49 protein-coding genes, 1 tRNA gene and 1 pseudogene (1 of these 51 running past the window's edge) are annotated in these 57,671 nt (G+C 69.2%); 26 read left to right on the plus strand and 25 right to left on the minus strand.

Annotation, left to right across the window (positions count from 1 at the left end; genetic code table 11):
• From AB0J90_RS31355 to AB0J90_RS31365, 3 genes and pseudogenes are all read left to right on the plus strand, one after another.
• Positions 1-95 (plus strand): annotated as a pseudogene (locus AB0J90_RS31355) (molybdopterin-binding protein); the annotation flags it as partial.
• A gap of 2 nt (positions 96-97) precedes the next feature.
• Positions 98-826, plus strand: coding sequence for a ferredoxin reductase (locus AB0J90_RS31360; protein WP_363602080.1), 729 nt, complete (start codon positions 98-100; stop codon positions 824-826).
• 1 nt (position 827) lies between these two features.
• The gene (locus AB0J90_RS31365; RefSeq protein ID WP_363602082.1) at positions 828-1,109 is read left to right on the plus strand and encodes a DUF6510 family protein; all 282 of its coding nucleotides are present in this window, start codon (positions 828-830) and stop codon (positions 1,107-1,109) included.
• A 12-nt stretch (positions 1,110-1,121) separates the two neighbouring features.
• Here the strand turns inward: AB0J90_RS31365 and AB0J90_RS31370 are convergent, their stop codons facing one another.
• Positions 1,122-1,703 (minus strand): mismatch-specific DNA-glycosylase, encoded by a 582-nt coding sequence (locus tag AB0J90_RS31370; RefSeq protein ID WP_363602084.1) that lies wholly within the window; start codon positions 1,701-1,703, stop codon positions 1,122-1,124.
• Between the two features lie 206 nt (positions 1,704-1,909).
• Here AB0J90_RS31370 and AB0J90_RS31375 point away from each other — a divergent pair, with 206 nt between their 5' ends.
• Positions 1,910-3,277 (plus strand): class II 3-deoxy-7-phosphoheptulonate synthase, encoded by a 1,368-nt coding sequence (locus AB0J90_RS31375; protein ID WP_363602086.1) that lies wholly within the window; start codon positions 1,910-1,912, stop codon positions 3,275-3,277.
• Between the two features lie 58 nt (positions 3,278-3,335).
• Here the strand turns inward: AB0J90_RS31375 and AB0J90_RS31380 are convergent, their stop codons facing one another.
• The 4 genes from AB0J90_RS31380 to AB0J90_RS31395 are packed head-to-tail and all read right to left on the minus strand — an operon-like array spanning position 3,336 to position 6,201.
• Positions 3,336-3,539: a WD40 repeat domain-containing protein gene (locus tag AB0J90_RS31380; protein ID WP_363602088.1), complete on the minus strand. Its 204-nt coding sequence runs from the start codon at positions 3,537-3,539 to the stop codon at positions 3,336-3,338.
• Between the two features lie 26 nt (positions 3,540-3,565).
• Positions 3,566-4,354 (minus strand): oxidoreductase, encoded by a 789-nt coding sequence (locus tag AB0J90_RS31385; RefSeq protein WP_363602090.1) that lies wholly within the window; start codon positions 4,352-4,354, stop codon positions 3,566-3,568.
• 57 nt (positions 4,355-4,411) lie between these two features.
• On the minus strand, positions 4,412-5,413 hold the full coding sequence (locus tag AB0J90_RS31390) for an alpha/beta hydrolase (RefSeq protein ID WP_363602092.1): 1,002 nt from the start codon (positions 5,411-5,413) through the stop codon (positions 4,412-4,414).
• Positions 5,410-6,201: an alpha/beta fold hydrolase gene (locus AB0J90_RS31395; protein ID WP_363602094.1), complete on the minus strand. Its 792-nt coding sequence runs from the start codon at positions 6,199-6,201 to the stop codon at positions 5,410-5,412. Before AB0J90_RS31395 ends, AB0J90_RS31390 begins: the two co-directional genes overlap by 4 nt.
• Before the next feature lie 357 nt (positions 6,202-6,558).
• Here AB0J90_RS31395 and AB0J90_RS31400 point away from each other — a divergent pair, with 357 nt between their 5' ends.
• On the plus strand, positions 6,559-9,411 hold the full coding sequence (locus AB0J90_RS31400; protein ID WP_363602096.1) for a BTAD domain-containing putative transcriptional regulator: 2,853 nt from the start codon (positions 6,559-6,561) through the stop codon (positions 9,409-9,411).
• An 87-nt stretch (positions 9,412-9,498) separates the two neighbouring features.
• On the opposite strand, the gene AB0J90_RS31405 is transcribed toward AB0J90_RS31400, so the two are convergent.
• Positions 9,499-10,341 (minus strand): alpha/beta hydrolase, encoded by an 843-nt coding sequence (locus AB0J90_RS31405; protein WP_363602098.1) that lies wholly within the window; start codon positions 10,339-10,341, stop codon positions 9,499-9,501.
• Positions 10,342-10,764: 423 nt separating this feature from the next.
• Between AB0J90_RS31405 and AB0J90_RS31410 the strand changes: the two genes are divergently transcribed.
• A complete protein-coding gene (locus tag AB0J90_RS31410; RefSeq protein ID WP_363602100.1) occupies positions 10,765-11,748 on the plus strand; it encodes a zinc-dependent alcohol dehydrogenase family protein in 984 nt (327 codons plus the stop codon).
• A 1,124-nt stretch (positions 11,749-12,872) separates the two neighbouring features.
• Here AB0J90_RS31410 and AB0J90_RS31415 read toward each other — a convergent pair.
• Positions 12,873-14,333: a hypothetical protein gene (locus tag AB0J90_RS31415; protein ID WP_363602102.1), complete on the minus strand. Its 1,461-nt coding sequence runs from the start codon at positions 14,331-14,333 to the stop codon at positions 12,873-12,875.
• Between the two features lie 54 nt (positions 14,334-14,387).
• On the opposite strand from AB0J90_RS31415, the gene AB0J90_RS31420 reads away from it, so the two are divergent.
• The 5 genes from AB0J90_RS31420 (at position 14,388) to AB0J90_RS31440 (ending at position 22,606) form a co-directional block, all read left to right on the plus strand.
• On the plus strand, positions 14,388-14,642 hold the full coding sequence (locus AB0J90_RS31420; RefSeq protein WP_363602104.1) for a PfkB family carbohydrate kinase: 255 nt from the start codon (positions 14,388-14,390) through the stop codon (positions 14,640-14,642).
• A gap of 781 nt (positions 14,643-15,423) precedes the next feature.
• On the plus strand, positions 15,424-18,315 hold the full coding sequence (locus tag AB0J90_RS31425; protein ID WP_363602107.1) for a tetratricopeptide repeat protein: 2,892 nt from the start codon (positions 15,424-15,426) through the stop codon (positions 18,313-18,315).
• 563 nt (positions 18,316-18,878) lie between these two features.
• Positions 18,879-20,090 carry an ABC-three component system protein gene (locus tag AB0J90_RS31430; RefSeq protein WP_363602109.1) on the plus strand — a complete coding sequence of 404 codons (1,212 nt, stop codon included), beginning with the start codon at positions 18,879-18,881 and terminating at the stop codon, positions 20,088-20,090.
• Positions 20,091-20,100: 10 nt separating this feature from the next.
• Positions 20,101-20,613, plus strand: a complete 513-nt coding sequence (locus AB0J90_RS31435; protein ID WP_363602112.1) for a three component ABC system middle component — start codon at positions 20,101-20,103, stop codon at positions 20,611-20,613.
• A gap of 4 nt (positions 20,614-20,617) precedes the next feature.
• Positions 20,618-22,606, plus strand: coding sequence for a DUF3732 domain-containing protein (locus AB0J90_RS31440; protein ID WP_363602114.1), 1,989 nt, complete (start codon positions 20,618-20,620; stop codon positions 22,604-22,606).
• A 921-nt stretch (positions 22,607-23,527) separates the two neighbouring features.
• Here the strand turns inward: AB0J90_RS31440 and AB0J90_RS31445 are convergent.
• The 4 genes from AB0J90_RS31445 to AB0J90_RS31460 form a co-directional block, all read right to left on the minus strand.
• Positions 23,528-23,776, minus strand: a complete 249-nt coding sequence (locus AB0J90_RS31445; RefSeq protein ID WP_363602116.1) for a hypothetical protein — start codon at positions 23,774-23,776, stop codon at positions 23,528-23,530.
• A 503-nt stretch (positions 23,777-24,279) separates the two neighbouring features.
• Positions 24,280-25,254 (minus strand): hypothetical protein, encoded by a 975-nt coding sequence (locus AB0J90_RS31450; RefSeq protein WP_363602118.1) that lies wholly within the window; start codon positions 25,252-25,254, stop codon positions 24,280-24,282.
• On the minus strand, positions 25,251-26,648 hold the full coding sequence (locus AB0J90_RS31455) for a hypothetical protein (protein WP_363602120.1): 1,398 nt from the start codon (positions 26,646-26,648) through the stop codon (positions 25,251-25,253). The genes AB0J90_RS31450 and AB0J90_RS31455 overlap by 4 nt, the downstream gene beginning before the upstream one ends.
• Before the next feature lie 1,062 nt (positions 26,649-27,710).
• Positions 27,711-27,784: transfer RNA gene (locus tag AB0J90_RS31460), tRNA-Met, on the minus strand.
• Between the two features lie 123 nt (positions 27,785-27,907).
• Between AB0J90_RS31460 and AB0J90_RS31465 the strand changes: the two genes are divergently transcribed.
• A complete protein-coding gene (locus AB0J90_RS31465; RefSeq protein WP_363602122.1) occupies positions 27,908-28,456 on the plus strand; it encodes a hypothetical protein in 549 nt (182 codons plus the stop codon).
• Positions 28,457-28,624: 168 nt separating this feature from the next.
• Positions 28,625-29,116, plus strand: a complete 492-nt coding sequence (locus AB0J90_RS31470; protein WP_363602124.1) for an Hsp20/alpha crystallin family protein — start codon at positions 28,625-28,627, stop codon at positions 29,114-29,116.
• A 126-nt stretch (positions 29,117-29,242) separates the two neighbouring features.
• Here the strand turns inward: AB0J90_RS31470 and AB0J90_RS31475 are convergent, their stop codons facing one another.
• From AB0J90_RS31475 to AB0J90_RS31485, 3 genes are all read right to left on the minus strand, one after another.
• Positions 29,243-30,037, minus strand: a complete 795-nt coding sequence (locus AB0J90_RS31475; RefSeq protein ID WP_363602126.1) for a hypothetical protein — start codon at positions 30,035-30,037, stop codon at positions 29,243-29,245.
• Positions 30,038-30,280: 243 nt separating this feature from the next.
• Positions 30,281-31,405 (minus strand): SPFH domain-containing protein, encoded by a 1,125-nt coding sequence (locus AB0J90_RS31480; protein ID WP_363602128.1) that lies wholly within the window; start codon positions 31,403-31,405, stop codon positions 30,281-30,283.
• Between the two features lie 5 nt (positions 31,406-31,410).
• The gene (locus AB0J90_RS31485; RefSeq protein WP_363602130.1) at positions 31,411-31,881 is read right to left on the minus strand and encodes an NfeD family protein; all 471 of its coding nucleotides are present in this window, start codon (positions 31,879-31,881) and stop codon (positions 31,411-31,413) included.
• 141 nt (positions 31,882-32,022) lie between these two features.
• On the opposite strand from AB0J90_RS31485, the gene AB0J90_RS31490 reads away from it, so the two are divergent.
• Positions 32,023-33,348, plus strand: a complete 1,326-nt coding sequence (locus tag AB0J90_RS31490; RefSeq protein ID WP_363602132.1) for a serine hydrolase domain-containing protein — start codon at positions 32,023-32,025, stop codon at positions 33,346-33,348.
• Between the two features lie 40 nt (positions 33,349-33,388).
• On the opposite strand, the gene AB0J90_RS31495 is transcribed toward AB0J90_RS31490, so the two are convergent.
• Both AB0J90_RS31495 and AB0J90_RS31500 read right to left on the minus strand, forming a co-directional pair.
• On the minus strand, positions 33,389-34,225 hold the full coding sequence (locus AB0J90_RS31495; RefSeq protein ID WP_363602134.1) for a type II CAAX endopeptidase family protein: 837 nt from the start codon (positions 34,223-34,225) through the stop codon (positions 33,389-33,391).
• A gap of 105 nt (positions 34,226-34,330) precedes the next feature.
• On the minus strand, positions 34,331-35,146 hold the full coding sequence (locus AB0J90_RS31500) for a DUF3097 domain-containing protein (RefSeq protein WP_363602136.1): 816 nt from the start codon (positions 35,144-35,146) through the stop codon (positions 34,331-34,333).
• 98 nt (positions 35,147-35,244) lie between these two features.
• On the opposite strand from AB0J90_RS31500, the gene AB0J90_RS31505 reads away from it, so the two are divergent.
• On the plus strand, positions 35,245-36,036 hold the full coding sequence (locus tag AB0J90_RS31505; protein ID WP_363602138.1) for a hypothetical protein: 792 nt from the start codon (positions 35,245-35,247) through the stop codon (positions 36,034-36,036).
• 22 nt (positions 36,037-36,058) lie between these two features.
• Here AB0J90_RS31505 and AB0J90_RS31510 read toward each other — a convergent pair whose 3' ends face one another.
• From AB0J90_RS31510 to AB0J90_RS31525, 4 genes are all read right to left on the minus strand, one after another.
• Positions 36,059-36,838 (minus strand): HAD-IIA family hydrolase, encoded by a 780-nt coding sequence (locus AB0J90_RS31510; RefSeq protein WP_326557013.1) that lies wholly within the window; start codon positions 36,836-36,838, stop codon positions 36,059-36,061.
• Between the two features lie 48 nt (positions 36,839-36,886).
• Positions 36,887-37,915 (minus strand): ferrochelatase, encoded by a 1,029-nt coding sequence (locus AB0J90_RS31515; RefSeq protein ID WP_363602140.1) that lies wholly within the window; start codon positions 37,913-37,915, stop codon positions 36,887-36,889.
• 87 nt (positions 37,916-38,002) lie between these two features.
• A complete protein-coding gene (gene fabI, locus AB0J90_RS31520) occupies positions 38,003-38,770 on the minus strand; it encodes an enoyl-ACP reductase FabI (protein WP_363602141.1) in 768 nt (255 codons plus the stop codon).
• Positions 38,771-38,832: 62 nt separating this feature from the next.
• On the minus strand, positions 38,833-39,534 hold the full coding sequence (locus tag AB0J90_RS31525; protein WP_363602143.1) for a beta-ketoacyl-ACP reductase: 702 nt from the start codon (positions 39,532-39,534) through the stop codon (positions 38,833-38,835).
• Between the two features lie 271 nt (positions 39,535-39,805).
• Here AB0J90_RS31525 and AB0J90_RS31530 point away from each other — a divergent pair, with 271 nt between their 5' ends.
• The 4 genes from AB0J90_RS31530 to AB0J90_RS31545 all read left to right on the plus strand — a co-directional run bounded on the left by AB0J90_RS31530 (position 39,806) and on the right by AB0J90_RS31545 (position 43,927).
• Positions 39,806-41,053, plus strand: a complete 1,248-nt coding sequence (locus AB0J90_RS31530) for a histidine kinase (RefSeq protein ID WP_363602145.1) — start codon at positions 39,806-39,808, stop codon at positions 41,051-41,053.
• Complete coding sequence (locus tag AB0J90_RS31535) at positions 41,050-41,712, plus strand: response regulator transcription factor (RefSeq protein WP_326557008.1); 663 nt, start codon at positions 41,050-41,052, stop codon at positions 41,710-41,712. The genes AB0J90_RS31530 and AB0J90_RS31535 overlap by 4 nt, the downstream gene beginning before the upstream one ends.
• A gap of 119 nt (positions 41,713-41,831) precedes the next feature.
• Positions 41,832-42,791 (plus strand): alpha/beta hydrolase, encoded by a 960-nt coding sequence (locus AB0J90_RS31540; protein ID WP_363602147.1) that lies wholly within the window; start codon positions 41,832-41,834, stop codon positions 42,789-42,791.
• Positions 42,788-43,927: an acyltransferase gene (locus AB0J90_RS31545; protein ID WP_363602149.1), complete on the plus strand. Its 1,140-nt coding sequence runs from the start codon at positions 42,788-42,790 to the stop codon at positions 43,925-43,927. The genes AB0J90_RS31540 and AB0J90_RS31545 overlap by 4 nt, the downstream gene beginning before the upstream one ends.
• 497 nt (positions 43,928-44,424) lie before the next feature.
• On the opposite strand, the gene AB0J90_RS31550 is transcribed toward AB0J90_RS31545, so the two are convergent.
• The 3 genes from AB0J90_RS31550 to AB0J90_RS31560 form a co-directional block, all read right to left on the minus strand.
• Positions 44,425-45,375 (minus strand): VWA domain-containing protein, encoded by a 951-nt coding sequence (locus AB0J90_RS31550; RefSeq protein WP_363602151.1) that lies wholly within the window; start codon positions 45,373-45,375, stop codon positions 44,425-44,427.
• Positions 45,372-46,301, minus strand: a complete 930-nt coding sequence (locus tag AB0J90_RS31555) for a DUF58 domain-containing protein (protein ID WP_363602240.1) — start codon at positions 46,299-46,301, stop codon at positions 45,372-45,374. Before AB0J90_RS31555 ends, AB0J90_RS31550 begins: the two co-directional genes overlap by 4 nt.
• 77 nt (positions 46,302-46,378) lie before the next feature.
• The gene (locus AB0J90_RS31560; RefSeq protein ID WP_363602153.1) at positions 46,379-47,488 is read right to left on the minus strand and encodes a MoxR family ATPase; all 1,110 of its coding nucleotides are present in this window, start codon (positions 47,486-47,488) and stop codon (positions 46,379-46,381) included.
• Positions 47,489-47,895: 407 nt separating this feature from the next.
• Between AB0J90_RS31560 and AB0J90_RS31565 the strand changes: the two genes are divergently transcribed.
• From AB0J90_RS31565 to AB0J90_RS31585, 5 genes are all read left to right on the plus strand, one after another.
• Positions 47,896-48,102: a hypothetical protein gene (locus tag AB0J90_RS31565; protein ID WP_326563242.1), complete on the plus strand. Its 207-nt coding sequence runs from the start codon at positions 47,896-47,898 to the stop codon at positions 48,100-48,102.
• Between the two features lie 154 nt (positions 48,103-48,256).
• Positions 48,257-48,736, plus strand: a complete 480-nt coding sequence (locus AB0J90_RS31570; RefSeq protein WP_363602242.1) for a PH domain-containing protein — start codon at positions 48,257-48,259, stop codon at positions 48,734-48,736.
• 119 nt (positions 48,737-48,855) lie between these two features.
• Entirely contained in the window at positions 48,856-50,190 is a 1,335-nt protein-coding gene (locus AB0J90_RS31575) for a PH domain-containing protein (protein WP_363602244.1), read from the plus strand.
• Positions 50,191-50,325: 135 nt separating this feature from the next.
• Entirely contained in the window at positions 50,326-50,730 is a 405-nt protein-coding gene (locus AB0J90_RS31580) for a hotdog domain-containing protein (RefSeq protein ID WP_363602155.1), read from the plus strand.
• Positions 50,727-51,557: an MBL fold metallo-hydrolase gene (locus AB0J90_RS31585; protein WP_363602157.1), complete on the plus strand. Its 831-nt coding sequence runs from the start codon at positions 50,727-50,729 to the stop codon at positions 51,555-51,557. The genes AB0J90_RS31580 and AB0J90_RS31585 overlap by 4 nt, the downstream gene beginning before the upstream one ends.
• Positions 51,558-51,585: 28 nt before the next feature.
• Here AB0J90_RS31585 and AB0J90_RS31590 read toward each other — a convergent pair whose 3' ends face one another.
• The gene (locus tag AB0J90_RS31590) at positions 51,586-52,524 is read right to left on the minus strand and encodes a carbohydrate kinase (RefSeq protein ID WP_363602160.1); all 939 of its coding nucleotides are present in this window, start codon (positions 52,522-52,524) and stop codon (positions 51,586-51,588) included.
• A 448-nt stretch (positions 52,525-52,972) separates the two neighbouring features.
• On the opposite strand from AB0J90_RS31590, the gene AB0J90_RS31595 reads away from it, so the two are divergent.
• On the plus strand, positions 52,973-54,064 hold the full coding sequence (locus tag AB0J90_RS31595) for a lytic polysaccharide monooxygenase (RefSeq protein ID WP_363602247.1): 1,092 nt from the start codon (positions 52,973-52,975) through the stop codon (positions 54,062-54,064).
• Between the two features lie 102 nt (positions 54,065-54,166).
• Here AB0J90_RS31595 and asnB read toward each other — a convergent pair whose 3' ends face one another.
• The gene (asnB, locus tag AB0J90_RS31600; RefSeq protein ID WP_363602161.1) at positions 54,167-56,128 is read right to left on the minus strand and encodes an asparagine synthase (glutamine-hydrolyzing); all 1,962 of its coding nucleotides are present in this window, start codon (positions 56,126-56,128) and stop codon (positions 54,167-54,169) included.
• A gap of 111 nt (positions 56,129-56,239) precedes the next feature.
• Here asnB and AB0J90_RS31605 point away from each other — a divergent pair, with 111 nt between their 5' ends.
• On the plus strand, positions 56,240-57,671 hold the 5' portion of the coding sequence (locus AB0J90_RS31605) for an aminopeptidase P family protein (protein ID WP_363602163.1). 68 nt of this gene lie beyond the right edge of the window; only the first 1,432 of its 1,500 coding nucleotides appear in the window; its start codon is at positions 56,240-56,242; its stop codon lies off the right edge, out of view.

Raw genomic sequence — 57,671 nt, forward strand, 5'->3', positions numbered from 1 at the left:
AGTTGTTGTTGACCGACGAGCCGGGTTTCTGGGAGACCGCCGGATATCACGACTACGGTGACCCGTGGCGCGAGCAGCGGTACCAGGGCGACTGACGATGGCGATGTGGCGCCTCGCCCACCTGGTCGAACACCGGCAGGAAACCGCCACCGCCAGCACCCTCGTGCTGGCCGTGGACGACTGGCCCGGGCATGTGCCCGGTCAGCACGTCGACGTACGACTCACCGCCGCCGACGGCTACCAGGCCGAACGTTCCTACTCGATCGCGTCCGCCCCGGACGGGAACCTGATCGAGCTGACCGTACAGCGGGTGCCCGACGGCGAGGTGTCGCCGTACCTGATCGACGTTTTTTCGGTCGGCGACCCGGTGGAGATCCGCGGACCGGTCGGTGGCTGGTTCGTCTGGCGCGCCGCGGACACCGCGCCGGTCCTGCTGGTCGCCGGTGGCTCGGGCATCGCGCCGCTGATGGCGATGGTACGAGCCCGGCGGGCCGTCGACAGTCGGGTGCCGTTCCGGCTGATCTACTCGGTACGCACCGAGCAGGACGTCTACTTCGCCGACGAGCTGCGCCGACGGATCCGCGACGACCAAGGGCTGGATGTCAGTTACGTCTACACCCGGCAGGCGCCGGACGGCTGGCCGGGATCACCCCATCGACTCGGCGTCGCCGACATCAACAACCACGGTTGGCCACCGGACCTCGAACCGCAGTGTTTCGTCTGCGGCCCGACCGGGCTGGTCGAAGCCGTCGCCGACATCCTCGTGGCCGTCGGTCACGACGCCCAGCGGGTCAAGACCGAGAGGTTCGGCCCCACCGGAGGTTGAGATGACCGATCAGCAGCAGTACGTCGACGGGAACATGCTCGCCGGCCCGATGCGCGAGATCTTCGCCGTCGACCTCACCGCCGCCATGCAGAAATGCGCCAACTGCGGGTCGACCAAACCGCTCGCCGCGACGCGGGTGTACGCGCACGCACCCGGTCTGGTCGCCCGGTGCCCGAGCTGCGAGGAGGTCGTGATGCGACTGGTCCGTACGCCGACGAGCGCCTGGTTGGACCTGCGCGGGGCAGTGTTCCTGCGGGTGCCGATGCCACCTTCCACCCTGTGACCCAGGGCGCCGTCACGGTGAGTTGTCGAAGAGCTCGATCCCGGCCGCGACCGCGACCTCACCGTATGCGTCGGCCAATCCGGCGACCGTGGCGTGGGCGTTCAGCCCGCTCGGGTTCGGCACCACCCAGAGCTGCGCGCCGCCGAGATCGTACGGTTGGCGGCCGACCAACGCCTTCGGCCGCTCGAACGCGATCCGGTACGCGGTGATGCCGAGCACCGCCACCACCCTCGGCCCGACCCGCGCAACCCGCCCCGCCAAGGCCCGTGCCCCCGACGTCAACTCCTGCACGCTGAGTTCGTCGGCGCGTGCCGTCGCCGCCGCGACCAGGCTGGTGATGCCGATCCCCCGCGCACTCAGGTGTGCCCGGTCCGCCGGCACGAATCCGGCGGAGGCGTCGATGAGCCGGTCCACGATGCCGGCCCGGAACAGCGCCGGGTAGAAACGGTTGCCCCGCCGACCGAAATGAGCCTGTACGGCAACCGTCCGCAGACCGGGGTTGACGCCGACGAAAAGCAGCCGTACGCCCGGCTCGACGAGGTCCGGCAACGTGCCGCCGCGGAACGCCGCCAACTCGGCGCGGCTGAATCTCACCTCAACACTCTAGGATATTCACCCCGAACCGGACATCGCAGAGTCGGCGGCGCCGGACGCACCGCCCGCCTCGCACGGCCCCCGCACGGCTGGCCGGTTCGCACGGTGCCGTCAGGCGGGACAACCCGTGCGGTGGGACAACCCGTCAGGTGGGACAACCCGATACCGACTGGTGGCGAGCACCGGCACTACGTAACGTGACTTCCATGGCAATTGGGGCGACGCGAACCGGTACGTACGGGCAGGTGGCGACCGAGGCGGATCTCGGACTCGACGATTGGCGCGCCCTGCCGCGCGCCCACACGCCGCCGTGGCCGGACAGCGCCGCCGTGGACGACGTCACCAAGACGCTGACCAGTGTCGCGCCGATCGTCGCCCCGCACGAGGTCGACGAACTGCACGCCCAACTGGCGAGGGTGTGCGCGGGTGAGGCGTTCCTGCTGCAGGGCGGTGACTGCGCGGAGACGTTCGCCGACAACACCGAGAGCCACCTGCTGGCGAACGCACGGACGATGCTGCAGATGGCGGTCGTGCTGACGTACGGGGCCTCACTGCCGGTCGTCAAGGTCGCCCGGGTCGCCGGGCAGTACACCAAGCCCCGCTCGGCCGACGTCGACTCCCTGGGACTGCCGGTCTACCGCGGCGACATGATCAACTCGCTGGAACCCACCGCGGAGGCCAGGGTCGCCGACCCGTCCCGGATGATCCGGGCGTACGCCAACTCCGCCGCCTCCATGAACATGTTGCGCGCCCACCTCGGCGGCGGGCTCGCCGACCTGCACTCGGTGCACGAGTGGAACAAGACCTTCGTCCGCCACTCCCCCGCCGGCCAACGCTACGAAGCGATCGCCCGGGAGATCGACCGGGCGATGGCCTTCGTCCGGGCATGCGGGATCGGCAGCGACCGGACACTGCGGACAACCACCCTGTACGCCTCCCACGAAACCCTCGCGCTGGAGTACGACCGGGCACTGACCCGGATCGTCGGAACCACCGCGTACGCGCTGTCCGGGCACCTGCTCTGGGTGGGCGAGCGCACCAAGCAACTCGACGGCGCGCACGTCGACTTCGTCTCCCGCATCGCCAACCCGATCGGCGTGAAGATCAGCGCGGCGAACAGCCCGGAACAGGTCGTGGCGCTGTGCAGGCGACTCAACCCCGACAACCGGCCGGGACGACTCACCCTCGTGGCCCGGATGAGCAACCATCACGTACGGGAGAAGCTGCCCCCGATCGTGCAGGCGGTCACCGCCGCCGGCCACCAGGTCGTCTGGCAGTGCGATCCCATGCACGGCAACACCCACGAGTCGTCCAACGGCTACAAGACCCGTCACTTCGACCGCATCATGGACGAGGTCCTCGGCTACTTCGAGGTGCACCGCAACCTGGGTACCCATCCCGGCGGCCTGCACATCGAGTTCACCGGCGAGGACGTCACCGAATGCCTCGGCGGCGCGCAGGAGCTGAGCGACGCCGACCTGGCCGGGCGGTACGAGACCGCGTGCGACCCGCGTCTGAACACCCAGCAGTCGCTGGAGTTGGCGCTGGCCGTCGCGGAGATGCTGCGCGGCTGAGGCGCGAGGCCACCGCGGACCCGGTTACCCCCAGCTTCGTCGCGGCGCCGGGGACGAGTCAGTGGACGAGTGCGTAGAGCCGGACGGACCGGTCGTCCGAGCCGCTGGCGAGGAACCTGCCATCGGGGCTGAAGGCAATCCTGTTGATCTTGCCGGTGTGGCCGACCAGCGGATCGCCGACGGTCCGGCGCAGCGGGACGTCCCACACGTGGACCCGATCGAGGCCGTCGTAGATGGCCACGGTCCGCTTCTCGCCGAGCATCCGCGCGTCGTACGCGGCACCCAGGATCAGAGGGTCGTGATGAGGCCGCCGTCGATGACGATGTCGGCACCGGTGACATTCGTGGCTCGCCCGCCGGCCAGCAGCAACACCAGGTCTGCCACCTCCTCGGGCCGGGTGAACCGCCCGGTTGCCGTACCGCTGACCGCGCCTTTGGCGACCTGCGCGGGCTGGAGGTTGTTCGCCCCGCCGACCGTCTCGGCGACACCGCCCGCCCCCAGCCACAGATCGGTCTCGACCGGTCCGGGACTGATCGTGTTGACCCGTACCCCGCGCGGCCCGACCTCCTTCGACAGTGCCTTGGAGAAGTTCGCCAGGGCCGCCTTCGCGGCGCTGTAGTCGATGACCAGCGGGTCCGGCAACGAGGAGTTGACGGAATTGATCGTCACGATCGATCCGCCGCTCTCCACCAGCGCGGGAAGCGCGGCCCGGGTCGTGCGGACTGCGGCAAAGAAGTTGATCGTGAAGGTGTCCAGCCAGTCGTCGTCGGTCACCGACAGAAAGCCACCAACACGAGGACGTACGCCTCCGACGTTGTTGACGAGAATGTCCAGCCGGCCGCCGAGCAGCGCCGTCCCCGCCTCGACGAGGGTGGCCGGGCCGTCCGGGGTACTCAGGTCGGTGTTGATCGGGTGTACGCGTCCGGCGTCGGCGAGGGCGGCGAGTTCCGGTGTGGTCGTACGGGCCCCCGCGACGACGGTGGCGCCCTCGTCGACGAGCGCCCGCACGATCGCCAGCCCGATGCCCTTGCTGGCACCGGTGACAAGTGCGGCCCTGCCCGAGAGTTGTAGATCCATGTCCCATCCCTTCATCGGGACGGGGTGCCGGGCAGAACGACCCGGCACCCCGGCTGTTCAGCGCAAGAAGGCGAGCAGGCGCTCGGTCATCTCCTCCGGGTGCTCTTCGTAGATCCAGTGACCGGAGTTCTCGATGACCGCACCGGTCACGTTCGTGGCGTACCCCTCGACCTGGGTTTCGATCTTGGACCCGAGGCTGTTGCTGGCGCCGATCGCGAGCACCGGCATCGGCAGCATGGTCTGCTTGTTCACGGCGTTGTCGGCGATGTCGGTCGGGAAGGCGCGGAACCACTCGAAGCTTGCCCGCAGGTGCGCGTCGTCCTTCAGGTACCTGGCGAAGACCCGGACGTCGGTGTCGTCGACGCCGTCCTTGACCACCTCGATGTGGTCCGTGAAGCCCTGCACCCACTGCTCTTCCCGGCCGTCGACGACCTGCTCGGGCAGGCCGTTGCTCAGCAGGAAGAAGCCGAACTGCCACGGCCCCGGACCATCGGCCGACAGCGCCGGGAAGGAGTGGATACCCTCGTCGGGGATCGGTGCCTCGCTCAGCACCAACTTCCGCACCTCGGTCGGGTGCGCCGAGGCGTACGCGTACGCGACCATGGTGCCGATGTCGTGGCCGACGAGCCGGATGTCCCGCTGCAGTCCGAGCTTCCGCAGCAGGCCGTATATGTCGGCGGCCATCGTCTTCTTGTCGTAGCCGCCGGCCGGGGCGTCGCTCTTGCCCGCGCCGCGCAGGTCCGGGGCGACGACCGTGTAGTGCTTCGCGAGTGCCGGCATGATCTCGTGCCACTCGTACCAGGTCTCGGGGTACCCGTGCAGGAGCACCAGCGTCGGGCCGTGGCCGCCCCGCACGTAGTTGATGCCGACCTCACCGACGCGGACCTTCTGCTCGGTGAAGCCGTTCGGGAGTCGGCTGTCCGCGTACCCGGACTGCGGTCTGTCGTTGCCGTTGTCGTGGGCCGTGGCGAGGGTGGCGGGGGCGACCAGCGCCCCGGCAGTGAGCACCACTGCCACACCGCTCAGCGCCCACGTGCGTACGGTGAAGATCTTTTTCACAGGTTCTGCTCTTTCAGCCAGTTCAGTGAGGTGTCCGCGACCTCGCGCCACCCGGAGTCGATCGTCAGAGAGTGCGCTTTGTGCGGAAAGTCGATTATGTCGGTTACGGCGTGCGAGTGGCGGTACTGCTTCAGCGTGGCGCGTACGACCGTCTCCGGCACGGTGTGGTCCCGGCCACCGGCGATCAGCAACAGCGGGCCGCGTGACTCGTTGGCGGTGTCCACCTTGGCCGGCGAGTGCGGGTTGAAGTTCGCCGCGGCGGCCTCGAACAGCGGCCTGCCGGGAGCGGGAATCGACCAGCGGTCGAACAGTGACCGCGATTCCTCCTCCGGGATCGCGTTCCCGAAGGCGTAACGGAACTGCTCGGCGGTCAACGAGACAGCCCTGCCCTTGTTGGCCGGGTTACCGAGTACCGGGAAGCCGGCGCGCAGCGTGGACAGCGGGAGCGGCAGCACGCCCTTGATCTGGGCGGCGTCGATGGCGATCGCGGCGGCGCCGAGGTCGAGCCCGAGCAGCTTCTGCGCGATCATGCCGCCGAACGAGTGGCCGATCAGGATCGGCTTGGCCGGCAGCCCTTCGATGATGGCCGCGTAGTGCGCCACGACGTCGTCGATCCCGTGCCCGGCGAGGGCTTCGGGGTTCGCGCGGGTGGCCTCGACGCTCTCCCCGTCGCCCGGCCAGCCGGGAGCGGAGGCCGGGTAGCCGTTCGCGGTGAAGAGTTCGATCCATGGCTGCCAGGAGGTGCCATGCAGCCATAGCCCGTGGATGAAAATGACCGGTGTCGACATGTGTGCCCTTATCCGTTCAGTGCTGGTGCAATTGGCGAACTGTCCGCGGGATATCGTGGGGTCAACCCTCCGAGGAGAGCCGGAGGACCTCGATATACGTCGCGGCCGGATCGAAGAAAAGATAGGCCGCCCCTTGTTGGCAAACAGTTGACAAAAACTTTCCGCCGGGTGGAGTTGCCGACGGCGACGTGCCGGCCCGCTCACTCTGGGTAGTCGTGCGCCGCCCGCCCGGCATTCACCAGGTGCAGGTGGAATAGGCTGCCCGCCGGACCGTGGCCTGCGTACGCCGGTCGTGCGGGAGGGAGGGAGGGCGGTCAGCTGTCCAGGGAGCGTTTGTGGTTCACCGTGCTCGGTCCGGTGCGAGTGCGGCGCGACCGCCAGGAGATCGACCCAGGTGGCCCACAGCAGCGGACGATGCTGGCGCTGCTCATGGCACGTGCCGGCGAGCCGGTCAGCCTGGCCGAGGTCGTGGACACGATGTGGGGCCAGGAGCCGCCGGATTCGGCGGTCAACGCGGTGCACCGCAACGTGGGAATGCTCCGCCGCGCCCTCGAACCACAACTGGCCGCCCGCTCCCCCGGCCAGTGGCTGATCCGTTCCGGTGGCGGCTACCGACTCGACGTCGACGCCGACACGCTCGACCTGCTGCGATTCCGGCATTTGGTTCGGCAGGCGCGGGCCGCCACTGCGGATGGCCAGGCAACCGAAAGAATGCGACTGTTCACCGAGGCCCTCGAATTGTGGCAGGGCAATGGTCCCGGCGGTATCGACCCGCGGGTCCGCCACCATCCCACGTTCACCGCGATCGACCGTGAGTATCTGGCCACCGCGCGGGAAGCGGGAGACCTCGCTCGCACCGCCGTCGCCTCCGATCGACTGCTGGCGGCGGTCCGGCAGGCAGCCGAGCAGGCCCCCTACGACGAGCCACTGCAGGCCCGGCTGCTGCTCGCGCTGGCCACGGCGGGACACCAGGCCGATGCCCTCGAGATCTACCAGAAGATACGCGGCCGGCTGGCCGAGGAACTCGGCCTGGACCCCGGCCCCGAACTGACGTCCGCACACGAGGCCGTACTCCGGCAGACAGCCCACGTCGGCAAGCCTCGGACGCAGTCCGGCCACAACCAGCCGGCCACGAACCCGCCCGCGACAGCCGAGCGACCGACCGCCCAGATCGCGACCAACCCGCCTCCCACCCAGCTTCCGGCCGACCTGCCCACGTTCACGGGGCGCCGCGCCGAACTCGCCCAGGCGCTGGCCCTGCGAACGGATGCGACGTCGCCCGGAACGGTGGTGATCAGCGCCATCGGAGGCATGGCCGGCATCGGCAAGACCACCTTCGCGGTGCACTGGGCGCACCAGGTCGCCCACCGGTTTCCCGACGGTCAGCTATATGTCAACCTGCGCGGATTCGAACCGAGCGGCCAGGCGATGAGCCCCGGCGAGGCGCTACAGCACCTGGTCAGTGCACTGGGCGTACCCCGCCAGGAAATTCCCACCGGGCTCGACACGCAGGCCGCCCTCTACCGCAGCCGGATCGCCGGCCGGCGCATGCTCGTCCTGCTGGACAACGCCCGCGACGCCGACCAGGTTCGGCCGCTGCTACCCGGCTCGCCCGGCTGCCTGGTGATCGTCACCAGCCGCAACGACCTCGCGGGCCTGGTCGCCACCAGCGGAGCACACCCGCTGCCGCTGGGCATGTTGTCCAGGGCGGAAGCACACGACTTCCTCACCCGCCGCATCGGCGCCTCCCGCGTCGCAGCGGAGCCAGACGCCGTCGACGAGATCATCGCCCTGTGCGCAGGCCTCCCACTGGCGCTGGCCATCGTGACCGCCCGCGTAGCCACCCACCCCGGATTCGCGCTCGCCGCCGTCGCGGCGGAACTGCGTGAGACGTACGGGACTCTGGACGCCTTCGTCGGTACGGAAGCGGTGACCAACGTCCGCAGCGTGTTCTCCTGGTCGTACCAGGCACTCTCCCCGGACGCGGCCAGGCTCTTCCGTCTGCTCGGCCCGCACCCCGGCCCGGACGTCACCGTCCCCGCCGCGGCCAGCCTCACCGGCCTGCCGGTCCGGCACGTCCGGCCCCTGCTCGCCGAACTCACCCGCGCCCACCTGCTCACCGAGCAGGTCCCGGGCCGCTACACCTGTCACGACCTGCTTCGCGTCTACGCCACCGAACTCACCGAGGACGACGACGCGCGTCGAAGCGCGCTGCACCGGACCCTCGACCACTACCTGCACACCGCGCACCGGGGCGACGCGCTGTTGAGCCCCAACCGCGACCCGATCACGCTCAGCGACGCGCAGGACGGAGTCGTGCCCGAGCCGCTCGCGGACCTGCCGCACGCCTTCGCCTGGTTCGCCGCGGAGGAGCCGGTCATCCTGGCAGCGGTCGAGCAGGCCGCCGCGCACGGATTCGACCGTCACGCCTGGCAACTGGCGTGGGCGGCCAACTCGTACCTGCAACGACGAGCCTCTCCGGACAGCATGCTCAGGTTGCAGACCACCGCGACGCGGGCCGCGCTCCGGGACGGGGACGTGGCGGCGTACGCCCGCAATCTCAACGGTCTGGCAATCGCCTGTGCCCAGTCCGGCCAGCTCGATCAGGCGTACGAGCACCTCCTCGAGGCGCTGGCGCTGTTCGTCGAACTCGGTGACGTACGTGGCGAGTCCCGTACCCGGCAGAACCTGACCCACACCGTCGTCCGCCAGGGTAAGCCGCAGGAAGCGCTACACCACGCCCAGAAGGCGCTCGCGCTCTGCGAGTCGACCGGCGACCGAATGGGACAGGCTCGCGCGCTCGGCGCGATGGGCTGGGCCCTCACCCGACTCGGCGAGCATCGTCAGGCACTGCGCTACTGCGAGCAGGCGCGACCCGTACTGGCGGAATTCGGCGACGCGCCCGGTGAGGCAGCGGCTGCCCACAGCACCGGTCACGCCCACCATCACCTGGGTGAGTACCCCGAGGCCATGGACCACTACCAACAGGCCATCGCGCTTTCGCGGGGGTCGGGTGACCACAACTACGAGGCGATGGTGCTCCACCATCTCGGCGACACCCAGCAGGCCGCGGGCGATCCCACCGCCGCCCGCGCCAGCTGGGAGCTGGCTCTGACCACCATCCGAAACCCCGACCATCCGACCGCGAAATCCGTCCGCGCCAAGCTGGACGACATGCGGCACCCGGAAGGGTCGTCTTCGGCAACCTGACCTGGCCGGTATGGGCGGGGGCACACCCCCGTTGACGCGCCACCACCCATGTTCGCCGTCCCGTCCCGTCCGATCCGGTCCAGGCGTTCAGCGCGCCGTGTGCTCCGCCGCGTCCATGATCACCTTCGACACCTTGTGCGGGCTGACGATCATCGCCGCGTGCGAAGTCCGTACCTCGGTGACGTTCCCACCGGCCCGCCGCGCCATGAACCGTTGCGCCGCCACCGGGATCGCCTTGTCGTCGCGGGAGACGACGAACCAAGACGGGATGTCCTGCCACGCCGGCGCACCGGACGGCTCTGCCAGCGTGCGCGCGTCCGCCGGCCGTTGGGAGACCGCCATCAGCGCGCTCCGCGACCGCGGCACGTCGGCGGCAAACACCGCCCGGAACGCGTCGACCTTGATATACGCATCCACGCTCGCCGTGCCGTCCGGCAGGGAGTACGGACGGAAGTCGAGTGTGGTCTCGTCGAGCTCGCTGCCCGGAAACTGCCCCTGCAGCAGACCGACCGGCTCCCCCTGGTCCGGCGCGAACGCCGCCACGTACACGAGGGCCGTCACCTCGGCGTTCCCGGTCGCGGCGTTCGTGATCACCGCACCGCCGTAGGAGTGCCCGACCAGCACGATCGGCCCCGCGATCGTGGCCAGGACGCTCCGCAGGTACGCGGCGTCGCCGTGCAGCGTCCGTAACGGGTTCGCCGGCGCGAGCACCGGGTAGCCGGACTTCTGCAGGTCCTCCACCACCTCGGCCCAGCCCGACGCGTCGGCGAACGCCCCGTGCACCAGCGCCACTGTCGGCTTCGCGCCGTGCCTGGAGGTGGCGGATGCCCTCGGTGCGCCCGAGACGGCTCCCACCGCACTCGCGGTGGCCACCAGCGCACCAGCCGCCAGCACCGTGCGCCGGCTTCCCTTGACAATTTCCAGGCCCATGATGGTCTTCCCTTCGACAGCAGGCTCGCGAACCGGCCCCGGCGCCCAGGCACTGCTGATCGGAGGACCGGTGGCGACAGCGTAGGAACGACCTTGTGCGCGTTCTGTTGACGTTCTGTTTGCGTTATCTGTGCGAACAGCGCTGGTCCGGAAACAGAGACCCGTCTTCCAGGGTGCCGCGCACCCCGGAAGACACGCCCTTCTCCCATCTGTACGGCCACCGGATCGTTGAACGTACGGCGCATCGCCGCAGGCCACTGCGGGAAATACGCCTGTTGGTGCCGCTGGCCGGGCCGGCGCGACCGCGGTCGGGGTACGCAGCGCGTACGACATGCCGGCGTGGAAGCACTGGCCGTTCTCGTCCGGCAAATCGGCCCGTCCATCGACTGGAACGCATCAGGAACTGGAAAACGAGGTAGTGACATGCGCGCGGTAGTGCTGGAGGAGTTCGGCGGCCCGCTGACCGTCGAGGAAATCGACACGCCGGTACCGGGTCCTGGACAGGTGCTGGTCCGGGTCACGGTGAGCGGTGTCAACCCGCTGGATACCAAGATCCGCGCAGGGAGGGCCGCCCACGCCCGGGTCCGTCCACCGGCGGTGCTCGGGATGGACCTGGCCGGTGTCGTGGCGGAGGTCGGCCCGGGGGTCACCGACCTCGCGCCCGGCGACGAGGTGTACGGACTGACCGGCGGCGTCGGTGATCTTCAGGGATCGCTCGCCGAGTACGCCGCCGTGGACGCCCGGTTACTCGCCCGCAAACCGGAGTCGCTGAGCCCGCGTGAGGCGGCAGCCCTGCCGCTCGCCGTCATCACCGCCTGGGAGGCGCTGGTGGACCGGGCACGGGTGACCGCCGGCCACCAGGTGCTGGTACACGGGGGCGCCGGCGGCGTGGGGCAGGTCGCGATCCAGATCGCCCACGCCCGGGGCGCCCGGGTCTTCGCCACCGGTTCGCCCCGAAGCCTGGCGGCGATCGCACGTCTCGGCGCGACGCCGATCGACTACACCACCACACCCGTCGAGGACTACGTCGCCGAACACACCGACGATCGAGGCTTCGACATCGTCTTCGACACCATCGGCGGCGCCACCCTCGACCTGTCCTTCAACGCCGTCCGCACCTACACCGGCCACGTCGTCAGCGCACTGGGCTGGGGCACCCACAGCCTCGCGCCGCTGTCGTTCCGTGGCGCCAGCTACTCCGGGGTGTTCACCCTGATGCCGATGCTGACCGGTCAGGGACGCGAGCACCACGGGGAGATCCTGCGCGAGGCCGGCGCCCTGGCCGACGTACAAGCGCTGCGGCCGCTCCTCGATCCCCGACGGTTCACCCTGGCCACCGTCGACGACGCCCATGCCGTCGTGGAGAACGGCACCAGTAACGGCAAGATCGTCGTCGACGTCGAGTGACCGGCGGCATCGCACGCCGCCCTTCGATGCTGGGACCATGCGGCTGCCGGCCGGGACCAGGATCCAGAACTCAGACGCCCGCCGACAGAATGCGTCAAGCGCCTATTTCCCCAGCCCAGGCATGGTCTCTCGTAATCTTTGATGATGCCTCATGCCGCCCCCTGGTGAGACCTCTGCCCGGACCACTCCCGGATGGTGATCTCTTGTGGAGCGAGACCGACAGATGATCTTAAAGTAAGTGTAGTCCTCGGCGAGGACGAAGCTAATCGACAAGTGACGATCACAGGCCCCGCTCCGAGGAGTGCAGTAACACCGTCCCACCCGGCTACCACCGCTTCCGCTCTTCACCGCCGACCTGCGTCCCTGTCCACAGCTCCTCGGCACACCGGATTGAGCATCGTCTTGTTACCGACCGCAGCTATCCCGACCTTGTCATTGATTGTCGGAGATGAGCGCTGAGCTACACAGACACCATCACGCAATGAACGGTTCTTGTCACCAGTCGTCAACTTCCAGCGGGGGTTTCGGGGAATAAACGGGAGCAGGCCGCGAGGAGGTCGGGGGCCTCACCACGCGCCGCGCTCCCACCACCCGGGACGTCCCATCACCAACGAACAGCGACACCTACCCGCTGCAACCCACCACGCGGCAGGCATGGTGGTACGTGTACGTGGGGCAACACAAACCATTCCCCCACGTATCATGCTGCTCGAAAATTTGCCGTTACGATAGTCACCCCGACCTTCGAAGTTGCCCCAGATTCGCAAGAGAACCGCGACGCCAGCAAATAGGTGAGTGGCCTCCGAGCGGGATGCGGAACACCTCGCATCGCTCGGAGGCCCTCACGGTCAGCCGGTTCGAGGGCGCTGTTGCGTTCGTGTAGGTGTGATCGAGGCACGCTCGACCGGTGAAACTATCCAACCTTCGTCCTCTTCGCCCGGTCCGGGACTGGGCGCAGCTGATGGCGACCGCCGGGGACTGGTTCGTGCGCCACGCGCTGCGATCCTCGCCCGGTCCGGGGACCGGGGCGCAGCGATGTCACGTGGCCACATCGTGCGGCGTCTTCTTGGCGTTGCGATCCTCGGCTGGACGGTGAGTGCGCCCAGAATCGAGCCGCAGCGTTCTCAGTCGTCGACGGGCACCAGCTCTGAGCGCTGGTAGAACAGGTACGCCGGCACATTCGCGTCGACCGCCCGTACGGCTGCCTCGGCACCTCGGAACAGGTCCGGGTCGACAGGGATTATGCAGCCGCTGCGCCCGAAGACCAACCGCTCACGCTCGTAGACCTCCACGCCGACGATGTCAGCGAAGCGGACCTCGTGCACGTCGCCGTCCGAGTCCCGCAGGGCCAGGCCGTCCGCGGTCAGCGTCAGCCGCATGCCGCGCGCGGCGCGCGCCAGGACCTTGGCCAGAAGCGGCGGCTTGAAGACCTGACCGGCCGGCGCGGTACGGGTACGGCCGCAACCTCCCTCGGCCAACCCGGGCAGGTTGATACGGACGTCGCAGGGAACGATGAGGTGAACTGTGTCGATCGCGCCAGTGAACCGGTCGCGCACGTCCGTCGGGGTGACGGCGGTCATCTCTTCCAAGCGCTCGTCGCGCGGCCGATAGTCCAGCCCGAACAGCTCCGCCATCGCCGCACTCTCCGCCTCGACTTCGACGTAGCGTGGGTCGCCGTAGGTCTCCCGCGCGCCGGCACACTCATGCGCCAGTTCCTCCTCGGTGGGTCCCTCGTCGGCCATTCGACGCAGTTCGGACCACAACAGGCCGGCCACGCGCTCCTCCTGCCCCTCCCGGGCATCGACGGTAACGGCGTACAGACGCCCGACCGCGTCGAGCGGAACAACCGCGCGATCGACCTCGTAGCTGAGCCCCTCCTCATGGCGCGCGGTTCGCTCTAGACGCTCGGCGAGGACGGACATGCCCATCGCCCAGGACGCATTCCGCTCACCCAGTAGCGCGGCGCCAACCGACGGCACCATGTGCGCCGCCCACAGCGGCCCCGGCTGCGGGCGGAGCGCCGGCGCCGGATGTTCCGCACGGGGACCTGTCGGCAGCGGTAGCCGGAGCCCGGCCGGCGGCGGCCCGGTCAGGTACAGAACCGCGTTCCCGGCGACGAAAAACCGGCTGACGTACACCCGGACGTGGTCGGCCGTAAGCCGGTCGAAGCCGGGACCAGCCCACGGCTCCAGACCGACCCACTGCGGACCGAAACGCTGGCTCAGCAGGGCGCCGACGGTCGGGGGCACACTGGCCCCACCCTCGGCGGCGAGCACGCCCGCCTCCTTGCCGATCCGATCGAGCGGAAGGTCTCCGACCGCCCGGCACACCCGGTCGAAGAACTCGACGACCTGCTCGGGACGACCGCACACCGTAAACGAAGTGGTCTCCAGATCGACCATGGCGTTGTGGTCGTAGTGCACCCGCGGCAGCGTGCTCATCGCAAGGTGCTCGACCAGGTGCGAGATGCCGATAGTCCGAAACGTCTCGTCGCGGACCCCGCAACCGAACGTTAGCGTCGCCCGCAAAGGGGCCGGACCTTGCTCCCATACAACCGGCACGCCGTCGATCTCTGTCCGCTCCACAAGCGAGAGCGTACGGACTGGTCGGGCGGGGGACATTGTCCGCTCAGCTGAACTGTGTTCCGAGTTGTCGGCAAAGCAGGACGTCCCACCCGTCGTGCTCCTGATGCCGTATCGACCGCGCCAACAGCTGGTGGGTCGTACCGGCCCACCTCAGCCGCGGTCGTTGACCCCACCGGTTCGGGAGAGACGTTCGCCGGTGCCCTCGCCGCCGCGCGCCTCGACGGCATGGACTGGCTGACCGCCGCCCGGTACACCACCGCCTCGGCATCTATCGACGTGGACGCCTGGTCGTCCGATGGCGGCCCGTAACCCGCGATGTCCGGATCGAGCACGGACCGCCTGCCTCGCCGCTCAGGTGGTCCGTATGGGGATGGTCTGGCGTGAATAACCCGGATTCAGTGGCGCTCGAGTGTGGAACCTGCGGTGCGCGTACTCGCGCGAACCGCCGAACCGGCTGCATGTACTTCCATGCGGCGCCGGGCTCAACCCGGTGCTGCACCGCCTCCGACGGTTGGTGATGTGTGCCGAGGGTGGCGTACCGCTACAACTGGCGGCGACGTCCAAAGAACCGATGGAAGCGCCGCTGCCAGCACGCCCGACCACGGCAGTCGAGCCGTCATCGACCAGCGTCCGCGCCATACTGGCCGGACTGCCAAGCCTCGTCGGCGGAGATAGTTGTGTCGGCGGACCGATCGGCTCCCGTTGTCGCGGCCTGCGAAGTGCCGGTCGCGGGACTCGACGGGACGCCCAAATCAGCCAGCTCATCTATCCGGTGCGCGCCGTCTGGCCCCCTTCACCGACGGCAACGCAGCCGTTGTTCACGTACCTCGCATATCGGCGCTCTGGAACTGATCATGTGACGCAGATTGACGCGGGACAACCCCACAGCGCCGAGGAGGATCGATGCGGCTGCTGTAGCGTCTTGACCTGTTCAGTTCGCGGACGGGCAAGCAGAGCACGAAGGTGGTTGCGCGAGTTGGCGGTTCCGATCTCCGAACAACGAAAAGTGCTTCAGCGGTCTGGAGACCTGTGTGCATATCCTGGCTGCTCAGTGCGGCTCACTACGGCCGGGACGGACTTGGATCCGCTGGTGGTCATCAGCGAGATCGCGCATATCGTTGCCGAAAGGCCCGACGGGCCGAGAGGCGAGTTCCCGTTGTCGCGGGCTGAACGCGACAGCTACGACAATCTGATGCTGCTCTGCAACGTGCATCACCAACTCATCGATTCGCAGCCGACGACCTATACGGTGGAGTGGCTGCGGGAAGTGAAGTTCGGGCACGAACGCTTCGTCGAGCAGCGACTCGGGGGCATCGATGCCGCCCGGCCGCTGGAGATGCATCGCCGGGTGACCCCCGTCGACCCACGATCCTTCCCGGTTGCCAGCGTGGTCAACGACCCAGCCGAGGTGGGGATTCATCCAGCGATTCCGCTGTCGGCGACAGTGCCGGGACTCGACCCTCGCCTGCCGGCGTATATCCGCCGGGACGTCGACACTGGCCTGCGCCAGGAGCTTCGTGATCTGCTATCGCGGGGCGGGTTCGTGGTGGTGGTGGGCGGGGCGGTGTGCGGCAAGACCCGCACGGCTTTTGAGGCGGTCAGGGCTGAGCTGCCGGAGTGGCGAATGTTCATCCCTGCCGAGGCTGCTGAGATCAACGGGCTCGCCGCTGCGGATGTTGACGGCGGGCGGATCGTCGTGTGGATCGACGACCTCGTGGAGATGCTGAGCGATCCTGACCTTTCGGTTCGGGCATTCCGTGACCTGGTAGGCGACCCGGCGAACCCGGTGGTGATCGTCGGGAGCCTCAGCCCGGAAAGCTACGATCAGTTACAACAGCCACCGGACGCGTCTCATCCCGACCGGTTCCGGGTGTCCCGGCAACTGCTCAAGCTTGCCCGGCGTTGGGACGTGCCGATGGCGTTCAGCGCGGCGGAGCTTAAGGAAGCGGAGGCCATCTCTGGGATGGATCCGAGGATCCATGAAGCCAGGCACCATGCGGCGGAGTCCGGGTCCCCGATCGTGGTCCTTGCCTGCGCACCGGAAATGATTTCGAGGTACACCACCGCTGGCCGCACCTCGGGAAGGGCTGTGGTGGAGGCGGCGGTCGAAGCCCGATTGTCCGGGCACTCCCGGGTGATTCCGGTTGAGCTGCTTAGGCAGCTGGCCGAGCTGCGGATGTCCCCGGTGGACAAGGCAACGGCGTCAGCGGATTGGTTTGAGACAGCGGCGCGGTGGGCCTGCCAGCCCGTCCGGGGTGTCGTGCCGCTGTTGAGCCCGTACGGGCGTGTGATCGGCCAACTCGATGGTTACGCAATCAGTGACATCATCGCCTCTCACGTGCTCAGCAGCACCGGATTTCGCCACAGGGCCATGCAGGCAGCTGCGTGGGAGCTGCTCAGCACGACGCCGGACATCGACTCATGTCTGCCCGTAGGCATCAACGCCCTGCAGTTGGGTCACGTTCAGGTCGGGCGGCGGGCACTGCAACGCGCCGCTGAAGCTGAGGTAGAACTCGCCGCGTCGATACTAGGGATGTCTCATCTGGACGACGGTGAGCTGGACGAGGCGCTGCACTGGCTGACAGTGAGCTACGGGCTGGGAGCCGCAGACATGGCGGGCCTGATCGCTGTAGCCCACAGCCGGCTGGGTGACGGTAACCTCGCGAAGGACTGGCTTGAGATCGCCGCCGAGACGGGCGACCTCTCCGCGATGTTCGGGCTCGGCCAGCTTCACGAAGACGCCGGCGACGACACCCTGGCATATCAGTGGTACGCCGACGCCGCCGAAGGCGGGTTCGGCCCGGCACTGACGGGGCTAGGCATTCTGCACGCCAACCGCGGCGAGGACGAAGCGGCGGTCGGCCTGTGGAAGCAGGCCGCTGCGGGCGGGGAGCCCACGGCGATGATGAACTTGGCCCGCAGCGACTGGAACACCGGACGAAGCCTGGGAGCAGAGCGCTGGTGGCGTGCAGCCGCAGAACTCGACGTCGTGGAGGCGATGGCGCTGCTCGCCGAGCGACTGCTCGACGGAGAGCGAGACATCCCCGAGGCGATGCGGTGGGCCCGCCGGGCGGCAGAAGCCCTGTACCCGCCCGCGTGGGGACTGCTTGGGCACCTGTTGACCGAGCACGGCGACGCGGACGAGGGACTCTCCTGGCTCACGCGCGGCGCCGAAGCGGACCAAATCAATGCCATAGGGTGGCTCGCCGAAAGACTTGACGACATCGGCGACCTGGCCGGTGCCGAGCGGTGGATGGCGAGACTGGCCAACGACCCCGAAGCGCCGGTCGTGGCCCAAGCCCGCTACGGCATCTTCCTACACATGCACGGACGGACCGGCGAGGCCACGGAGTGGCTGCACCAGGCGTTTGACTCAGGCGACCACGACGCTAGAGGAATCCTCAGCCTTCTCGCCAGAACCGACCCAGTCCTGTCCTCAATGCTGTTTCCCGCCGTTGGCGATGTGCCGCCGCCGCGGGCGGTACCGTACCCGCAGCAGGTGCAGTGGACGCCCATCGAGCAGAACTGCGGTTGCGTCATCGACTGGGGATGGGATCAGCAATCCGACCCGATGGCGTTCATGACCTGGTGCAGGGCGATGGCGGCAGCGAACTGTATGTGGCACGGAGCAGAAAGCGGGAAGTTGCCGGCACCGCCGGCAGACGTCACGATCTCCCTGCGCGATCCACGCAGCGGGGTGTCGGTCTACGCCCGCAGAGCACAGGGCGACAACGACGGGCGCGGGCGAGAACTCACCGCACAGCTACGGGACCTGGCAGGACAAACGAGAGAAGAACTCATCGCGACGATGCCCGAGCAACTACGCGACTACTTCGTCGACAACGACTACGACCCGGCCGAGCAATGGCTCGACACACGCCTCACAGAAATCATCCTCAACGGCGGCAACGGCATCGACTGGTCGGCGCTGGACACAATGACCGACGCCCGGAACGCGGCGGAGCCACCCGGACACAGCTAGCGATGTCGGCCCGAGAACTCCCTGTACGCCGTACGCATACCGCATCAGCTCGATGCCGGACATGGTGGACGCCTCGATCGACGGCGTCACGCGCAAGACCCGCTGCCAAGTCTACGATCTGCTCACCATAGTCCAGGACATGCTTGCCAGTGACGCCGACCGGACGCAGATCACCGAGAAGATCGGATCTTACAAGGACAGGCTTTGCCGAGCTGGTTTGACCGGCTCCGTCGCCGGGCTCGCCCAGCAGCTCCCGGCGTGCCGCCAACGGGAGTCAAGGGAAGCGCAGCGGCCCGCAGGAGCCCTTGACTGCCGCCAGGCCGCCGGGGCCAGAGGCACGGCCCAGAGACGAGCCGTGGGCAGGTGCGTTGAGCGAGGGCTATGCGAAGCCCGCCGTCGTCTACAGGGGCAACCGATCACGGATATATCGGCAATCTGGCGGTGGTGAGTCAGGTGGATCACCATGCATGATCTGCTCCTGAACAGGCGAAACTCTGCGCCACGCGACCTGGCTCGGGCGGCGAGTCTGGACCGGGTTGGCCTCAGCGGTGCAGACTGGGGGGATGCCAGCCGGGGAGCACAACGCCTCTGGCAGCTTGGTGGGCTACATGTACCAGGTCCACTGGTGCCTGCTTGAGCTCCTGAAGCGCGGACCCGAGCGCCCTGACTTCGCGATCAGCCTCGAGCTTCACGACGACGTTGCCTGGGACCTTAACGGGAGCCCCCAGGACTTGCTTCAGACGAAGCACCACCTCAACTCGAACGCTGGCCTGGGCGACAAGGACGTCGATGTCTGGAAGACGCTTCTCGTCTGGATAGAAACGGCGAAACCAGGCGACCAGCACGGGCCTCAGCTGTTCCTGGTCTCCACGAGCCATGCTGCGGACGACAGCGCTGCGGGCCTCCTGCGACCAGACGGGCGACGTGACGTCGTCCAGGCGATATGCCGATTTGACGATGCGGCCACTACGTCTACCAACGATAAGACAGCAAAGGCCAGGCAGCAGTACCTGGCGTTGACGCCCTCCCAGCGAGGAGTCTTCGTCGACCGCATTTGGGTTCTTGACGACGCTCCGCGTATAGGTGACGTGGATGCGGCAGTGCGCAGGGCGTTGTGGAACACGCTGCCTCTGGACCACGAGGACATGTTCCTGAGCCTGGTCTGGAAATGGTGGACGGCCGTTGCCTTGGACATGCTCCAAGGCAAGAAAGCCAGCGTCACCGCCGCAGCGGCCAGAACCATGATCTCTGGAATACGAGATCGTTTCAGCGACGACCATCTTCCGACCACGATCGAGCTATCAGATGTTGACGAAGACACCGTCGTGACCTCGCATGAGAATCGCCCGTTTGTTCATCAAATGCAGTGGGTGCGGTGCAATACAACGAACCTTCGCAAGGCGATCATCGATTACCACAGGGCTGTCGCGCAGACGGTCGAGTGGGTCGCCGACGACATCATCGGGCTACGTGAGCTCGAACGGTTCGAAGACAACCTACGCGATGAATGGCAGCGCCATTTCGCGGACATGGTGGAGGATCTCGGGGACGCCGCAAGCGAACCGGATCGCATCGCTGCGGGCAAGACGCTGCTTCGCGAGCTGCGGGAATCCACGGCAGTCAACGTGCGGCCGAAGTACAACGATTCCTTCTTTGCGCGTGGCAAGAGGCACGAGTTGGCGGACAGGGGCCGGATGGGCTGGCACCCCGACTTCGAGAGGCTGATGGAGAATCTAATGATCTCCACCGCCACGAGCGCTGCTGGACAACCGTGACGGTGAGTTCATGACGCGCTCTGAAGGCACCCTCGTCAAGCCCTGGGTAGAACGATCGCCGATCCCGGCGGCGATGCTGAACCCGGCACTGTTCGCCTCGCTCTCGGCAGCCTCGGCTGAGGAGTACCGGCGTCGCTCGAGACGCAACATGCCGTGGCACATGATCTTCCTGATCGCCCCGTTGGTCCTGCACCGGACGACCCGGGAAGCCTTGCCCCGGGATGTGCGCACCCATATGGCCAACTGGGTCGGCGATCATGCCGTGATCATCGCTGGCTTTCCAGAACGGGCCCGCGAACTGGTTGTTCCCGTACAGGAGGGGCTTCGGTTCGGCCTGCGGCATCAGGTTCTGGAGATCGATGGCGAGGGCGGTCTGCGTGGTTCGCTGTCGGTCGGCGCGCGGCCCGAGACCGCGGGCGGTGACCTGCCGGGGCTGGTCCGTGCGGCAGGTTTCATGGGGAGATGGCTGACTAAGCTCGACCAGCCGGCTACGGCCTATGCGCTGTTGGGTGTGACACCCTAGTAGCATGCAGTTGCTGGCGTTGATTCTCTACAGCCGTGGTGGCGAGAAGAGGATCGTGGACTTCAAGCCCGGCGCTCTGAATATCGTGACCGGTGAATCGCAGACCGGTAAGAGCGCGCTCGTGGCCATCATCGACTACTGCCTGGGACGCGACCACATCATGGTCCCGATCGGTCCCGAATTCGCGACGGTGTCCTGGTACGCCGCACTGTGGCAACTCGACGGAGGCAGAGCCCTCGTCGCGCGGCCGGCACCGGCCCCAGGCCGGGCCACCTCCAGCCAGGCGATGCTGGAGTTCGGCAACGACCTGGAAGTGCCAGAACTCGCGGAGCTGGTGGCCAACACGGACTCGACATCTCTGCGACAGCAGCTCAGCCGACGAATCGGCATCGAGGAGAACGTCGCCGAGCCGCCCACAGGAGCCCTACGGCGGCCGTTCGAGGCGGGGATCGGGCAAGCCACGCTCCTGTGCCTCCAGGGCCAGGACGAGATCGGCAGCTCCCAGGCGCTTTTCCACCGTGCCGGCGACAAAGACATCGCCAACGGACTCAGGGACGCCTTCCCGTACTTCCTCGGCGCAGTTCCGCAAGATCAAGCGATGAAACGGGCTCAGCTTCGAGACGCCCGCCGCGCCCTCGGCCGGCTGGAGGCTCAGGTCCGAGCGGCGGAACTCAGGAGCGGCAACATCGACGGGGAACTCCGAGCGCTGTTCAACGAGGCGTCAGCCATCGGCCTCGTGGACACCGACCTTCCAGAAGACCGCGCCGGCATCATCCTGCTGCTACAAGAGGCACGCCTCCGTCCTGCTCAGGAACCTCCGGCACTGCCCGATACCGTGCAGCAAGATCGTCGCATTGAACTCGAACGCAGCAGTCTCGACCTCCATCGGAAGCTCAAGCGGGTCTTGTCGGATCGGCGGCTCCTGCTCGATCAGGATGACGGTCAGCGCGGCTATGACGGCGCACTAGTCCTGCAGATCGGGCGGCTTGAGAGCCTCGGCCTCCTCGACATCCCAGCACATCCAGCTGGCCACGAGATGTCGAGCGGAGATGAGAACCCAGAGCTGTGTCCCGCGTGCAGCAGCACGCTTACGGTCGGCCGTGACGCCACCAACCTGGACCTGGGACGAAGCCTGCGCCTTCTGCAAGAGCAACTCGGAGAACTCCGCGCAGCACCGCCGGCACGACGCCTGGCCGTAGAGCGGTTGGAAGAAGAAGCCGCTCAGCTTCGAGACCAGATCACAGCCGTTGACGGCGGCCTGGAAGCCTTACTCAACTCAGAGCGAGTCAGCGAGGGCGTGCCGATCCGAGCGACCGACTTCACACGGGGCCGCATCGACGCCTCGCTGTCCCGCCTCGAAGCGCTCGACGAGAACGAGATCAACCGCCTACGGGAGAGATACCGCAGCGCCGAGCGCGCGGTGGAGGCCCTTGAAGCTGAACTGGACGATGACCAAGACCGCGAACAGCTGACCTCACGCCTGCTGACCATCAGCCGCGACATGACCGCATACGCAAACCGGCTAGGCCTCGAGCACTCTAGCGAGAACGTGCGGCTCGACCTGGCCCGGCTCACCATCGTCGCTGACACCGAGCAGGGACCGGCTCCACTTTTCAGGATCGGCAGCGCCGCGAACTGGGTGGGATATCACCTCGCTACCCACCTGGCGTTGCACAAATATTTCGTCCGCCAAGAAAGACCAGTACCGCGGTTCCTCGTCCTCGACCAGCCTAGCCAAGCCTACTACCCCTCCGCGACGCGGGCGGGTGCCCAAACCCGCGACGCCGACCCAGAGGCAGTCAAAAGGCTCTTTCGACTGGCTTACGACGTGGTCACGGAACTGCAGCCCAACTTCCAGGTGATCATCATCGATCACGCCGATGAGCCCGATGACTGGTTTGTGCAGTCGGTCGTGCACAACTGGCGCGACGGCCAGAAGCTGATTCCGCCGTCATGGCTAGATGAGTCAGCTGGCGGTTCAGAGTCGCCATAACGGAGTTGATCAAGATGGAGCGTCAGCTTGGGGCTCGCGAGAGCTCCAAGATCTTAGAAGTGCAGATCGATCTGGTGAGCAATGAGTGGCTACCCTGCGGCGACGTTGCCCTTCGGCCATGCCGCCGCTTGTGAGATATGGGTTGTTCGAGCGCGTCGGCCATCCACGAACAGGCCAAAGGCACCAACAGCTGGAGAACCTGTCGCTCGGGCAACTCGCGGATTTCGCCAATGGCGCCTTGCGCATATTCCCGCACTCGGCAATGGTTTCCAGCACCTCCCTCGGCTCGCACACGCCGAGGCATGGTGGAGGCAGACCGCCTCCACCATGCCTCGGCCAAGTCAGTGATCGCACGGCGCTCTGCGCCGGTGCACGGCCGGTGTTAATGCCATTCCCCGCCCAACGGCTGGTAATTGCCAGTGAGGTCGCGTGCGTGGTCGTGACCTCCTTTTGCGGGCGGGTTGGCATTCGGGGACGAGCTGGCCGGCGCCGTGGTAGCGATGCCGTCGGGGCCTGTACCGTGCCAGAACCAGCGCACATGGTGTGAGCTGCGGCGTTGGTAGGCTGTCACACGATCTGCACGTGACGTTTCGACTGCTGTATCTGCTCGTGGTTCGGCTGTCCGACCGGCTCGCCCTGTGCACGAGGGGCGATACCTGTACCGCTCGGAAAGTCGGTTACAGCTACGCCACCTGCGAATATTCGTTGATCAGCCCGTCGAGGGTTTTCCGACGGCGTACTCGTGCTGCGGTCAGGTTGACGACCGGTGAGAACGGTGCGTCGATGTTCGGTGGGTGTTGCTGTCGTCCTTGGTGCGCCGGTGGTCGTTGTAGTGCGTCACGTACTCGCCAAGGGCACCCTGTAGGGGCGTTGGTTGTAGATCAGCATCCGGTCGAGGCACTCACAGCGGACCGTGCGTACCTATCGTTCCGCGTACGCGTCCGCCCGCGGCGCCCTCGGCGGAGTACGCAGAGTCTCGATGGCCTCGGCGGTGAAGACCTCGTCGAACGCGGCGGTGTACTTGCTGTCACGATCCCGGATCAAGAACCGAAACTGGGCGAGTCGATCTCCGAGGTCCATCAGCAGATTCCGCGCCTGCTGGGTAACCCACTCCCCCGTTGGGTTCATGGTGGCGTCGAGGATGTGTACCCGCCGGGTCACGATCTCCATCAGGACCCGCACGTAGACCCGGGCCAATCCATCTCGACGTCCTTGGACTGCTCCCTGCGCAGGCATTGAACCACCAGCCGCAGGATCCGACACAAGATCAGGTACCCAAAAACAGGAACATGCACGCCGCCATGCCCCGCAGCCACCTGACCGAACCGCACAAAACCACACGCCAGAAGCCAGAACCGGGTTCCCGAGCGGTACAGGCCTGGGCTCCGGTCCCATCAGCCTCACCTTCGAGAACGAGGCAAGGAAGCGCTACGGCTGGGGCGTAAAACAGCTACGCGACCTGCAGAGAGCTGCTCTGTCCGGCAACCTCCGTCGACAGGCCGAATTCCTCAGGATAGAGTTGCCGGACGAGTACCTCGACGAGCCGCGCTGCGCGAGGACGTTTCGGAGGAGGACATCCGCCCCGCACAGTGGGCCTGGCCAGGGCCTGACCGGCGGGTTCGACGTTGATTTCCACATTCGGTCGAAATGTTCGACCCGCCACCCACCGGCGTTTAGTCCCCGTCGACGTCGTCGAAAATACTTCGGGTACCCAGACCTTGCCGCAGTTGCACCTGGGACGAATGCCAGGATTTCTTCCGGTAAGGAAGCGGCTCCTCATCGTATTCTGACCAGTCATTCTCTTTGGCGCGGTCAATAGCGTCGAGGGCGTCATCAATCAGACGCCTAGCCGCAGTATCGTCACCTAAAGCGTCGGCGTACTCCTTGAGTGTTTCAACAAGCGGCTCATACCATCCTTCAGGATCTTCCTTACTGGGCCGATTCGAACCCCAGTTCCACACCACATCAACCAGCTCGGGCAGCAGTTCGTTCCGCACGGACGCGAGGAGTAGATTTCGCTCCTCTGACGTCATCAGAATCGACCATTCCGGGAGTTTGATCCACCCCGCATCCGGAGTCTCGACTGCCAACTCCGATACCCTTTTCACGGCTATAATCCGAATTGACTCGGCAAGCAGACCATTTCTGTGTAAGTGAGCAAGCACCGAAGGCTCATCAAAGGGTCCGAGATGCGAGACAAATTCTAGAAGACGACTAGGTAGTGCGGGATCAACGGTCAGGTATTCCTGAAGAAAGGTTCTGCCGCACCGCTGCGTAAAAAACGCATACCAGGATGTCTTGGCGCGATGGTATTCGCTCCAGTCTCGGCCAGCCGACTCATAGGTGGGCCGCATTGCGAAGATTCGTTGGGCAACCTCTGGATACAGAGCACTTGGTATCGATATCAGAACACCTCGCGCCTCTGTACTGCCGCAGTCAAGTTGGGTGAGCAATTGATTGTCTTCAAGACCACTACACAGGATTTCTGTAAGGTTGAGGTCTGACGCAATAAATGCTGCGAATCCCTCACGCAGCGTTGGATGCCGAAACGACCACGCCGGAATTGGACTCCCGCCAGGCATGGCTGAGTATCGAAGAAATGTGTTGTCTAGCACGGTAAGGGCATCACCTACAGCACCGACGTTCATGCCAAACCGATCGATGAGTCGGTGAGATACGTCGTCCGGAGCCAGGTTTTTCGGTGGCGGCGGGAAAGTGAGTCCTTTCGAGGCGTACCAATCGCAAGAGCACACCGCTGTTCCATGGAGAGTTGACCGAACACCTCCGCAAGAAACGATATCGGCCGACTCATAAAAGTGCCGATCAAGCGTGGATTGCCATCAAGTTCACGAGTAAACGCTCGATGCCCCAGCCTTCTGGCGGCCTCGGGCCTAAAGGGCTCCACATCCGCTGCTCCTTCCAGAAAACGCTTTACTGAAGTTTTGAAGGATAGATCCTGATCCCCCAACCTCAAGTGGTTATACAGAATCTGACGTCGTTCTACTGGAGTCAGTCGGCCGACATCAACAATCACTTGATTATCCCGGAGTATCGGATGCGCATACTCCTTTATTAGGCGACGCGCATCGCGGTAGATGTAGTCGCGCGAGGTCAGCACCACCTTCGCGCCCCTCCGAATTGCCGCCATCACCTTCGGCATTTTGCGCACCCATTCATCGGTCAAGCCCTGCTCGTGGCGCACGGCACCGAAGGCATCGTCTACCCAAAAGAACTGGTTCGGTTGATGCGGATTCCAGTGATCGATCAACTCGCCGGCCGTATCTGCTCTGATTGTCACGCAATCCCAGGCATCCAGAGCGGCCATCGCAAGCGTTGCCGCGATCACCGATTTTCCGACGGCAGGTTCACCTAGAAGCAATACAAAGCCCCGCTTGTAGACTGCATCCATGGCCTGCCGATAGGCGTCGGTTATGACAAACGTCGCCAAGTCATTTTTAAGGTAACCAAGCAGCGATTCGCTTTGTTCGTAGGCGCGTTGATCCAGAATCTGCGACAGGTCGCCCAACCCATATATGCGAGGTACGTACATACGAAGCATGTGATTCTGGGCAATTGTTTGACAAATCCAAATACCGCTCAAAATCAAGGGATGCTTTACGCCTTGGCGACGTAGTTCAGTGCGAATCTTCTCATCCATACTGCCCGTCACGCGCGCATTGGTCACCAGGATGTAAGTCGAGCAAACACCTCTAGCAACCAATCCGGTAACCTTTACGAGGTCGTCAGCTACGTGTGCTAACGTCAACGTAATGTCGCGCCGATTTACGTGCTTGACCTGGACCACAAACGGGCCTTCGGGAACATCCCCAATGGCGGAGTCGTTGCCGCGCCAAGTTCCCCAGTACGCACCGTCGCGGCCCGCATCGTTCGAGTCGGCGAAGACGTGGAAAGACTGTCCGAAAACCTCGCGCATGATCACGCCGACAAGGTCCTGGAAGGCACGCCACCCTAATGAATGCAACTCGAACTCTGGAGGCCCAGGAGCTGTTACTTTCGCGTGTGATGGCGGCACGTCTTCCATGTGGACGAATGTTACGCGGTCGCGGCGACAGTTTGCAGAGCCGCCTACCGTTGCGGTAAACGCAGCAGTGGTGTCGTCGGCGAGGCCGGCCGCTCCTCCATGTGCTGGAGCAAGTGCCGCATCAAGGTCGGCGACACTGGATGCCAGCGCACCGTGTCTCCCTTCTCGTGAAGCCGGATAAGGCACTGATCCGCGTCCAGGTCCGCTGCCCGCAAGGCCAGCGTGCCACCCCGGCGACAGGCTGTCTCTGTGTGCAGCCGCAAGATCAGGCAATCCAAGGCTGGATCGTCACGGGTAGTCGCAGCGACCTGATTCATCTCGGCGAGTCGGGTGTCCTGCACCGCGTGGCGGGTGCTGGGCAGACGTCGCGGCTTGGCGACCTTGCCTGCCGGGTTGTCTCCCTCGGCGAGATGACCATCGTCAACGGCATGCCTGCAAACACATCTCGGCCACGGAGATCACTGGCGATGCGATGGAGCTGGGCATTCGAGCGGTCGCGGCGAGCAGCTTGGAGCGTTAGGGCTTGATGTTGCATCATGCAACCTCTGAACCCGATGCGGTCATCAACGTCCACGCGTGGCGCTACGGATTCTGGGACGACGACATTGCTCATGACGACCCGTTCGGCGGGGCGCCGAGGCCACCTGGAACATGACCACCCCTGATGGTGTGGCCACCAACGTGCCGGTGAGCGACTAACCCTCGTAGGGCCGATGAGCACTGGAACAGCACCGGTAGCACGGCGATCGGCTCACCGACGTTGCTAACCCTCGCCCGGTCCGGGGACCGGGCGCAGTCGCCGACCGGATCCGGCGCGGCACCCATGACTACCTGGTTGCGATCCTCGCCCGGTCCGTCGAAGGCTGCCACTGGGCGAAACACAAACTTCCCCTACATAGAGGAGGTTCGACATCCAACGGATGACCGATACAGCGAAGAATCGACAGTCCGCTATCCCGTGTCGCCTCGTGGTGTTTCGTGTGCCCGGACTGTGCCCGGAACAGAGATCAAGAGCCCGCCCCCAGAAAATCGGGAACGGGCTCTGACCTGGTGTTCCAGTTGTAGCGGGGACAGGATTTGAACCTGCGACCTCTGGGTTATGAGCCCAGCGAGCTACCGAGCTGCTCCACCCCGCGTCGCTGGACTGAACACTAGCGCACCCGTGCCGCAAACCCCGCATCGGCCTGCCCCTGGGCAGGTACGGAGGAGCCCGAGGGTCCAATCGCGAGCGGTCCGGGCGACGGTTGTACGGTCCCGGAATGCCGGACATCGAGCGCCTGACATTGATAGCCACCACACCTTGGCTCGCCGAACTGCTGGCCACCCTGTGCGACCTTGACTTTTCCCGCATCGAGCAGGGGCCGGTGGAGCCGGTCCGGCTGGCGAGCGGGGAGACGTTGGAGATGTTCGCCGGGGACGCGTCCGGAGGGGCGTACCTGTTCGCCGGCAGCGGGGGCGAGGAGCGGCCGGTGGTGTACGCCGGATCGGAGGGCGAGGGTGGGCTGGTCGCGATCGGGTTGGCCGACGCCCTGTCCGTCGCGATCGAACTGCCGAGCCTGCACGACGCGCTGACGGTGCCGTACGGCACCGATGGAGGCGCCGCCCTGCGGGCCTGGCTCGATCAGGCCGATCGGGAGATCCGGGAGGAGTGCCCGGATCTCGACGCGCAGCGGGCGCGGTTGCGCGACGCCCTGCACCTGCCGCCACCGGACGGTCTGCTCGAACGGCTGCACGCGGCTGCCGCCAATCACGCCTACCTGCCGGTGAGCGAGCACGGCACGTACGAGCCGATGCTGCGTACCGACTAGGTGTCGCCGTACCCACTGGGTGTCATCGTGCCGCGGCGGCGGGTGAGCGTCCGGCCACGATGGAGGGACCGTGACCGACGCCACGGACGGGAATTGAGTCGGGTCGACTCAAGTTACACCGGATGCCGGTCGAAACGGACCGGCCCAGTGGCACCCGAGGAGAAACCGATGAGCACTCTCTCGCTGTGGACCCGGCGCGACCCGTTCGCGGAGTTCGACGCCCTGGTCCGGAACACCTTCGGCCCGGTGGCGACGCGGCCGACCAGCCAGTCGGCACGTTTCACCCCGGCCGCCGAGATCAGCCGGGACGGGGACGACGCACTGGTCCGCGTCGAGCTGCCCGGACTGGACATCGCCAACGACGTCTCGGTCGAGGTCGACCGTGGCCTGCTGGTCGTCAGCGGCGAGCGCCGCGACGAGCGGGCCGATGAGCAGGGCAGCCGGAGCCTGCGTGAGCTGCGCTACGGCTCGTTCCGCCGATCGTTCACCCTGCCCACCCACGTGACGGCCGACGCGGTCAGCGCGTCGTACGACGCGGGTGTGCTGAGCGTCCGGGTGGCCGGCGCGTACGCCGGAACCGGACCGCAGCGGATCGCGGTCACGGCCGCCACCGCGGCGGTCGGCTCCACCGAGGCACCGGCCGACCAGCCCGACGCCTGAACCGGGGGACGCCGGCAGGCAGGGGCAGGCCATGACCGACGGGAACGAGAACGGGCCCGGCCACCAATGGTGGCCGGGCCCGCCCGCTTGTCGAGAATGGATGGTCGGCCCGGACCGGAGCGCCGGTTACGGGCCGGCGAGTTGGCTGCCGGAGGCGACCTTCGCGGCGACCGCTTCGGCGCCGTCGGCCATCGCCTCCACGAGTCGGGGCCGACCGACCGCGGGCACCAGTCGCCCGGCGCGCCAGGCGATCCCGATTCCGGCGGCCAGCACCAGGAGCGCGCCGAGCGTCTGGAGCAGCCCGATCGCCATTCCGCCGACGCCGACCATGGGTGCGGCGAACATCAGCAACCAGCCGTCGGAGTAGCTGAACACACCCGAGTGCAGCACCGCCCAGCCGGACAGCACCCAGCCCAGGGTGTAGAAGCTCGCGCCCACCAGGGCCAGTGCGCGTCCGGTGCCGCCGTACAGCGATGTTTCCTCGGGCAGCCCGGCGAACGGCAGCATCAGCATCGCGCCGGCGAGAGCCACCAGCAGACCGGCGGTCGCGGTGCCCCGGCTGCGTGCGGTCACCAGCAGCCCCGTGATCGCCATCAGTCCCAGCACGCTCAGTAGGGTCGCGATCACCCACAGCACCAGCACGAACGAGTGGCCGTCGGCCGAGGCCGGCGCGGCGCCGTCGCCGACGAGGGTGACGATGCCGTACAGGACGGCGGATCCGGGCAGGATCCACACCGCCCCGCGGGCGAACTTGCGCAACGACCACGCCCAGGTGGTGTCGGTGGCGGGTTGGGGCTCGGCACCCTCCTCGAAGAAGGGAAGCAGGTCGAACCCGCCGGCCGGCCTGGTCGGCCGGGCCGGTGACCGGCGTACGGTCGACGGCCCTGTCACCGGTCGCTTGGGCTTCATCGGGTGGCTCATGCGTCACCTCGCTCCACTCGCCGGGACGGTCGCACCGAGGAACCGATCCGACTCCGGCGACCCGAACTCGATCGCCGGCCACGGCTCCAGCCCGATCGTGACAAACCCGCGAGCCGTGGCGCGTGGCTTCGCCGTTTTCCGCGGCACTCGTTTGCCGAGCGCGCCGGGTTCGTACCCGGCTGGGCTTAAACGAACCGCCCCGGTCAGGTGACCGGGGCGGTTCGGGTCGTGCGGCGCGAGCGGTCAGGCCCGGTCGTTGGGCTCCTGGCTGGCGGTCGTGTCACCGAGCAGGCTGGTCGGCGGGACCGGCTCCGGGGCGGGCAGCCCCTGCGGCTGGACGGTCGGTCGGGAGCTCACCTGTGCCTCGGCGGCGCGTACCTGGTCGTGCACCTCCTGGGCGGCTGCGGCGGCGGCCCGGGCCGCCTCGGCGGCCTCGCGCTCGACGGCGCTCGCGTCGCTCTCCGCCTCCGGCGTGGGTACGTCACCGGCAGCCTGGGCCAGTCCGCCGAGCGCCCCGCCGAGCCCTTCGAGCGCCTTGGTCAGCTCGGCCGGTACGACCCAGATCTTGCTGGCCTGCCCGTTCGCGATCTGTGGCAGCGCCTGCAGGTACTGGTAGGCGAGCACCTTCTGGCTCGGGTTCGACTGGTGGATCGCCGAGAAGACGGTACGGATGGCCTTGGCCTGCCCCTCGGCCTGGAGGATCTGGGCCTGCCGGTTACCGTCGGCGCGCAGTACGGCGGCCTGCTTCTCACCCTCGGCGGTGAGGATCTGGGACTGCTTCTGCCCCTCGGCGTTCAGGATCGCGGCACGGCGGTCCCGCTCGGCGCGCATCTGCTTCTCCATCGAGTCGCGGATGCTCGCCGGCGGCTCGATCGCCTTGATCTCCACCCGGGTGACCTTGATGCCCCACCGGCCGGTGGTCTCGTCCAGCACCCCGGACAGGTGCCGGTTGATCTCCTCGCGGCTGGTCAGCGCCCGCTCCAGGTCGAGCGAACCGATGACGTTACGCAGGGTGGTGACGGTGAGCTGCTCGATCGCCTGGAGGAAGTTGGAGATCTCGTACGTCGCCCGGACCGAGTCGACCACCTTGAAGTAGAGCACCGTGTCGATCGAGACGACCAGGTTGTCCGAGGTGATCACCGGCTGGGGCGGGAAGCTGACCACCTGCTCGCGCATGTCGACCTTGGTGCGTACCGCGTCGATGAACGGCACCAGCAGGTTGAGTCCCGGGTTCAGGGTGCGCTTGTATTTTCCGAGCCGTTCGACCACGTCCTGCCGCTGCTGCGGCACGATCCGTACCGCCTTGGCGAACGTGATCACGACGAGCAGAGCCACGGCGGCGAACAGCACCGCTATCGCCACATCCATACCGCTCACCTTTTCGTTTCTGGTGTTGCTTCGGTAGATGAATCATCCCGCCAGACCATGGCGGTGACACCTTTGAGCTCGATCACCCGAACCCGTTCTCCGGGTTGGAACACCTGGGTGACGTCGTAGGAGCGGGCGGTCCAGATCTCGCCGTCGATCCTGACCACGCCGTGGTTGGTGTCCACCTGCTCCAGCACCAGGGCCTCGGATCCCTCGATCGCCTCGACCCCGAACGGCGTCTCGCCGCTCTCCAGGGCCGATCGTCGGTGTCGCCTGATCACCGGCCGGACCGCGACCACGCTCAGCGCCGACACCACGGCGAAGACGAGCACCTGTACCGCCACCGGCGCACCGATGGCCGCGACGCCGGCGGTGGCTAGCGCGGCGATGCCGAACATGAGGAGGAAGAGCGTCGTGGTGAAGATCTCGGCCACCAGCAACCCGACGCCCAGGATGATCCACAGCAGGGGTTCCACCATTGAATCCTGTCACGGCCGCGCACGTCGCGACGACTGCCGAAGATCGTCCGGGCCGGTAGGATCACCGCTTGCCTCACCCGGTCGCCGTCCGGCCCTGCCCCGGTCGCCGTCCGGCGTCGACCCAGGGAGCCGATGATCATGGCATTGCTGCTGGAGACCACCCGACGCCTCGACACGCTGGTGACCCGTACCCAGGCGGACGCGGCGGTGCCGACGCTCGTCGCCGGGGTGGTCCGCGACGGCGTGCTCACCCACGTCAGCAGCGCCGGTGAACCGCCACCGGACCCGACCACCCAGTTCCGGATCGGCTCGATCACCAAGACCATGACCGCCTCGCTGGTGCTCCGGCTGCGCGACGAGGGTCGGCTGGACCTCGACGACCCGCTGGACCGGCACCTGCCCGACACCCCCGTCGGCCGGGTCACCCTGCGGCAACTGCTCGGGCACGCCAGCGGCCTGCAACGCGAGCCCGACGGCGACGGCTGGTGGGAACGGGCCGAGGGCGTCGACCTCTCCACGCTGCTCGCCGGACTCACCCCGGCCAAGCTCGCCCACCCGCCGCACCGCACCTACCACTACTCGAACCTGGCGTACGGGTTGCTGGGCGGCGTACTGGAGCGGCTCACCGGGCAGTCGTGGTGGGAGCTGGTCCAGGAACGGCTGCTCGGGCCGCTGGGGATGACCCGCACGTCGTACCAGGCGCAGGAGCCGTTCGCCCGTGGCTACCTGGTCCACCCGTGGCATGGCACGCTGCGCGAGGAACCCCGTACGGACACCGGTGCGATGGCGCCGGCCGGGCAGCTCTGGGCCAGCGTGCCCGACCTGGCCCGGTGGGCGGCCTTCCTGGCCGACCCGGACCCGGCCCTGCTCGCACCGGAGACGCTGACCGAGATGTGCGTTCCGGTGGCGATCGGCGACCCCGAGTCGTGGACCTCCGGGCACGGGCTCGGCCTGGAGCTCTACCGCAGCGGCGAACGGGTCTACGTGGGTCACGGCGGTTCGATGCCCGGCTACGTCGCCGGTCTGGCGGTGCACCGCCGGTCGCGGACCGGCGTGGTCACCTTCGCCAACGCGTACGGCTTCCGCAGCGGCTCGATCGGCGCCACCACGCGTCAGCTGCTGACCGAGGTGCTCGACCACGAACCCGAACCGGTCAAGCCATGGCGTGCCGCCGCCGGACCGCCCGAGCCGGCGGTGGCCGAGCTGACCGGCCGCTGGTGGTGGATGGGTCGCGAGTTCGAGGCGTCCTGGGACGGCGAGGCGGAGGAGCTGGTGTTCTCCCTGCTTCGGCCGCTCGGGATGGCGCCGTGGCGGTTCGGCCGGGTCGACGCCGACCACTGGCGGGGCAGCTCCGGGATGAACGACGGCGAGATCCTGGCCGTACGCCGGAACCCGGCCGGTGCGGTCCGGGCGCTGGACATCGCGACCTTCGTCTTCACCCGCGATCCGGACCGGCTCGACTGATCGCGTGCCGGCTCGGCCCGCTCGGCCGTGTCTGTTCGGCTCAGCCGAGCGGGGCCGGGTCCGGTTCGCGGGCGGTCTGGTCGACCGCCGGGTGCCGGTGCAGCAGGCGGATGGCCACCGCGCCGAGGCCGATCGGGATGGCACCGAACGCGGCGATCTCCAGCGTGTCCCGGTTGGTGACCGTCACCAGGTCCCAGTCGGGGCCGACGAGCTGCGCGCAGGTCTGGAACACCAGGTGGAAGCCGATCGGTGCCCACAGGCTGCCGATCACCATCCGGATCATGCCGAGCACGAAACCGAACCCGAGGAAGATCACCGCCCGCCCGACGTCGGCCCCGAGCGCCAGCCCGAAGAGGCTGAACAGGACCGCCTGCGCACACACCGCCAGCCACGCCGGCAGCACGGTCACCAGGTTTCGGTAGAGGTAACCACGGAAGATCAGCTCCTCGGGCAGCGCCTCGTAGAGGAAAACGAGCAGCAGCAGCCCGGCCGCGGATCCGATCACCCTGCCGGCGGGCGCGTGCACGCTCAGCGCCGCCCAGTCGAGCCCGAGGACCACCGCCAGGCCGATCGGCAGCGCGACGAGGTACGCGGCGGCGCCGACCAGCAACGGCCGCCAGCCCTGCGACGGCGGGGCAAGTCCCAGCCCAGCCCACGGGCGCCGGTCCAGGAACCGGCGGGCCAGCACCACCACCGGTACGACCAGCGCTGTGATCGCGACCGCCCGGAACACGTGACCGGCACGGTCGTACCCCGATCCGAAGATCCACTCGGCCACGCCGTAGACGGATCGCCAGATCAGCAGCCCGGCGGTGAACACGATCAGCACCCGCCAGCCGAGGCCGACTCGCCGCTCCCCCACTCCCCCCGCATGCATGGCCATCAGTCTCGGCCCAGGTGTCAAGGCAGTGAGGATCCCGATTCGGCCCACGGGTCTAGGCAGTGAGGATCCCGATTCGGTCCCGGGGGACGGTCCGGCGAATCAGTCCTGCGGCACGGTGACGAAGTCGATCAACCGTTCTACCGCGTTGATCAGCGGCGTCTCCACGTCGTGGAAGCTCGACACCCGCGACAGGATCAGCCGCCACATCTCCGCCGGCTCGGCCACCCCGAGCGCCGCGCAGACGCCCTCCTTCCACGGCTGCCCCGGCGGCACCACCGGCCACGCCCGGATGCCCAGCTTCGCCGGCTTCACCGCCTGCCACACGTCGACGTACGGATGCCCGGTGACCAGCACGTGCGGGGAGGTCACCCCGGCCACGATCCGGCTCTCCTTCGAGCCGGCGACCAGGTGGTCCACCAGCACCCCGAGCCGGCGCTGCGGGGAAGGCCCGAAGTCGCGTACGTGCGCGGCCAGTTCGTCGATGCCGTCGAGGGGCTCCACCACCACACCCTCGATCCGCAGGTCGTCGCCCCAGATCCGTTCCACCAGGGCCGCGTCGTGGATCCCCTCGACCCAGATCCGGCTGGCCTTGGCCACCTGGGCGCGTACCCCGGCGACGGCGACCGAACCGGAAGCGGTGCGCTGGCGCACGGCCGGGGCCTTGGCAGGCGCCGGTCGGCGCAACGTGACCGGCGAACCGTCGAGCAGGAACGCCGCCGGCAGCAGCGGAAAGTTGCGCCGCCGGCCGCGCCGGTCCTCCAGCACCACCGCACCGGACTCGAAACCGACCACGGCGCCACAGAACCCCGAGTCGGCGTCCTCCACCACCAGGTCCGGCTCGGCGTCCACCTCCGGCACCGTCTTGCGTCGCCGCCAGTCACCGGCGAGCACGTCCTTGCCGTACATCCTCCCCATGCCGGCGACGCTAACCCGATTCGGGTGATCGGTGACGCAGACGCGCCGCCGGGCCGGGGGCCGAGACAGGGCCGCACCGAACACGTACCCTTGCCTGCATGTCCCCCGCAACGGGCGCGGCGACCCTTGCGCCGCGCCGGTCGAGCCGGTTCGTGGCCTGGGTACGCGCATGGCGCGCCGGGCTGGTGCCGTATGACGAGGTCGCCGACGAGGTGGCCGGTGACGAGGAACATCTCGTCGCCGACGCTCCCGGCACCTGGACCGACGTGCCGCTCGCCGACGCCCTGCCCACCCTGTCGAAGCTCTCCCCGGACGAGATCCGGCTGGTGCTGCCCGCACCCGGCGATCCGCGCGGCCTGCCCGGCCCCGGACCGTTCGCGGGTGCGGCACTGGTGGCGGGCGAGGCGGTGGTCGCCGGCCCGCTGGGGCTGATCCCGGAGGTGCGGATGCACACCTCCGGCTCCGGGGTGACCTTCGAAACCGTGCTGTGGCGGGTCTACCCGCTGCCGGAGACCGCGGCCACCGCGGCTCTCGGCAACCCCGGTCCGGCCGAGGCCGAGGCCGACCTGTCCACCGCGCTGGCCGAGGCGACCGCGGCGCTGACCCGCCTCGACGTCGCGCACTGGCGACCCGAGTTGGCGGGTGCGCTGGCCGCGTTGCGCCGACCGGACGGCGGCACCGACCTGCCACCGGGCTTCGACCCGCGGGCCCGCCGGCTGTTCGCCCGGGCCAGCGTGCTCGACCAGGTGTTGGCGCTGGCCGAGCACGTCGCACCGGGGGGTGCGGTCAACGGCTACGAGGCGCAGCAGCGCGACGCGGCGTTGCGTCCACTGACGGTGGCCTGCCGGCGGGCCCTGGTGGCCGCCTGCAACGCCCCACTGGCCGCCTGACCGATCCGACCCGGGCGCCCGGTCAGATCTCGTCCATCAGGTCGACTACGGAGTTGATGATCCGCGACGGTCGGTACGGGTAACGCTCCGCCTCGATCTTGGTACTGATCCCGGTCAGTACCAGGATCGTCTCCAGCCCGGCCTCCAGTCCACAGAGGATGTCGGTGTCCATCCGGTCACCGATCATCGCGGTGGACTCGGAATGCGCGTTGATGGTGTTCAGCGCCGACCGCATCATCATCGGATTGGGCTTGCCGACGAAGTACGGCTCCACCCCGGTCGCCTTCGAGATCATCGCCGCGACCGAACCCGCGGCCGGCAGCAGACCCTCGTTCGACGGTCCGGTCACGTCCGGGTTCGTACAGATGAACCGGGCCCCGGCCTCGATCAGCCGAACCGCCTTGGTGATCGCCTCGAAGCTGTACGTGCGGGTCTCCCCCAGCACCACGTAGTCCGGGGCGAAGTCGGTGAGGATGTAACCGACCGCGTGCATGGCCGTGGTCAGCCCCGCCTCGCCGATCACGTACGCGGTGCCGCCCGGGCGCTGGTCGGCGAGGAACTGCGCGGTGGCCAGCGCGGCCGTCCAGATTGCCTGCTCCGGCACCTCGAAGCCCATCCGGGCCAACCGGGCCTGGAGATCCCGAGGGGTGTAGATGGAGTTGTTGGTCAGCACCAGGAACGGCTTGCCGGACGAGCGCAGCCGGTTGATGAACTCGGGCGCACCCGGTACCGGTTGTCCCTCGTGCACCAGCACGCCGTCCATGTCGGTGAGCCAGCTCTGCACGGGCTTCCGATCCCTCATGCCGTCCCCTCGCTACGCCTCGTCCCGCCCGCGGTCCCGACCCGGTGGTCAGGGGCGCCGGGCCGGCACACAGCAGCCCGCCGGGCAGGTGTCCCAGACCGGGAGCGTACCCAGGCGACGTCGCGGCGACGTATCCGGCGGGTTAACCCGCTCGATGACCAGCTCCCGCACCATGGCGACGAACCGGGGATCGGTGCCGGGAGTGGCCGCCCGCGCGTAGCCCAGCCCGAGCTGCTTGGCCGTGGCCGCCGCCTCGGTGTCCAGGTCCCACACCACCTCCAGGTGGTCGGAGACGAACCCGATCGGGCTGACCACGACCGAGGTGACCCCGTCGTCCGCGAGCACCGCCAGGTGGTCGTTGACGTCCGGCTCCAGCCACGGCACGTGCGGCGGGCCGGATCGGCTCTGCCACACCAGGTCGTACGCCAGGTCGGGGGCGGCCGCCGCGGCGACCAGCTCGGCGGTCTCGCGTAGCTGTGCCACGTACCGCCCGCCCTGGGGTCCGGCGGCGGCGGCCATCGCGGTCGGCACCGAGTGGGCGGTGAAGACCAGCCGGGTCGTGGCCCGTTGGGCCGGGTCGAGCGTGGCCAGCGCGGCCCGGACCGCGTCGGCGTGCGGCTCGACGAAGCCGGGGTGGTCCCAGAACTGGCGCAGCTTGTCGATCATCGGCGCCTCCGGCCCGACCGCCGAGCGGGCGGCGACCAGGTCCTCCTGGTACTGCCGGCAGGAGGAGTAGCCGCCGTAGGCGCTGGTGACGAAGGCGAGGGCGGTGCCGATCCCGTCGGCGCGCATCTCGGCCACGGTGTCGGCGAGCAGCGGATGCCAGTTCCGGTTGCCCCAGTAGACCGGCAGGTCGACCCCGTTCGCGGCGAAGTCGGCCCGGATCGCCGCGAGCAGGTCACGGTTCTGCTGGTTGATCGGGGAGACACCACCGAAGTGCTGGTAGTGCTCCGCGACCTCGGCCAGCCGTTCCGGCGGGACGCCGCGTCCCCGGGTCACGTTCGCCAGGAACGGCAACACGTCGTCGGGCCGTTCCGGGCCGCCGAATCCGACCAGCAGCAGTGCCTCGTACGCCATGAAACATATTCTTGCGCGGCCACGCTCGCGGCGTGGCAGGACCCCGGGCCGGGGCGAGCGCGGTTACCCGGGGCCCTACCGGACGCGTCAGGCGCCGAGGGCGTGGTACCCGCCGTCGACGTGCACGATCTCGCCGGTGGTGGCGGGGAACCAGTCGGAGAGCAGCGCGAGGCAGGCCCGCGCGGCCGGCTCCTGGTCGGTCAGGTCCCAACCCAGCGGCGCGCGGTCGGCCCAGGCCTCCTCGAACTGCTCGAAGCCGGGGATCGACTTCGCCGCCATGGTGCGCAGCGGACCGGCCGAGACCAGGTTGCTGCGGATCCCCTTGCGGCCCAGGTGCAGCGCCAGGTAGCGGGAGGCGGACTCCAGCCCGGCCTTGGCCACGCCCATCCAGTCGTAGACCGGCCAGGCCTTGGTGGCGTCGAAGGTGAGCCCGACCACCGAGCCGCCGGACGACATCAGCGGCAGCGCCGCCATCGCCAGCGACTTGTACGAATACGTGGAGACGTGCAGCGCGGTGGCCACGTCCTCCCACGGGGCGTCGAGGAAGCCGCCACCGAGGCAGCTCGCCGGCGCGAAGCCGACCGAGTGCACCACGCCGTCCAGCCCGTCGACGTGCTCGCGTACCCGGTCGGCGAGCCCGGCCAACTGCTCGCTGTTCGTCACGTCCAACTCGATCACCGGCGCGGGCGCGGGCAGCCGCTTGGCGATCCGCTCGACCAGCGAGAGCCGCCCGAACCCGGTGAGGACGACGGTCGCGCCGTTCTCCTGGGCGAGCTTCGCCACCGAGAAGGCGATCGACTGGTCGGTGATGACACCGGTGACGAGCAGCCGCTTACCGGCCAGGAGTCCAGACACGTGTAGCTCCTCCAAAGGTTGTCTGCTTGTTGTTGAGCACCGTGCGGGTGGTCGCGTCCGGCTCAGTGACCCATGCCGAGGCCGCCGTCGACCGGGATGACCGCGCCGGTGACGTACCCGGCGGCGTCGCTGGCCAGCCAGGTGACCACGCCGGCGACCTCGTCCGGGGAGGCGAACCGGCCGGCCGGGACCGACTTGCGGAACGCCTCCTTGAGGTCCTCGGACAGGTCGGCGGTCATGTCGGTGTCGACGAAACCGGGGGCGACCACGTTCGCGGTGATGTTACGGCTGCCCAGCTCGCGGGTGATGGAACGGGCGACGCCGACCAGCCCGGCCTTGCTCGCCGCGTAGTTGACCTGGCCGGGGTTGCCGGAGAGGCCGGTCACCGACGAAATGAAGATCATGCGGCCCCAGCGGGCCCGGACCATCTTGGTGGCCGCCCGCTTCGCGACCCGGAACGCGCCGGTCAGGTTGGTGTCGACCACGTCGGTGAACTGCTCCTCGGACATCCGCATCAGCAGCGTGTCCTTGGTGATGCCGGCGTTGGCGACCAGCACCTCGACCGGGCCGAACTCGGCCTCCACCGCGGTGAAGGCGGCATCGACGGCGGCGGAGTCGGTGACGTCGCACTGGACACCGAAGAAGTCGGCCGGAGGCGTGCCCCGGTAGGTGACGGCCACCCGGTCGCCCTGCTTGGCGAACGCCTGCGCGATGGCCAAACCGATGCCGCGGTTGCCCCCGGTCACCAGCACGGTGCGGGCCATGGTCTCTCCCCCTTGCTCTGCGTACGGAGCTGCTCTACGTACGGGTGGTGCACGATCTTGCTTCCGGTACGGGTGTTGCGGGTTGGAGATTAGGCGCTACCGGTAGGTAAGCAGTAACGCGGGCCAGGTCAGCACGGGCCACGCCACACCGCCCCGACCACCGACCCGGTTCGCCCACCGACCCGACCCGGCCCGTCATACCTGGGTACGACGAGCAGGATCGCACCCGAGCGTGACGACCGGTCGGAGCCCGCGCCGTACCGTTGCGGGGATGGAACAACCCGCCGATCCGGTCCACGTCGCACTGGGGGACCTGCGTCGGCTGCTCGTCGGCCCGGACCAGCGGGACCGGCCGGGCACACCGCCGCGAAGGTGGGCACGGCTGCGGAGAGTCCTGATCCCGGTCGCCGTGCTGGCGCTGACCGGCCTCACCTTCGCCGCCATCGGGTACCTGATCGACACCCGTGACCTGCCCGGCCCGTACGCGATCGGGCTGGCCGTCGGATCGACGCTGCCGGTGGCGCTGGCGCCCCGCCGACCACTCTGGGCCTGGCGGATCGCCTACCCGCTGCTCTTCCTCGGCACCGTCGACGCCACCGCGAACGAACCCTGGCCGTGGAACCCGGTCCAGATCTTCGGCTTCCTGTTCGTGCTCGTCGTGCTCGCCTCCCGGGTCCCGACCGGGGTCGCCGCCTGGGCCGGTCTGCTCACCCTGGTCCCGGTCTTCGCGACCGTGGACGAACGGGCGAACGCGTACGGGGTGGTGGTGCTCGTGGTCGCCGTGCTCGTCGTCGGCGACCAGGTCCGGCGGCGCAGGATGAGCCAGCAGGCCCTGGCCGAGCAGGCCGAACTCAGCGAGCTGGCCCAGGCGCGGCGGGCGGTGCTGGAGGAACGCACCAGGATCGCCCGGGAGATGCACGACGTGGTCGCCCACCACATGTCGATGATCGCGGTGCAGGCGGAGACGGCGCCGTACCGGCTCGACCCGCTGCCGGAGCCGGCGCGGGCCGAGTTCACCGCGATCGCCGCCTCGGCCCGCAGCGCGCTGACCGACATGCGGCGACTGCTCGGCGTGCTGCGCAGCGAGTCCGGCGCCCCACAGACCGCACCGCAGCCGGGACTCGACGACCTGCCGGAGCTGGTCGACACCGCCGGGCGGGCCGGCATGACGGTGAGCCTGGAGCGGGGCAGCCCGCCGGCCGGTGCCCCGGAGCCGCCGGAGGCGGTCGGGCTGGCCGCGTACCGGATCGTCCAGGAGGCGCTGGCCAACGCCGCCCGGCACGCCCCGGGCGCGCCGGTCCGGGTCACCCTGGCACCGGGCGCGCGGGACCTCCGGGTACGCGTCGACAACATCGGCGGTACGCCCGGCCCGACCGACCCACCGGCCGGACACGGGCTGGTCGGGATGCGGGAACGGGCCCGCCTGCTCGGCGGTACGTTCACCGCCGGGCCGACCCCGGACGGCTTCACCGTGACCGCCGTGCTGCCGTACGACACCACCGAGGGGGAAGCCCGATGATCCGGGTGCTGATCGCCGACGACCAGGCGATGGTCCGGCAGGGCTTCGGCGCCCTGCTCGCCGCCCAGCCCGACCTGCTGGTGGTCGGCGACGCCGCCAACGGCGCCGAGGCGGTCAGCGCCGCCCGCCGGCTCGACCCGGACGTGGTGCTGATGGACGTACGGATGCCGGTGCTCGACGGGTTGGCCGCGACCCGCCAACTGCTCGGCGACCGGGCCGCCGACCGCCCACGGGTGCTCATCCTGACCACGTTCGACCTGGACGACTACGTCTTCGAGGCACTCCGCGCCGGTGCCAGCGGCTTCCTGCTCAAGGACGCGCCGGCAGCCGAACTGGTGCACGCGGTCCGGGTGGTCGCCGCCGGTGACGCCCTGCTCGCCCCGGCGGTGACCCGCCGGCTGATCGCCGAGTTCGCCGCCCGTCCCGCACCGGACCGGCCCCGGCCGACCTCGCTGGCCGCGCTCACCGCACGGGAGACCGAGGTGCTCCGGCTGATCGCGCGCGGCCGCTCGAACGGCGAGATCGCCACCGACCTGGTGGTGGCGGAGCAGACGGTCAAGACCCACGTCGGCCGGATCCTGGCCAAGCTGGGGCTGCGCGACCGCGCCCAGGCGGTGGTCGTCGCGTACGAGTCCGGCCTGGTCGCTGCCGGCGAGTAGCACCGTGGCGGTACGCCGCGAACGGCTCCGTGGAGTGACGCGGACGCGGTGGCCGAGCCCGCATTCTTCCGGTCCACGCCGACCGATCCGGGTCGGCGACGACCGGACGGGGATTCGCGATGACGCGACGGGCGACGATACGACGGCTACCGCTGCGCGGGTCGGTGGTGCTGCTGCTCGGGCTGGGACTGCTCGGCCCGCCACCGGCACTGCTCGGCCCGCCACCGGCTTCGGCAGCCGGGACGCGGGCAGCCGGGACGCAGGCAGTGGTCGGCGGGTTCGTCGAGGCGTACCCGGTGGTGGCCTCGGCGATGCGGGCGGCGGGTGCGCCGTACGCGGGATGGGTCGACGCCGGACGCCACTTCCTGGCCTTCGACCCGCGCGGCGACGGTCTCGCGGTCGAGGTGCTCGGCGACCTGGCCACCGCCGACCGGATCGTGCTGCTGGTGCCGGGGGTGGACACCACGCTGCGCGACTTCGACCGGGGGTTGGGCGGGGTCGCCCGCCGTGCCCCCGCGATCCAGGCCCGTCACCTGTACGACCAACTGCGCGCCGACGACCCCCGCGCTCGGTCGGCGGTGCTCGCCTGGCTCGGGTACGACCCGCCGAACGGGCTGGGCTGGGCCGCCGTACGGGAGAGCAGTGCGCGCGTCGGTGCGGCGAGGCTGACCGCGCTGACCGAGTTGCTGGCGGCGCGCCGTCCGGCGGCGACGATCACGCTGGTCGGGCACAGCTACGGCGCGGTGGTGCTGGGCCTGGCCGCGCCCCGCCTGCCGGCCCAGGTCACCGACCTGGTGACGGTCGGCGGGGTCGGCATGGGTGCCGATCGGGTGGACGATCTGCGCACCCCGGCGCGGGTGTGGGCGGCCGAGGCACCGACCGACTGGATCCATCGCATCCCGCAGGTACGACTGTTCGGCCTCGGCCACGGCACCCGGCCGGCCGATCCGGCGTTCGGCGCCGTGAGCCTGCCGGTGGACGGGGTGACCGGGCATGACGGCTACCTGGCCCCCGGCACCGGCACGATACGGGCGATCGCCCTGGTCACGCTCGGCCGCCGGGCGGAGGTGTCGCGGTGAGCCGGGACCGGGGCATCGACGGGCTGCGGGCGTACGCGATCGGCGGGGTGGTGCTCGGCCACTGGCTGGTGACCGCGCTGGTGCTGACGCCTGCGGGGACGCTGACCCAGGCCAGTCCACTGGCCTCGATGCCGGCGCTGGTGCCGGTCACCTGGCTGCTCCAGACCCTCGGCCTGTTCTTCTTCACCGGCGGCTACGCCTCGGCCCGCTCCCTCGACTCGTCCCGGCATCGACACCAGGCGAACGGCGGCGGTTACCGACTCTGGTACGGGCGGCGGCTGGGACGGTTGGTCGGGCCGGTCGGTGCGCTGCTCGGCTGTTGGGTGGCCGTACTGGCGGTCGCGGTGCTGGGCGGTGTTCCGCTGGCGACGCTGCGGACCGTGGCGACGCTGGTGGTCAGCCCGCTCTGGTTCCTGCTGCCGTTCGCCGCGCTGGTGCTGCTCACCCGACCACTGCGCGGGGCACTGCGGCGTTGGGGCGTGCTCGCCGTGGTGCTGCCGGCGGTCGTACTGGTCGCGGCGGTCGACGTGGCCGGGCGGGTGCGCCCCGGTGGCGTACCGGGCTGGGTGGTGCCGCTGGGGGTGGTCGGGGCGTGGCTGGTGCCGTACGCCATCGGGGTGGCGCTGGCCGACGGGGAGCCGCGCGATCGGCGGACCGGAATCCGGTTGGTCGTCGGCGGGGTGACCGCGATGGCGGCGCTGGTCCTGGTGGCGGGGTACCCGGCGAGCGCGGTCGGTGTGCCGGGCGCCGGTCGGTCCAACCTCGACCCGCCGTCGCTGTTCACGGTCTGCCTCGCGCTCGCCCAGATCGGCTGCGCGCTGCTGATCCGGCCGGGATTGGCCCGGCTGCTCGATCGGCCCCGGTGCTGGGCGCCGGTCCTGGCCGTCAACGGCGTGGCGACGTCGGTGTACCTGTGGCACCAGACGGCGCTGGTGACGGTGACCGTGCTCGGTGTCCGGCTGTCCGGCGGCACCGCCCTGGCCGGTCTGCACACCGCCCCGGACGATGGGCTCTGGGTGCTCGCCCGGTTGGCCTGGCTGCCGCTGTTCGCCACGGTTCTGGCGCTACTGGTCGCCCGTCCGCGCCGGTCGGCGGCTCGGACGGACGGGCCGTTCAGCAGGGTACGGACCGGATGATCGGCGGAATTCGTCCCAGCGCGGGGCGGGTGTACGATCGTTGCGTTCCGGTCCGGTTCGACAGGTGGAGGTGATCGCTGTGCGAAGTAGCGATCCTCCTAGTCGTGGCCGGGCCGCTCGTCAGTCCCGCTGAGCCACGACTCGGCCGGTGAACTGACCCAGCCCCGCTTCTCGCACCAACCCCGTCCACCCTGGCTCGGCCGGCGGTGGACGCAGTGTGGTGTGATCCCCGCCGCGTCGTGCGCCGGGGATGCGTGGAGCCGCCCGGTCACGACTTCGTGTGTGCGTCCTTTCCCTCAGGCCCCTGCCGGCCCGGTCTTGCCGGCGCGGGCCGTCTGAGCCGCCACCGGAGAGTCAACCATGCACCGTTTTGTTGCCCCGCTGGGCTTCACCCTTGCCGCTATGTGGGTCTTGGTCCTGTTTGTCCTGGTCAGCGGAACTCCCTGACGGGCCAGCCAACCGGATACGGTCGGCCGGCCCGGCAGGGACCACCGTCGTCAGGGCAGCCGGGACGTCCACAGCAGACTCATCGCCGCCGCACAGAGCGCGAAGAGCAGGGCGAATCCGGCGTACCACTGGGTGACCTCGCGAGGTTCGGTCCGGAACCCGATCGACGAACCCATGTCCTGGTAGACCTGCTTCAGCTCGGTCACCGACGCGGCCTCGTAGAAGAAACCCCGGGTGGTCTCCGCGAGCTGGGCCAGCGCCATCCGGTCCACCGGCACCCGCTGGACCTGCCCACCGATGTCGACCTGACCCGAGTCGGTGCCGAAGGCGATGGTGGAAACCGGTACGTTCGCCGCCTGCGCCGCCGCGGCCGCCTCCTCCACCGACCGCCCCGAGGTCCGGAAACCGTCGGAGAGCAACACGATCCGGGCCGGCGGGATGCCCTGGGCCCCGTCGGCCGGCACCGAGCGGATCGCCTCCAGGGAGGTGAAAACCGCCTCACCGGTCGCGGTCGCCTCGGCCAGCACCAGCCCGTCGATCGCCTGGGTCACCGCCGGACGATCCTTCGACGGCGGCACCAGCACGTTCGCCGACTTCGCGAACGCCACCAACCCCAGGTTGTACGACGGCGGCAGCTCGGCGACGAACTGCTTTGCCGCCTCCTGCGCCGCCTCCAACCGGTTCGGCGCCACGTCGTCGGCCTCCATCGACAGCGACACGTCGATGGCGAGCATGACCGTGGCCCGTTCGAGCGGCTCCTCGGTGTCGATCGACGGCCGCGCCATCGCGGTCGCCAGGATCGCCAGGCTGAGCAGGAACGCGCTCGCTGCGGCATGCCGGCGCCAGCCCAGTCCCTTCGGCGCCAGCGTACGCAGCAGGTCCACGTTGGTGAACCGGACCGCGTACTCGCGGCGGCGTAGCTGCCGCCACACGTACGCCCCGGCGACGGCGAGCACCGGCAGCAACGCCAACAGCCACAACGGTTGCAAGAAACGGATCATCGAGTCGTCCCCCTGGTACGTGCGTGCCGCTGCGCGGCGACGAAACGCACCATGTCCAGCAGCCAGTCTGAGTCGGTCCGCAGCCGCAGGTGCGCCGCCCCGGCGGCGCGCAGCTGGTGGGCGATCGCCGCCCGTTGGGCCGACGCGGCTTCGGCGTACCGACGCCGCAGTCGGGGATCGGCCGTCTGCACCTCGTGCAGTTCGCCGGTTTCCGGGTCGACCAGCGCGAGCACCCCGACGTCGGGCAACTCCAGTTCGCGCGGGTCCACCACCTCGATCGCCAGCACGTCGTGCCGTACGGCGAGCTTGCGTACCGGCCGGCCCCACTGTTCCGGCGGCGACAGGAAGTCCGAGATGACCACCGCCACACCACGGCGGCGCGGCGGCCGGTTGAGCATGTCGACCAGGGCACCGAGGTCGCTACGACCCGGTTTGATCTCGGTGTGCGCGATCGCCCGGAGCAGGCCCTGCGCCTCCTTGCGTCCCGGCCGGGCGGGCAGCCGCAGCACGTTCGACAAGGTGGGGGGCCCGGTCCGGCCGGCGACCGGACGGGTGGTCCCGCCGACACCACCGGTGCCGACGACGGCGCCGATCCGGTTCCCGCCGCGTACGGTCAGGTGCGCGACCGCGGCCACCGCCGCGACGACCAGGTCCCGCTTGAGCCACTGCCCGGTGCCGAAGTCGAGGCTGGCCGACAGGTCCACCGCCAGCCAGGTCTCCAGTTCCCGGTCGGCCACCGTACGGCGCACGTGCGGCAGCGTGGTCCGGGCCGTCACCGGCCAGTCCATCCGGCGTACGTCGTCACCCGGGCGGTACTCCCGGGACTCCCCCGCCTCGCTGCCCGGCCCCGGCAGCAGCCCGACGTAGTCGCCCTGCAACAGGCCGTCGAGTTTGCGGGTGACCAACAGTTGCAGCCGGGAGAGCACCGCCTCCGCCCGTACCGAGGTGGCCGCCGCTGCCGCCGATCCCGCTCCCGACGTCGCCGGTCCGGCGGCGGCAGGCGTCACGGCAGCCGTCCGGGCCAGGCACCGGCCGGTTGCGCGGAAGTGGGCGGCACCGGGGCGGCGTTCTGCCGGGGGGTGACCGAGGGCAGCGGGATGGTGGACATCACCCGGCCGACGATGTGGTCGGCGGGTACGTCGTCGGCGAGCGCGTCATAACTGAGCACCAGCCGGTGGCGCAGGATGTCCGGGGCGATGTCCTGCACGTCCTGCGGCAGCGCGTAGTCCCGCCCGCGCAGCAGGGCCAGTGCCCGGGTGGCCCGGACGATGCCGAGCGAGGCGCGGGGGCTGGCGCCGTACTGGATGAGCTGCGCCACGTCGGGCATCCCGTGCTCCGCCGGGGTACGCGTGGCCAGCACCAGCCGTACGGTGTAGTCGACCAGCGCGTTGTGCACGAACACCTGGTCGGCCTTGCGTTGCAGGGCGATCAGTTCGGTCGGGCTGAACACCGCCACCGGCTCCGGCGGGCTGACCCCCATCCGGTAGACGATCTCGCGTTCCTCGGCGTCGGTCGGGTAACCCACCAGGATCTTCATCAGGAACCGGTCGCGCTGCGCCTCGGGCAGCGGGTAGACCCCCTCCTGCTCGATCGGGTTCTGGGTGGCCATGACCAGGAACGGGTTCGGCACCTGGTGGGTCTGCCCGCCGATCGAGACCTGCTGCTCGGACATCACCTCCAGCAGCGCCGACTGCACCTTGGCCGGCGCCCGGTTGATCTCGTCGGCGAGCAGGAAGTTGACGAACACCGGGCCGAGTTCGACGTCGAACTTCTCGCTCGACTGCCGGTAGATCCGGGTGCCGACGATGTCCGCCGGCACCAGGTCCGGAGTGAACTGGACCCGGGAGAAGGTGCCGCCGACGACCTTGGCGAGGGTCTCCACCGCCAGGGTCTTGGCCACCCCGGGCACTCCCTCCAGGAGGCAGTGCCCGCGGGCGAGCAGGGCGACGAACATCCGCTCCACCATCCGGTCCTGACCCACGATCACCCGCTTGACCTCGAACAACGCGCGTTCGAGCAGGGTCGCATCCTCCGCCGGGGTAGTGCCCTTGGCGGGGCCGCCGTTGGCGGAATCGGTCGGTGTCGGGGCATCGGGCGTGGTCGGCTGGGCCACCGGTCCTCCACAGCGGGGTCGCGTGATCGAAAAGTTCGGCGAGGGACTGCCGCACCAAGCCTCGCACGTCCGGCTGAGTGACCGGGTGGCGAGAAGACGTTTTATCGCGCGCCGGTCGTCGCCGAGCCCACGCCGCTGTCGCGCTGCGGCGGTCCCACCCGTCGGCGGGACACGAAACGTCGCGCGCGGGTAGACAGGACCGGGCGGTCGACGTGTACGATTCAGCCGTCGCCGGGCGGCTCCCCCCGTGGTCGCCCGGCGATCTTAATGCCCGCGGCACGCGCATTGCCCGTGTCAGGTCCGGGCCGTCTTCTTCGACACAGCACGCCGCGACCGGCACTTCACGCCGTCGTCAGCGCGCACCGCCTCCGTACACTCGCCGGGTGACCGACTCCGAGCCGCCTCCGATGATCCCGGTCTGCTCGGCGAAGGGCTGCCGGGCGACGGCGATCTGGGCCCTGCGCTGGAACAACCCCCGGCTGCACGACGCGCAGCGACGCAAGACCTGGCTCGCCTGTGCCGATCATCGACAGAGTCTCGGTGACTTCCTTGGCGCGCGCGGATTCCTGCGTGAGGTGGCACCGGTGGACCCATCGCCTACGCTCGAACCGTGAGCCAGCGAAACGATCTCCTCCGGCGCCGCGCCTCGGCCAGCGGCGGTCACCGGCACCGTCGGGTGACCCGGTGAGCCACCCGGGCGGACCCGGCCCGGCGCCGCGTCCGGCCGGACCGGACCAGCCAGGTCCGTCAGCCGGTCCGACCAGTCCGCTGGAGCCGTGGCCGGAGACCGTACGGTGGCAGCCGGTCTCCGGTGACCTGATCTGGGTCGAGCTGCTGCGGCTGGCCGCCGGCATGGTGGTGGTGCTCGCCGGACTCGCCGTCGGCTGGGCACTGACCGGCCACTGGCTCTTCGGGCTCGCCCTGGGCCTGGCCGCACTGCTCACCGGCTGGCGGGCCGTTGCCATCGTCCGGGCCGTACGCGCCTGGGGGTACGCCGAGCGCGACCACGACCTGCTGGTCCGGCACGGTCTGCTGGTCCGCCGGTTGTCGATCGTGCCGTACGCCCGGATGCAGTTCGTCGACGTCAGCGCCGGCCCGCTGGAGCGCGCCTTCGACCTGGCCACCGTGCAGTTGCACACCGCCGCGGCGGCGAGTGACGCCCGGGTGCCGGGGCTGCGCCCGGCCGAGGCGTCCCGGCTGCGCGACCGGCTCACCGCGCTCGGCGAAGACCGCGCGGAGGGCCTGTGACCGAGCCGCCGGTACCCGGACCGCCGCTCACCCAGCCACCCCCGACCGACCCACCGCCGAGCGGAGCCCACGGCACCGAGCCGCGCCCGGCGACCGGGCATGCGGCAGCCGAACAGGCCGTGCCTGGACAGGCAGCCGAACAGGCGGCCGAGCCCCGGCAGCGGCTGCATCCACTGAGTCCGCTGCTGCACGGCGCCAACTCCCTGGTGGTGATCGTCGCCGCGCTCTCCTGGCAGACCCTGGGCCGGGTCGGGCTCGGCTGGTACGCCGGCATGGTGGCGGTGCTGCTGCTCGGCGCCGTCGTGCTCTCCCTGGTGAGCTGGTACAACACGGGTTACCACGTGGTCGGCCGGGAGCTGCGGATCCACGAGGGGCTGCTGTGGCGGCGTACCCGGGCGATCCCGCTGGAGCGGCTCCAGTCCGTCGAGGTGGTCCGTCCCCTGCTCGCACAGCTCAGCGGCCTGGCCGAACTGCGTCTGGAGGTGGTCGGCGGCGGCAAGACCGAGGCGCCGCTGGCGTACGTCGCGGTGGCCGACGCGGTCGCGCTGCGGGAACGGCTGCTCGGCCTCGCCGCCCGTACGCCCGCACCGGCCCGGCCGGGTGTCGAGGGTGTCGAGCGGGTCGAGCCGGCGGCTCCGGTCGAGGTGCCCCGCCGGCACCTGCACTCGGTGGCCAACCGGGACCTGCTGATCAGCCAGCTCCTCACCCCGCAGGCGCTGCTGCTCCCGTTCGGGGTGGCGTTCGTCGTGATCCAGTTCCTGAACGAGGGGTCCTGGTCGTTCATCGCGGTGGCCAGCACCCTGACCGCGATGGCCGGGGTGCTGTTGCAACCGCTGCGCCGGGTGCTCGCCGACTGGAGTTTCCAGCTCGCCCGCGACGACGCCGGCCTGCGCGTACGGCACGGCCTGCTGGAGACCCGGGCGCAGACCGTACCGCTGGACCGGTTGCAGGCGGTCGGTGCGACCTGGCCGCTGCTCTGGCGGATGAAGGGCTGGCTGCGGTTGCGGCTGGAGGTGGCCGGTTTCTCCGTCGAGGCGGACGCGAACCAGCGCGCGGACCAGTTGCTGCCAGTGGGTGACCTGCGGACCGGACAGAGGATCATGACGGAGGTGCTGCCGGGTGTGGATCTCACCGTGCCGTTGCCGCCGCCGCCCCGGCGGGCCCGCTGGGTGCATCCGCTGGCGCAGCCGGTGCTCGGCGCCGGGCTGACCGAGCGGGTGTTCGCGGTCCGCAGCGGGCTGTTGACCCGCCAACTCGTCGTGGTGCCGTACGCGCGGATCCAGAGCGTGCGGGTCGTGCAGGGGCCGGTGCAGCGGCGGCTGCGGTTGGCGACCGTACACGCCGACACCGCCGGTGGGGCGGGTGCCGCGGCCCTCGACCGGGATCTGGGCGAGGCGTGGGCACTGGCCGCGGAACTCACCGCCCGGGCGCGAGCCGCCCGCGGCGCCGGCTGAGCGACGTGCCCGAACCGGCGTCCTGAGCCGCTCGTCCGGCGGCAGGACACAGCCTGCCGTGCTACCGCGACCGACGCCGGGACACGGCGGGCCATGCCGATCATCCGACCGCGGGCCACGGCCTAAGCTGCACCCATGGAACAACCGCCGGATCCCGGCTTCGAGCCCGGTCTGACCGCCCGGGTGGAACTCGTCGTCAGCGACACCGACACCGCGCTGGCGGTCGGCTCCGGTGACGTGCCGGTGCTCGGCACCCCGAGGGTGCTGGCGCTGGCCGAGGCGGCCACGGTGGCGGCCACCGCCACCCGGATGCTGCCCGGCATGACCACCGTGGGTCTGCGGGTGGAACTGGACCACACGGTGCCCACCCCGGTCGGCCGTACGGTTGTCGCCCAGGCCTGGTTGACCGAGGTGAGCGGCCGGCGGCTGCACTTCGACGTGAGCGTGACCGACGGCTCGGCGACCGTGGCGAAGGGCCGGGTCGAGCGGGCGCTGGTCGACCGGCTCCGGTTCGTGGAAAGGGCGTCGCGCACACCATGACTATCGAATTCGAGGAGATCGGCGAGCGGGTCTACCTGCTGCGCCATCCCGCACTCGAGGTCAACGTGACCCTGGTCGTCGGTGACGGCGAGGCCCTGCTGGTCGACACGCTGTCCAACGCGACCCAGGCCGGTGAGCTGGCCGCCGCGGCGCGCACGATCACCCCGTACCCGTGGACGTTGGTGAACACCCATCACCACTTCGACCACTGCTTCGGCAATGCCACGCTGGCCGGCGAGCCGGCCCGGCCGATCTACGCCCACCAGGCCGCCGCGGCCCGGCTGCGGGACCATCCCGAGCTGGTGCGACAGCAGGCGTACGACGAGATGCGCGAAACCGAACCGGTGCTCGCCGCCGAGCTGTCCCGGACCACGATCCTCGCGCCCAGCCACCCGGTGCACCTGGAGTCCACCCTGGACATCGGCGGCCGTACGGTGGTCCTGCGCCACCTCGGACGCGGGCACACCGACGGCGACCTGGTGGTGCACGTGCCCGACGCCGACCTGCTGGTCGCCGGTGACCTGGTCGAGGAGAGCGGCCCGCCGTCGTTCGACGACAGCTACCCGCTGGAGTGGCCGGAGACGGTAGCCGAGCTGCTGCGCCTGGCCACCCGACGCACCATGGTCGTGCCGGGCCACGGCGCCATCCTCGGCATCGACGGCGTACGCGCCCAGCACGAGCAGCTCGCCACCCTGGCCTGGCTGATCCGCGACGGGCACGCCGACGGCGCTCCCGCCGAGCGGGTCGCAGCCCGGGCGCCGTTCACCCCGACGGTGACCATGCCGGCGATCCGGCTCGGCTACGCGGAACTCTCCGGCGACACCTGATCGGCCCGCCGACCGTCGCCGATCCGGGTCACCCGGTCGGGAACCGGGCGGCCACCTGCTCCCGGGTCGGCATCGCGACCGCCCCGCCCGGCGCCTCGCAGACCAGCCCGGCGACCCGCAGCGCGTACGCGACCCGGGCCGGCCAGCCGTCCGGTGCGGGCGGGCCGGTCAGCAGCAGGTCGGCGACGAGGGCGGCCATCACCGAGTCACCGGCCCCGGTGGCGTCGACGGCGCGTACCACCGGTGCGGGCACCGCCACCGGTTCCGGTGCCGCCCCGGCGGACACCAACGCCCCTGCCGGTCCTCGAGTGATCACCACGGCAGGGGCGCCGAGCGCGCGCAGCCGCGCCGCGACCCGGTCCAGCGGCTCGCCGGGATAGAGCAGTTCGGCGTCGACGGCGCTGAGTTTCACCAGGTCGGCGGTGCCGGCGAACTCGGCCACCACGGCCCGGAAATCGTCCAGCGCGCCCTCGTCGGGCATCAGCCGGGGCCGTACGTTCGGGTCGAAGACCCGCCGTCCGGTGGTGAGCGACCAGGCCCGCCGGGCGGCGGCCAGCACCGGCGTACGGAGCAGGGCGATCGAGCCGCAGTAGAGCACCCCCGCCTCGCCGATCAGGGCCGGATCGAGCGCACCGGCCGCCAGCAGGCCGTACGAGGGCGGTTCGCCGTAGAAGCGGAAGTCTGGTTCGGCCCCGGCGAAGGTGGCCACGGCGAGCGTGGTCGGCACCGGTACGGTCACCACCCCGCGCTGCCCCACACCGCAGTCGCGCAGGAAGTCCCGGATCCGTCCGGCGAGTACGTCGTCGCCGACCGAGCCGACGAACTCCACCGGGGCGCCGAGCCGGGCGACCCCGACCGCGACGTTCAACGGGGCGCCGCCGATCGCCTGGCGGTAGACCGGTTCACCGTCTGCCTGCCCTTCGAGGAGGTCGACGAGCGCTTCGCCGAGCACCACCGCGTACCCCATGGTTTCCTCCTGCCGTCGAGATCCTGCCCGAACAGCATGCCGGGTCGGGGCCGGGCCGGGTCGACGGCGTCCGGTGGGGCGCACTCCGATCGATGCCCACCTATTGCATCGGGTACGGATCCGTGATGCACTGGCGCGTACCGGGACAGCGCGGGGGCTAACGCGCCGTGCCGGATGCCGCCAGGGGGCCGCGCGAGCAGCACACCCGTCCGTGATCGGACCGGGTCTCGTGTCGCCGCCTGCCCGCCGCGTCTTCTCCCATCACCGCCACCATCGCGAGCGGCTTGCACGACACCACGACCAGCGGTCCGACCCGGGTGCCCGCACCCCGCGGGACCCGCTGGTTGTCCGCAGTACCGGCGTACCCACCCGCCTGCGGCTCTAGCCCGAAGTTAAGGAGTACTCGGTGAAACCCTTCCGCAGAGTCGCGGTGTTCGCCGCCGCGGCCATGCTCACCGCCGGCATCGTCACGGTGGTGACGCCCACCGCGGCGTTCGCCCATGGTGCCGCCATGGCACCCGGCAGTCGTACCTTCCTGTGCTGGAAGGACGGGCTCAGCCCGCGCGGCGACATCCAGCCCAACAACCCGGCCTGCGCGGCCGCGGTCAACCAGAGCGGGGCCAACTCGCTCTACAACTGGTTCAGCGTGCTGCGCTCCGACGCGGGCGGCCGGACCACCGGTTTCGTCTCGGACGGGCAGCTGTGCAGTGGCGGCAACGCCAGCTTCAGCGGTTACAACCTGGCCCGCAACGACTGGCCGCTGACCCACCTGACCGCTGGTGGCAACTTCAACTTCAAGTACAGCAACTGGGCCCACCACCCGGGCACCTTCTACTTCTACGTGACGAAGAACAGTTGGAGCCCGACCCGCGCGCTGGCCTGGAGTGACCTGGAGGAGCCGTTCCTGACGGTGACCAACCCGCCGCAGAGCGGTGGGGTCGGCACCAACGAGGGGCACTACTACTTCAGCGGGCAACTGCCGACCGGCAAGAGCGGCCGGCACATCATCTACTCCCGCTGGGTGCGCTCGGACAGCCAGGAGAACTTCTTCGGCTGCTCGGACGTGGTCTTCGACGGCGGCAACGGCGAGGTCACCGGGGTCGGACCGGGCGGTTCCAACCCGCCGAACCCGACCACCCCGCCGCCGAACCCGACCACGCCCCCGCCGAACCCGACCACCCCGCCGCCGAACCCCACGACGCCGCCGCCGAACCCGACGACCCCGCCGCCGGGCACCGCCGGCTGCTCGGCCACCTACCGGGTGACCGGGAGCTGGTCCGGAGGCTTCCAGGGCGAGGTCACGGTACGCAACACCGGCAGCTCGGCACTGAGTGGCTGGACCACCCGCTGGACCTGGGCGAACGGTCAGACGATCGGCAGTCTCTGGAACGGGACCTACACCCAGAGCGGATCGGCCGTCACCGTACGTAATGCCGGGCACAACGGCTACCTGGCCGCGAACGGCACCGCCACGTTCGGTTTCACCGGCAGTGCCGGGGCCACCAACACCGCACCGACGGTGAGCTGTAGCAGCCCGTAACTCCTCCCCACGGAGCGGCCGGGCCCGACGCGATCAGCGCCGGGCCCGGTCCGTGCTCGTCACCGCCGGGGCGGTGCCTGCGGTGGTGTTCGCTCGCCTGGGTCAGGCCACCATCGAGCCGACCACCGGCTTGGTGAGCAGGGCCGACTGGTTGCGCTGGATGCCCGGGTCGAGCGAGCGCTCGACGAAGATCGCGTGCCAGATGCAGAAGATCAGTACGGTCCACACCTTGCGCGAGTGGTCGGCCTCCTCGCGCTTGTGCTCCTCGAGCAGCCGCATCGCGTACGACAGGTCGAGCAGGTCGCCCGCGCCGGAGGTGGACAGGATGTGGCGAGCCCACTCGTACATCTCGCCCCGCAACCAGACCCGGGTCGGGGTCGGGAAGCCGAGCTTGCGTCGGTTGACGATGGCCGGTGGCACCACGTTGCGCAGGGCCTGGCGCATGGCGTACTTGGTGGCGTCGGAGCGGGGCGGCAGCTTCAGGTCCACCGGGATGCCGGCGGCGACGTCGAACACCTCCCGGTCCAGGAACGGCACCCGTACCTCCAGCGAGTGCGCCATCGAGATCCGGTCGGCCTTGACCAGGATGTCGCCGCGCAGCCAGGTGTAGAGGTCGATGTACTGCATCTTGGTCACGTCGTCGAGTTCGGTGGCCTCGGCGTAGATCGGGGCGGTCACGTCGGTGTAGCGCACGCTCGGGTCGTAGCGGCGCATCAGCTTCTGCTTCTCCTCCTCGGTGAACATCCGCGCGTTGCCGTAGTAGCGCTCCTCGATCGGGGTGGTGCCGCGTTCCAGGAAGCTCTTGCCCTTGACCCCCTGCGGGATCGCCTTGGAGACCGCGCGCAGGCCCTTCTGCATGCCGCCGGGCAGGCCGTTGACCGCGCCGAGCGAGAGCGGCTCGCGGTAGATGGTGTAGCCGCCGAAGAACTCGTCCGCGCCCTCGCCGGAGAGCACCACCGTGACGTGCTCGGCGGCCTTCTTGGCGACGAAGTAGAGCGGCACCAGCGCCGGGTCGGCGACCGGGTCGTCCAGGTGCCAGATGATCTTCGGCAGGGCGTCGATCATGTCCTGCGGCCCGATCTTGGTCGGGATCGTGGTCACCTCGAGGTGCCGGGCCGACTCCTGGGCCACGTCGATCTCGGAGTAGCCGGGCACGTCGTAGCCGACGGTGAAGGTCAGGATGTTCGGGTTGAACTCCCGGGCCAGGGCGACCACCGCGGTGGAGTCGATCCCGCTGGACAGGAACGAGCCGACCGGCACGTCGGCCCGCATGTGCATCCGTACGCTCTCGCGCAGCGTCTCCCGGATCTGGTCGTAGAGTCGCTGCTGGTCGTCGACCGGGGCGGGCCGGAACACCGGCCGGTACCACCGGCGCACGTCGATCCGGCCGCCCGGCATCCAGGTCAGGTACTCCCCCGACCCGATCCGGCGGATCCCGTGGTGCAGCGTGCCCGGCTCGGGGACGTACTGCAGGGTCAGGTAGTGCGACAGGTTCGCCGCGTCCACCCCGGCGTCACCGGCGTGCGCCGCGGGCGCGAACGGGAGCAGCGCCTTCTTCTCCGAGGCGAGGTAGACCCCGTCGTTGGTCTCCAGGTAGTGCAGCGGCTTGATGCCGAAGTAGTCCCGGGCGCCGAAAGCCCGCCGCTCCTGCCGGTCCCAGATCACGAACGCGAACATGCCACGCAACCGGTTGAGCACCTGCTCGCCCCAGTAGTGGAAACCGGCGACGATCACCTCGCCGTCGCCCTGGGTGGCGAACTGGGCGCCGAAGTCCCGGGCCAGCTCCTCGCGCAGCTCCAGGTAGTTGTAGATCTCGCCGTTGAAGGTCAGCAGGTAGCGGCCGTCGGCGTACGGCAGCGGTTCGTGGCTGAGCGCCACGTCGATGATCGACAGCCGCTTGTGCGCGAAGACCGCGTCCGCCCGCGTACCGGACGGGTCGGCGATGACTTCCACCCCGGTCTCGTCCGGTCCCCGGTGGTGCAGGCATTCCAATGCGCCGGCAAGGGCGTCTCGGTGCGCGCTGGCGTCGCCGCGCGCGCTGAAAAAGGCCAGGAGTCCGCACATGGCGGTCATCTTTCCACGCGGCTCGGGCGCGCGTGCCGGCACCGCTGGGAGATCTGGGGCGCGCTTGCGCGGTACCGTCTTGGGGATGGATCTGCCTGGGAGGAGCGGGACATGAGCGACGAGCGGAACGAGGACACGGCGGAGACCGCGCGCATCGAGTCGCACGATCCCGACTACCCGGAGAAGTTCCTCGCGTTCATGCGCGAGGGCTGGCGCGATTCCGCCCTCTCCGTGAGCCCCCGCCCCGAGGTGCCGAACTACGCCAAGCGGCGGGCCGCCCTCTCGGCCGCGTTCGCCGGCGAGACGTTGATCATCCCGACCGGCACCGAGAAGGTACGGGCCAACGACACCGACCACCCGTTCCGGCCGGGCAGCGACTTCGCGTACCTGACCGGTGACCACGACCCGGACGACGTGCTGGTGCTGCGCCCGAACGGGTCCGGCCACGACGCCACCCTCTACACCCAGCCGCGCAACTCCAAGGAGACCGACGAGTTCTTCCGCAGCCGCAACGGCGAGCTGTGGGTGGGTCGCCGGCACACCCTGGCCGAGAAGTCGACCGAGTTGGGGGTCGAGACGGCTCCCCTGACCGACCTGGCCGCCGCGCTGGCCGACTGCGCGCCGGGGCGTACCCGGGTGCTGCGCGGGCTGGACAGCTCGGTCGACGCCGCCGTGCGCCCGTACGACCCGCCGGCACCGACTGGTGACCAGGCGACGGCGCAGCTCGGCCGGGACCGGGAACTGGCGGCGGTGATCAGCGAGTTGAAGCTGGTCAAGGACGAGTGGGAGATCGCCCAGCTCCAGGACGCCATCGACGCGACCGTACGCGGCTTCGAGGACGTCGCCCGGGTGCTGCCGGCGGACCGGCCGGTGACCGAACGGCTGCTGGAGGGGATCTTCGCGCTGCGGGCCCGGCACGACGGCAACGACGTGGGTTACAGCTCGATCGTCGGGTCGGCCGAGCACGCGACGATCCTGCACTGGGTCCGCAACACCGGCGTCACCCAGCCGGGCAAGCTGCTGCTGATGGACATGGGGGTGGAGGGGCGCAACCTCTACACCGCCGACGTCACCCGGGTGCTGCCGGTTTCGGGCACCTTCACGCCGTTGCAGCGCCAGGTCTACGACATCGTGTACGCCTCGCAGCAGGCCGGAATCGAGTTCATCCGGCCGGGCGTGAGCTTCAAGGACGTACACCGCACCTGCATGCGGGTGCTCGCCGAGGGCCTGTCCGAGCTGGGGCTGCTGCCGGTGAGCGTGGACGAGGCGATGGACGAGACCTCGACGGTCTACCGGCGCTGGACGCTGCACGGCTTCGGGCACATGCTCGGCATCGACGTGCACGACTGCTCGAACGCCCGCAAGCAGACGTACCGCGACGGCGCTCTCGGCGAGGGCTACGTGCTGACCGTCGAGCCGGGTCTCTACTTCCAGCCCGAGGACGAGCTGGTCCCGGCGGAGCTGCGCGGGATCGGCATCCGGATCGAGGACGACGTACTGGTGACCCCGGCCGGAGCGGTGAACCTGTCGGCCGGTCTGCCGC

It is taken from the genome of Micromonospora sp. NPDC049523, assembly GCF_040676775.1.
GTDB lineage: Bacteria > Actinomycetota > Actinomycetes > Mycobacteriales > Micromonosporaceae > Micromonospora_G.

Bases quoted from the DNA above. Each gene is read 5' to 3' on its own strand.
- AB0J90_RS31360 (WP_363602080.1), top strand. From the start codon at position 98: ATGGCGATGTGGCGCCTCGCCCACCTGGTCGAACACCGGCAGGAAACC.
- AB0J90_RS31365 (WP_363602082.1), top strand. From the start codon at position 828: ATGACCGATCAGCAGCAGTACGTCGACGGGAACATGCTCGCCGGCCCG.
- AB0J90_RS31375 (WP_363602086.1), top strand. From the start codon at position 1,910: ATGGCAATTGGGGCGACGCGAACCGGTACGTACGGGCAGGTGGCGACC.
- AB0J90_RS31380 (WP_363602088.1), bottom strand. From the start codon at position 3,539: ATGCTCGGCGAGAAGCGGACCGTGGCCATCTACGACGGCCTCGATCGG.
- AB0J90_RS31385 (WP_363602090.1), bottom strand. From the start codon at position 4,354: ATGGATCTACAACTCTCGGGCAGGGCCGCACTTGTCACCGGTGCCAGC.
- AB0J90_RS31395 (WP_363602094.1), bottom strand. From the start codon at position 6,201: ATGTCGACACCGGTCATTTTCATCCACGGGCTATGGCTGCATGGCACC.
- AB0J90_RS31405 (WP_363602098.1), bottom strand. From the start codon at position 10,341: ATGGGCCTGGAAATTGTCAAGGGAAGCCGGCGCACGGTGCTGGCGGCT.
- AB0J90_RS31410 (WP_363602100.1), top strand. From the start codon at position 10,765: ATGCGCGCGGTAGTGCTGGAGGAGTTCGGCGGCCCGCTGACCGTCGAG.
- AB0J90_RS31430 (WP_363602109.1), top strand. From the start codon at position 18,879: ATGCCAGCCGGGGAGCACAACGCCTCTGGCAGCTTGGTGGGCTACATG.
- AB0J90_RS31435 (WP_363602112.1), top strand. From the start codon at position 20,101: ATGACGCGCTCTGAAGGCACCCTCGTCAAGCCCTGGGTAGAACGATCG.
- AB0J90_RS31440 (WP_363602114.1), top strand. From the start codon at position 20,618: ATGCAGTTGCTGGCGTTGATTCTCTACAGCCGTGGTGGCGAGAAGAGG.
- AB0J90_RS31445 (WP_363602116.1), bottom strand. From the start codon at position 23,776: ATGGAGATCGTGACCCGGCGGGTACACATCCTCGACGCCACCATGAAC.
- AB0J90_RS31450 (WP_363602118.1), bottom strand. From the start codon at position 25,254: ATGAACGTCGGTGCTGTAGGTGATGCCCTTACCGTGCTAGACAACACA.
- AB0J90_RS31455 (WP_363602120.1), bottom strand. From the start codon at position 26,648: ATGGAAGACGTGCCGCCATCACACGCGAAAGTAACAGCTCCTGGGCCT.
- AB0J90_RS31465 (WP_363602122.1), top strand. From the start codon at position 27,908: ATGCCGGACATCGAGCGCCTGACATTGATAGCCACCACACCTTGGCTC.
- AB0J90_RS31470 (WP_363602124.1), top strand. From the start codon at position 28,625: ATGAGCACTCTCTCGCTGTGGACCCGGCGCGACCCGTTCGCGGAGTTC.
- AB0J90_RS31475 (WP_363602126.1), bottom strand. From the start codon at position 30,037: ATGAGCCACCCGATGAAGCCCAAGCGACCGGTGACAGGGCCGTCGACC.
- AB0J90_RS31480 (WP_363602128.1), bottom strand. From the start codon at position 31,405: ATGGATGTGGCGATAGCGGTGCTGTTCGCCGCCGTGGCTCTGCTCGTC.
- AB0J90_RS31490 (WP_363602132.1), top strand. From the start codon at position 32,023: ATGGCATTGCTGCTGGAGACCACCCGACGCCTCGACACGCTGGTGACC.
- AB0J90_RS31495 (WP_363602134.1), bottom strand. From the start codon at position 34,225: ATGCATGCGGGGGGAGTGGGGGAGCGGCGAGTCGGCCTCGGCTGGCGG.
- AB0J90_RS31500 (WP_363602136.1), bottom strand. From the start codon at position 35,146: ATGGGGAGGATGTACGGCAAGGACGTGCTCGCCGGTGACTGGCGGCGA.
- AB0J90_RS31505 (WP_363602138.1), top strand. From the start codon at position 35,245: ATGTCCCCCGCAACGGGCGCGGCGACCCTTGCGCCGCGCCGGTCGAGC.
- AB0J90_RS31510 (WP_326557013.1), bottom strand. From the start codon at position 36,838: ATGAGGGATCGGAAGCCCGTGCAGAGCTGGCTCACCGACATGGACGGC.
- AB0J90_RS31515 (WP_363602140.1), bottom strand. From the start codon at position 37,915: ATGGCGTACGAGGCACTGCTGCTGGTCGGATTCGGCGGCCCGGAACGG.
- AB0J90_RS31525 (WP_363602143.1), bottom strand. From the start codon at position 39,534: ATGGCCCGCACCGTGCTGGTGACCGGGGGCAACCGCGGCATCGGTTTG.
- AB0J90_RS31530 (WP_363602145.1), top strand. From the start codon at position 39,806: ATGGAACAACCCGCCGATCCGGTCCACGTCGCACTGGGGGACCTGCGT.
- AB0J90_RS31535 (WP_326557008.1), top strand. From the start codon at position 41,050: ATGATCCGGGTGCTGATCGCCGACGACCAGGCGATGGTCCGGCAGGGC.
- AB0J90_RS31540 (WP_363602147.1), top strand. From the start codon at position 41,832: ATGACGCGACGGGCGACGATACGACGGCTACCGCTGCGCGGGTCGGTG.
- AB0J90_RS31550 (WP_363602151.1), bottom strand. From the start codon at position 45,375: ATGATCCGTTTCTTGCAACCGTTGTGGCTGTTGGCGTTGCTGCCGGTG.
- AB0J90_RS31565 (WP_326563242.1), top strand. From the start codon at position 47,896: ATGATCCCGGTCTGCTCGGCGAAGGGCTGCCGGGCGACGGCGATCTGG.
- AB0J90_RS31580 (WP_363602155.1), top strand. From the start codon at position 50,326: ATGGAACAACCGCCGGATCCCGGCTTCGAGCCCGGTCTGACCGCCCGG.
- AB0J90_RS31585 (WP_363602157.1), top strand. From the start codon at position 50,727: ATGACTATCGAATTCGAGGAGATCGGCGAGCGGGTCTACCTGCTGCGC.
- AB0J90_RS31590 (WP_363602160.1), bottom strand. From the start codon at position 52,524: ATGGGGTACGCGGTGGTGCTCGGCGAAGCGCTCGTCGACCTCCTCGAA.
- AB0J90_RS31595 (WP_363602247.1), top strand. From the start codon at position 52,973: ATGCTCACCGCCGGCATCGTCACGGTGGTGACGCCCACCGCGGCGTTC.
- asnB (WP_363602161.1), bottom strand. From the start codon at position 56,128: ATGTGCGGACTCCTGGCCTTTTTCAGCGCGCGCGGCGACGCCAGCGCG.